Here is a 57243-nt window from a genome sequence, read left to right on the forward strand (position 1 = left end):
CCGCGCCCGGACGGTGGGGGCATGACTTTCGTCGACGAGGTGAAGAACGCCGTCACTCCACGGGCCGCCCTGCTCGTCATCGGCGTACTCGGACTGCAACTGCTGTTCATCGCGTCCTACGTCGGGGCACTGCACAAGCCGAAGCCGACGGACGTCGCCTTCGGGGTGGTCGCCCCGCAGCAGATGTCCCAGCAGCTCGTCGCCCAGCTCGACGGGCTCCCCGGCGGACCGCTGGACCCCCGTACGGTGAGCAGCGAGGCCGAGGCGCGCGAGCAGATCATGAACCGCGAGATCGACGGTGCCCTGATCGTCTCGCCGCAGGGCAGGACCGACACCCTCCTGGTCGCCTCCGGCGGCGGGACCGTTCTCTCCAGCGCCCTGGAGCACCTCCTCACCCAGGTCGAGGGGGAACAGGGGCGGACCGTGCGGACCGTGGACGTGGCACCGGCCTCCGCCGACGACTTCGACGGACTCTCGTCCTTCTACCTGGTGGTGGGCTGGTGCGTGGGCGGCTATCTCTGCGCCTCGATCCTGGCGATCAGCGCCGGGACCAAGCCCGCCAACCGGCAGCGCGCGGTGATCCGGACCTCGGTCATGGCGCTGTACGCGATCGCCGGCGGCATCGGCGGCGCGGCCATCATCGGCCCGGTCCTCGGCGCACTGCCGGGCAGCTTCTGGGGCCTGGCCGGTCTCGGTGCCCTGGTCGTCTTCTCGGTCGGCATGACCACGCTCGCCCTGGAGGCCCTCACCGGCATCGTCGGCATCGGCCTGGCCGTCCTGATCATCGTCGTCGCGGGCAACCCGAGCGCGGGCGGCGCCTTCCCGCTCCCGATGCTCCCGGACTTCTGGCGGGCGATCGGCCCGGCCCTCCCGCCGGGCGCGGGCACCTGGGTGGCCCGCTCGATCGCCTACTTCCGGGGCAACGCGGTCACCGGCCCGCTGCTGGTGCTCTCCGCCTGGGCGGTCGCCGGTACGGCGCTGCCCCTGCTGCTGTCGATGCGGAGGCGGGACGGGCGTGACGACAAGGGCGTGGAGGCGGCGGCGCCGTCGCCGTCCGGCGGGTCGACGGCTGTCTGACAGCTCCACCGTCCGTTCACGGGGCCGCCTCTCCGGCGGCCCCGTCCGACGTTCCGCCCCATTCCTGATGTCAGGTCGGTTCAACGGCTATGCATGACAGGTGCATGACGACATTCTGGAGCGGCCTCGTCCACCCGGCGAGGAGCACGGCCAGGACCGCTCCTTCCCACCCCCACGGAGACCGCTCATGCGTCGTCGATTCACCGCACCGCTCGCCGCCGTCGCCCTGTCGCTCCCGCTCACCCTGATCAGCGCCGCCCCCTCCTCCGCCGCCCCCGCCGACAAGCCCCAGGTGCTCAGCTCCTGGACCCAGACGAGCGCCTCCAGCCACAACGCCTGGAACGCCGCCCGCAACAACCGGGGCGCCTGGTCCGCGTACGGCTTCGACTGGTCCACGGACTACTGCAGCAGCTCCCCCGACAACCCCTTCGGCTTCCCCTTCCAGACCTCCTGCGCCCGCCACGACTTCGGCTACCGGAACTACAAGGCCGCCGGTACGTTCTCCGCCCACAAGGCCCGTATCGACTCCGCCTTCTACGAAGACCTCAAGCGCGTGTGCGCCGCCTACTCCGGCGCCAAGCGGACCTCGTGCAACAGCACCGCCTGGACCTACTACCAGGCCGTACGCGCCTTCGGTATCGCCCCGGCCGGGGCGGACTCCACCGGCCAGGCCGCCTGAGCACAGCCAAACGGGAGAGGCCCCCGGCGCGCGCCGGGGGCCTCTCCTTGGTGCGGTGGTACGTCAGCCGATCTCGGCCCCGTAGGCGGCGAGCGCCTCGGGGACCGGCTGGAAGAACGTTGTGCCGCCCGAGGAGCAGTTGCCGCTGCCGCCCGAGGTCAGACCGAGCGCGGTGTCGCCCGCGAAGAGGGCGCCGCCGCTGTCGCCCGGTTCGGCGCAGACCGTCGTCTGGATGAGGCCGTTGACGATGTCGCCATTGCCGTAGTTGACCGTGGCGTTCAGCGCGGTGACCTCACCCTCGTGCACCTGGGTGGTGGAGCCGCTGCGGACGACCGCCTGGCCGACCGTGGCGTCACCCGCCTGGGTGATCGCCTGGGTGGAGCCGTTGTAGAGGTTGACCTCGCTGGGGTGGGCGATGTCCGAGGTGTACTTGACCAGGCCGTAGTCGTTCTCCGGGAAGCTGGAGCCCTCGGTGGTGCCGATCGCCTGGCCGCCCTGGCTGTCCGACCAGCTGGCGACCGACTCGGTGCAGTGGCCCGCGGTCAGGAAGTACGGCTCGCCGTCCTTGACCACGTTGAAGCCGAGCGAACACCGGGAGCCGGAGCCGAAGATCGCGTCGCCGCCCGCGATGAGCGGCTTGAACTCGCCCTCGGTCTTCTTCAGTTCGGCCTTGCCGCCGAGCCCCTCGACCACGGCCGAGAGCTTCTTCCAGGCCGCGCCGTCGACCGTGCTGTCGGCGGTGACCAGGACCTTGTTGCTGACCGGGTCGACGGCCCAGGAGGTGCCCGGGATCGTCGCCTTGTCCGTGAGGGTCTGCCGGGCCGACGTCAGCTCGGCGAGGGAGTGCTCCACGACTCTGGCCTTGCCGCCCGCCTGGCGGACCTGCTCGGCGGCGGCCTCGTCGACGACGTTCACGACGAGGGCCTTGGCCGTGCTGTCGTAGTACGAGCCGGCCGCGTCCGCGCCCAGGTCCCGGTCGAGCGTGGTGGCGAGCTTTCCGGCCGCGTCCGCACTGAGCGTCTTGACCGTGAACTCCGGTACGTCGTCACTGGCGTTCGCACTCTGGAACGTGAAACCCGCTACGACCAGGGCGACCACGGCCGATCCGGCCACCGTCGCGCGCTTCCTGGATATGCGTCGATGCTTCAACTTCGACCTCCTGTGGGGCCGTGCACGGAGCAAGTGGGGTGCCCGTACACGGAGGATGGGGCGCCCACTATTCCGAGGGGGCCGGTAGCACACAAGGTCGACTTCGAGACGTGCACACGACACCGACGCTTCACCCGCGCCATGTTCACTTACCCGCGGTCATGCCACGTCGGTCCCGTTCGCGAACACCCGCTGCAACGACGGGCGGCCCCTGGGTGAGGACTAGTCCTGTCCGGTATTCGCCCCTGCCGGTCCGGATGTCGTCCCCGCCCGTCCGGATGGAGCCGGAAATCGTCCGCCACGAGCGCCTCGGGACCTCCGCCTTTCCCGCCGTCACAGCTCCTGCCGCCGAGGAGTCCCCCGTAACGCCCCTGATGGGTCATCATCGAAACGGCAGCACACGCCGGGCACACCGTGCCCGGGCCGGCCGGGGTACCGAGCTGAGGAGGCGCGGGTGCGCGATCGGGTGCGCGTGGCGGACGGGCGGCATCTGATGGTGGAGCAGCTGGGGGACCCCCGGGGCAGACCGGTGTTCCTGCTCCACGGGACACCGGGCAGCAGGCTGGGGCCCGCTCCCCGGGGCATGGTCCTGTACCAGCGCCGTACCCAGCTGATCACCTACGACCGCCCGGGGTACGGCGGCAGCGACCGGCACGAGGGCCGCCGGGTCCGGGACGTCGTCGAGGACGTCCGGGCGATCGCCGACTCGCTGGGCCTGGAGCGGTTCGCCGTCGTGGGCCGCTCCGGCGGGGCCCCGCACGCGCTGGCGTGCGCGGCGCTGATGCCCGAACGGGTCACCCGGACCGCCACCCTGGTGGGCCTCGCGCCCCGGGACGCGGCCGGTCTCGACTGGTTCGAGGGGATGGCCGCCTCCAACGTGCTCGCGTACTCGACGGCCACCGCCGACCCGGACGGGCTGGCCGCGTCCTTCATCACCCGCTCCGCACAGATCCGGCAGGACCCGGGCAGGCTGCTGGAGGATCTGCGCCGGGAGCTGACGGACTCGGACCGGGTGGTGGTCAACGACGTGGGAATCCGGTCCATGCTGCTGCGCAACTACCGCGAGGGGCTGCGCACTTCGGCGTACGGCTGGATCGACGACGCCATCGCGTTCTGCAGCCCGTGGGGCTTCGAACCGGCCGGGATCACCGGCCGGGTGATGATCTGGCACGGTGAGAAGGACGTGTTCACCCCGGTCGGCCACTCCCGCTGGCTGGCCGGTCAGATCCCCGGCGCCACCGCCGTACTGGAACCGGCGGCGGCCCACTTCGACGCGCTGTCCGTGCTCCCCGGCATCCTCACCTGGCTGCTGGACGACCGGGACCAGCCGGACCTGCCGGTGACGGCCGCCGCCCCCGGCGGCTGAGGCGGGGAGGCGGGGAGGCGGGGAGACAAGCGGAACGGGCCCGGCCCGGGCCCGGTGCCCGTCACACCGACATCGGCTCCAGCTCGCGCCGGAACCGCATGTCCGTCCGCGCTATCCGGGTCAGCGGATGGTCGTCGCCGAGCTGCCGCGACAGTTCCACGACGATCTCCGACCGCAGGTGCGCCGCCTCCTCCTCGCGCCCCATCGCATCGAGCGTGACCGCCATGTTCGAGGTCATGGCCAGGGTCTCCGGGTGGTGCGCGCCGAGCGCCCCGCGGAGCTGGACGGTGAGCTTCTGCTCGGTCTCCAGCACGATGTCCAGGTCCCCCCGGTCCGCCGTGGCGTTGGCCAGGTTCATCACACAGAAGAGGGTGTTCGGGTGCTCGCGGCCGAACGCCTCCCGCATCGAGGCGACCACCAGCGTGAGCAGCCGCTCCGCCTCCTCCGGCTGCCCGGTCCCGGTCAGGTAGATGGCGAGGTTGTTCTGCGCAGCCAGGGTGTACGGGTGCTTCTCCCCCGGCACCTTCCGGTACTGGTCGACCACCTCCTGCGCCGTGTTCCTCGCCTCGACGGTCTCGCCCGCCGCGAACAGGTCGGCGGCCAGATTGAGGTCGCAGGCCAGCGAATCGGGGTTGGCGGTGGTGTACTTCGCCCGGTACCGGGCCCGGGTCGCCACCGTCAGCCTGCGGGCGTCCTCCAGCCGCCCGGCCCTGCGCAGCGACACCGCGAGGCTCTTCGCGGCGCTCAGCGTGGCGGGGAAGCTGCGGCCCATGGTCCGCTTGAAGCTCTCGTAGGCGCGGCTCAGCAGGGTCACGGAGTCCTCGTACCGCCCGACCTCGCGCAGGTCGCGGGCGAGGTTCATGGCGGAGGACAGGCTGTTCGGGTGCTCCGGGCCGAGCACCTGGGAGCGCAGGTCGTAGACGTCCTGGTCGATCTCGCGGGCCCGGGCGTACTGGCCGACACTGCGCAGGTTCAGCGCCAGGTTGTTGGCGGCGGCCAGGGTCCTGGGGTGGGAGTCGTGGAAGATCTGGCTGAAGCCCTCGTGGGCCTCGGTCGCCATCTCGATCGCCGTGCCGTAGTCGCCGAGCAGACCGAGGTCGATGGCCAGGCCGCTGGTGGTCATGTACGTGTGCGGGTGCTCGGGGCCGAGCACCTCCCGCTGGAGCCGGAGGGTCAGCTCGTCGAGCTCCTTGGCCTCCACGTACCGCCCGCGGGTACGCAGGATGTTGGAGAGGTGGAAGCAGAGGTAGAGGTACTGGAGGTCCCGCTCTCCCAGCTTCTCCAGCCAGACCTCCCGCAGGTCGTTGCCGAGCGTCCCCGCCGTTCTGACGTCCCCGCGCTTCCACAGGTAGCGCACCCGGTCGATGAGCAGCCTGCGGACCTCCGGCTCCTTGCAGTGCCGGGCCTCGGACGGGCCGAGGTGCGGCCAGATCGTGGCGAAGCGCGGCCAGGTCTCCGGGTTGTCGATCGGTTCGTCGCCGTCGGGCCGGGCCCCGGCCAGAATGCTGTGGACGACGTGCCGGGCCTCGCGCTGCTCCTCCTCGCTGAGCTGCGCCTTGATCACGGCCTGGACGAGGCGGTGCACCTGGATGGAGTTGGAGACCTGGTCGACCTTGGCGAGGGCGAAGCGGCCGATCTCGCGGATGACCCGGCCCAGCACCAGCTTCTCCTGGAGGGAGGGGTCGTACGGCTTCAGCGCCTCGATCATCTCCTTGCTGTACAGGAGGTTGGCGGAGATCGGTTCGGGGGCGAAGAAGGCGCAGAGCTGGAGCAGCCGGACCGCCGCCGGTGAGCGCTCCTCCAGCCGGGCGATGGAGACGTTCCAGGTGGCGGCGACCGGCTCCGGGTAGCCCGGGGGCTGGTTGAGGGCGAGGACCTGGGGCGCCTGCCGGGAGAGCTGGTCGAGGTAGGTGCCGATGGGGGGCGCGGTCTCCGCGATCCAGGCCGCCGCCTGCTCGACGGCGAGCGGCAGGTCGCCCACGGCGGTGGCCACCTGGCCCGCCTCGTCGATGCTGAGCCCCGGGGCCCGGCGCCGGAGGTGCTCGATGGACTCCTCCCTCAGGAAGACGTCGACGGGCAGCGCGTCCCCGTGCTGGGACCAGCTCTGGTTGCGGGAGGTCACCAGGATGTGGCCGGAGCCGCCCTGCGGGAAGTAGCGGCGCAGCTGTTCGGGGTCGTCCGCGTTGTCGAAGACCAGCAGCCAGCGGTCCGAGGGCACACCGCGCCGGAGCAGGTCGACGGCCTCCTTCGAGGCGGCCGCCATGTCGTCGCCGCCCTGGGCGCCGAGCCGGACGGCGAGTTCGGCGAGGGAGGCGACCACGTCGTCGGCCTGCTCGGACGATATCCACCAGACCAGGTCGTAGTCGGCCATGAAGCGGTGCACGTACTCCAGGGCGACCTGGGTCTTGCCGACGCCCCCGAGCCCGTACAGCGCCTGGGGCTGCGGCAGGACCACGGCCATGCCGCCGCCGAGCTGGTCGCGCATCCGCTCCAGGACGAGCGAGCGGCCGGTGAAGCCGGGGTTGCGGGGCGGGGCGTTCCAGATCCTGGGGACCGTGCCGGGGAAGCGGGGCCCGGGCGAGACCCCGTCGGTGATCTGCACCGGCCGGTCCAGGGCCCGCATCAGGGCGGCGGTGGCGTGCACCTCGTCGAGCCGGAAGAGGTCGACCGGGTTGCGGTCGATGTACGGGGCGGTCAGGCGTACGTCCCCGACCCGCAGCGGCAGCAGCAGGCGTCGGCCGCCGCCCGGGTCCTCGGCGACCGCCCGCTCCCAGACGTCCACGGCGCGCTGCGACTTGAGGTACGCGGCGGAGAGCAGCACCACCGTGCGGGCGGCGTTCTCCGGGGTGGGTGCCGTCTCCTGCGGGGGCCGTTCGGCGGAGACGTCACGGGGGACGACGCGGAAGCCGGCCCGGGTGAGGACCGATTCGATCCAGTCGGCCCACATCCGGTTCTCCGCCACATAGCTGAGGGAGAGGTCGGCGGGCAGGGCCGGCCTGCGCCGGGTGAAGGCGTCCCGGATGCGCAGGCGCACCTCGTCGCCGACCGGGGGCATCGAGGTGATCTCCTGGCCGGTGATGACCGCGGTGAGCCGTTCGAAGGCGGAGAGGAGGGAGTTGGTGAGCCCGGACTCGTCGCCGAAGGTGGCCAGCGTCTCCTCGTAGGCGTAGTAGGGGCGGTAGGGGATCTCCACCGCGCCCCAGTAGGCGGTGAGTTCGTCGCCGGACAGATCGCGGGGCAGCCGGTCGAACTTGAGCCGGGCCAGCGCCCGTCCGGCGTCCGCCTTCTCCTTCTCGCCCTCGTCGATGCGCATCGGGACGGGGAAGATGGAGATGGGGCGGCCGGTGTAGCGCTCGGCGATCTGGCGGGCGACGGAGGCGGCGCCGTCGATGGACTGGTCGCTGAGGGTGAAGCAGTCGACGAGGATGTCGGGGAGGTGGACGGTGCAGATGTCGGCGATGTCGCTGAGGCCGGTCCGGCTGTCGATGAGGACGTAGTCGTAGTTGGCCTTCATGTCCTCGCGCAGCGCGTCGAAGAAGTGGCCGCCGCCGAGCCGGTCGTAGAAGTTGTCCCAGTCGAAGGTGGAGACGGTCGCGGAGTACTCGCGGTTCTGCCGTCCGGCGGAGACGAAGTCGAGGGTGCCGCCGCGCGGGAACTCCCAGCCGAGCGCCTCCGGGGTCAGCGAGACGGCGTGCGGCTGGATGCGGGCGTAGTCGCGGTGCCAGTCCTCCGCGCGTTCGGCGGGGCTGGTCGCGGCCCAGGCGTACTCGGTGATCAGGTCGATCACACCGGTGGTGGCGCCGAGGGTGGCGGGTTCGAGGAAGGGGTGGAAGAACCGGTGGAGTCCGGGCGCCTCCAGGTCCCAGTCGACGGCCAGGACCCGTTTCCCGTTGGCCGCGAGAATCCAGGCGGTGTTGGCGAGGGCCATGGTGCGTCCCGTACCGCCCTTGTACGAGTAGAAGGTGACGATGCGCCCGTCACGACCGGCCGTCATAGGTCCTCCGCTTCCGTCGCAGGGTCGTGCGGGTCGGGGGTGAAGCTGGTGTCGCCCATGGGGCCCGTCAGCCGGGTCCGTTCGCCGTGCCCTCCGCCGGGGCCCGGCGGATAGGCCGTCGCGTGTCTCAGGTACTGCTGGGCCGCCACCTCGACGACCTGGGGCAGGATCTGGCCGAACGCCTCCATCGTGGGCACTCCTCTGGCCGCGGCCCGGCAGAAGGTCCGTCCGTGGCGCATCTTGGCAGGCATGGTCGCTTCGAGCTTCTCGGTGAGTTCGGCCTCCGCCGCCCGGCTCTGGTGGTCCTCGCGGCTCCACGGGACGACCATGGTCACCCAGGGCCGGTTCTCCGCGTCGAAGGCGGCGAGCCTGCGCCTGCGGTCCTCGTCCTGGAGGGCCCAGCGGTCGACGAGGAGGATCTCGGGGGTGCTGGGCGGCGCCTTGCCCTCGGTCCGCCCCGATTCCTCGTCGAACGAGGTGATCCGGGCCTGGTAGTTGAGCGAGCGCACGAGCTCCTCGGCCACATAGGCGAGGGGGCGGGCGGCGGCCGGGTGGTAGGGGTTCCAGTCCTGCGGGTGGTCGCCGTAGTAGTCGCCGATGCGGCCCTCGGGCAGGTCGTGGCGGGTGGGTGCGGCGATGGTGATCCGCATCGGGCGGGGGGCGCCGACCCCGCTGGTCGGGGAGCCGAAGGCGCTGGGGGCGAGACGGTAGTCGACGGGTCTGCCGGTGTCGATCCGGACCGTGTCGGCGACGCTGACGATGCGTTTGGCCAGTTCGTAGACGGCCCGTTCGTACTCCTGGGCGAAGAGTCTGAGCTTGATCAGACCGTAGAGGCCGTCGCTGACGTAGCGCTCCCCGAAGTCGCGGTGGTTGAACTGCAACCGCTCGGCCGATCCCGGGAGCTGGCTCGGCGGGACCGGGACCCAGAGGGCCGGGACGATCGCTTCGGCGGGCTGGTTGCGGCGGGCCCGGTGGTGGATGGCCCGCTGCTCGAAGGCGTGCCACTCCTTGCCGCACATCTCGCTGGCGAAGTAGCGCGGCGAGAACAGCGGGACGAAGACCCGGCAGGTGGCGAGGACTTCACCGAGCCGTTCCGACCAGCCCTCGCCGGAGCGTATCTCGCGGTCCATGAAGCCGGGGGACGCGCCCGCGGGGAGGTCGGTCATGGCCAGCACATGGCCGCACAGGTCCCGGAAGAGGCGTTCGACCCACATGTCGGGGTCCGTTCCGCTGCCGTGCCCGGGCGTGTGGGCGTAGCTCAGAAAGAAGTACGGCCGATGGTCCGCCGCTCGCTGCTGCGTCGATGCGTGCACACGACCCCCGTCCTGTGTGAGCACTCGCACCCGAGGATGAGGAAAGGAATGCGAGCGAATTCATCATTCCGGAGCGGACCGCGCTCCACCCCCCTGCCGTTCGGTCATTGAACCTCGCTTTCCGGTCAACCGTCAGGGTGTTCGACACATGACCCGGGTGACCGGAAGGGCCTTGCCACCATTCCTCCCGGATGTCCCCTGTGGGTCACCGGCCTCTTTGCGGAGGGCGGCGATCAGTTGTTTTCCGTCGATGGTCGGCTCGGCCGCCGTTTCGATCATGTCGAGGGCTTCGGGTACGCCGTCGAGGAAGCGCGGTTCGAACAGGCCGAGCCCCACACGTTCGAATGTGTCGGCGAGCAGCCGGGAGAACGGAACGGGCTCGTCGTACCAGGGCGTCCGATGTTCCCAGGAACCGTCCGACGCGTAAAGATCCGTCACTTCGGTCAGCGCCCGCAATTTCGCCCGGCGGAATCCGCTCAGCAGTCCGAGCGCCAGTTCCCGCGCGTCCCCCGTCACCGCGAGCCCGGCCCCGCCGTACCCGTGGCGCCCCGGCCCGGCCGGGGCGCGCGGGAGCGGGGTCAGCGTGGTCAGCGTCCCGGCCGCCTCGGCGCACTGGCCGGCGACGGTCCCCTCCAGCAGGGCCCAGGCCGCACCGATCCGCGCCGCCCAGGCACCGGCCTCCGCCGGGCCGAGCCGCCCGGCCGGGGGGACGTCGAAGCAGTCCCGGTACGGATCGAGGTCGTCGAGGACGAAGGCGGGCACCGCCCCACCGGAACGCAGCGTCCGCACGGGCTGCCAGCGGGGACCGTCCGCCGCGCCGAGTTCGATGTGCAGTTCCCCGCCCGGGCCGGGCCCGTCCCGCCGGACCAGGAACCCCGTCCCGGTCGCCCGGACCACCGCCGTGCCCCGCTCGCCCGGTCCCGCGACCCGTACGGCCCCGAGCCCGGGCAGGAACAGGACGCCGTCCCGGTGGCCGACCGGGACGGGCAGATCGAGTCCGGCCCGTACGGCGGCGGCGGCCACCGTGGCGCCGAGCCGCTCCACCGGGAGCGCGGCCCGGCCTCCGGCCCGTACCGCACCGAGGGCGTCGAGCAGCCACGTACGCGTATAGGGGTGGGAGAGCACCGCGTCGAGCGCCGCCGCGCCCCCGGCGGTCCGCTCCACCTCCTCCGCCAGCTGCCAGGCCGCGTCCCAGAGGGCCCCGCCGCGTCCGTCGAGCTCGTGGTGGAGGTGGGCGAGCAGGGTGCGGGTCAGATCCAGCTGGGCCTCGACGAGTTCGGCCGGGACCCGGACGGCGGCCGATTCGGTGGCCGCTGCCGTACGGTCCTCGATGCCCCGGACCAGGGCGGCCAGGTCCGCGCAGTAGACCGAGGGGTTGTCGAAGCCGTTGGCGGAGCGGTAGCGGTGGGTGTACAGCCCGCCCCCGCACGAACGGACGACGGGGCACCGGCGACAGGTCTCGCTGACGCCCGCCAGACCGAGCTGGCGCGCGCGGACGCCGGGGTGGGCGGCGACCTCGTCGAAGGTGTGGGTGAAGACGTCGAACCCGGTGGCCGCGGCACCCTCGTACGCGCTCTTGAGGGAATCGGCCTGTTCGAGCCGGCCGTCGGTCTCGATCACGACGAGGTCGGTGGGGGCCAGACCGAGCGATTCGGTGAGGCTGGGGCCGCCGCCGAGGCTGGAGAGCACCGAGGAGAAGAGCCGCACCGGCACCGGGCGGCCCTGCTCGGTCCAGCGGTCGAAGACCGTCAGCAGCCAGTCGGCGTACGCCGTCGCGGAGCCGTCCGGGCGCTGGGGCGGTGTGTCCCAGGTGGCGTGCGGGAGCAGGAAGTCGACCATCGGCGGGGCGAGTCCGGCGAGGGCCTCGTAGACCGCGACCGGGTCGTTGCGGATGTCGACCGTGCAGAGCAGACCGAGGTCGAGGTGGCGGTAGCGCTCCTGGCGCAGGAGCTCCACGGCGCGCAGGACGAGCGGGTGGCTGGTGCGCCCGTCGGCGAAGCGGCGGTGCCGGTCGTTGGCCGCGCGGTCGCCGTCCAGCGAGATGCCGACCTTGACGCCGAACTCGGCGAACAGGTCGAGGTAACGGGGGCTGAGCTGGACGCCGTTGGTGTGGATGCGCAGGTCCAGCTCGGCGACGCCGTCCAGCGCCGAGCCGAGTTCCTCGCAGACCCGTCGCAGCCGCGCGGGGCCCGCCAGGAGCGGTTCCCCGCCGTGCAGGATCACCGCCACGGAGGGAAGCGCATGCGTGGCCGCATGCTCGGCCAGGCGTCGGGCGGTCCAGGAGACGGCCTCGTCGGAGATGGTCTTCGGGCGGGTCCGCCAGCTCTGGTCCGCGTGTTCGTAGACATAACAATGATCACATGCCAGATCGCACCTGCTGTGAACCTTGAGGACGAATTCACGGAAGGGGACCAGAGGTCCTGTCATTCCGCCATTCTAGTCATCCTCGAGGTCCGGATCAGAGGGCCGAACTGAAGGTGGAGGTCCGGAGGGAACGGCCGGTCGACGCACCGAATACACGGTCGATCTTCCTGGCCGCTTCGGCGCTGCGGGCGTCCGTTGCGGCAAGGGTGGTGCGGGGCTTCGCGGGGGCGAAGTCGGGGGTGGTTCCGTAGGTCTTCACGGCCGTCCTCGGGGATTTTTTGATGGTCTGTTTCCGGACAGAGAAATGCTGCCGGTTTCTGCATATGTGCAGAGTCCGGAAAGGCAGACTTTACTGCCACGGCGCCCCTTCCACACGCCGCCGGACCAGCCGTCACACACCGTTTCCCCAGTCGGGACCCTGCCTTCATTCACCCGGCCGGGTGAGACCCGTCCCGGACATCGGAGGGGTCGTCCGGAGGCAGTGCCGCGCGCGATCCGCGCACGCAGTCCAGGACCCGTTCGTGGCTGTCGCCCACGACGTCCGTGACCCGCACCCGTATGTGCAGCGCGTCGATCTCCTCGACGAAGCGCCGCGAGAACGCCCCGGCCAGCACGGTCTCGTAGCCCGCGGTGCCGGTCAGCGGGAACCCCCGCCCGAAGGCGACGAGTTCGAAGTCCTTTCCGGAGCGGAGCCCGTGGGCCGTGAGCGTGGCGACGGCCTCGGAGAGGTCGGTCCAGGGCGCGGCCTCCGCGTCGGTGCCGCCCCGGCGCACCACCTGGAAGTCCCAGCTCTCGACCACGGCGATGTGCTGGCCGCCGTTCAGCACCCCCACCCGCCAGACGGGTGCGTCCCCCGCGAGGAGACCCGTGGTCCAGGCGCCGCGCCACCCCAGATAGGGCCGGACCGTGCGGGCGTACTGCGCCCTCGCCAGTACGGCACCGGCCGCGACGGCCAGCAGGCTGCCGAGCGCCTCCACGTCCAGCAGTTGCAGCCGCCACGGCCAGACCTCCCGGGCGCCGGGGGACACGTTGGCCCGGACGGTCTCCCAGAGCAGGACGAGGATCAGCACGGCCAGCAGCGCCAGCGGGGCGGTGAAGAGCAACGGGCTGCGGCGCACCCTGCGCTGGCTGTCCGCGAGCGGCCGGCCGCCCTCCCCGCCCGTACCGTTCACTTCGGTGTCCCCTCCCCCGCCGCGAGCCGTTCCCGCTCCATCACTCGGACACTCGGAGCGACAACTCGCGGGTCTGAACGTTCAATTGGGAAACCTTCTCATACGTCCGGCCCGGCCCGAAGACCTTCGGGGCAGGTGGCCGAAGTCCGCCCTCGCGGGCCCGCGCGGCCCGGCGGCGCCCTTGCCGCCCCCGGGCCCCGGACCTACTCTCGTTGCCCCGGACGGGGGCGGGGCGGGGCGGCCGTGGACACGGCCGGGGTCCCACCGACAACAGCAGACGGGGGTGACCATGACGGCGCTGCCTGGGCCGCTGAGATCCATGGTCTTCAGGAACGAGGACCTTCCGGCACTGTTCCACCACACGGACGCGATAGCCGTAGCCCGGCAGCGCGAGGCCGTGAACACCACGCGCGGGCAGCTGGCCCTGCTCGTCGTGAGCGCGGTGCCCGCCGCTCTGCCGTGGCAGATCAAGGCCGGTGAGTCGGTCCATCTCCTGTACGCCCTGGCCGGGCTGGGATATCTGGGCGTGCTGTTCACGACGTTCCTGGCCTCCCGCCGCAAGGCCGCGTCCCACTGGCAGCTGAACCGTTCGGCGGCGGAGTTCATCAAGTCCAACTGCTGGCGCTACGCCGTGCACGGCTCACCGTTCGACACCTCCGCCCACCATCCCGAGGCGCTCTTCGCCAACCGGCTGGAGGAGGGTCTCCAGGAGCTCCGGAAAGTGGGCTGGGCCGACCCCCGCGAGGAGCTGGCGGACGCCGGGGACGGCCTCATCACGGAGTCCATGCGGGAGTTGCGGGGCAAGGCGTACACCGTCCGCAAGGAGACCTATGTACGGGACCGGCTGATCGAGCAGCGCCGCTGGTACCGCAGGCGTCGGCTGGGCTCCCGGCGCGGGGCGCTCCTCTGGTCGGGTGCCGTCGTCGCCCTGACGCTCCCGGCGCTCGCACTCAGCGCGCTCCAGACCTTCGGGGTGGGGCAGTCCTTCGGGCTGACGGGGGTACTGTCCGCCGCCGCGGCGGCCTGCCTCGCCTGGCACGAGATGCGCCGCCACCAGCCGCTGGTCTCGGCGCACTCGCTGGTGGAGGAGGATCTGGAGTCGATGCAGGCCGCGATGGAGACCACACTCACCGAACGGCAGTGGCCGGTCGCGGTCTTCGAGACCGAGCGGATCGTCTCACCGGAGCACACCGACTGGCTGGTGCGGCACCGGACCTGACGTATCATCAGTCACTTTTCGCGATGTGGTGACGGGCCTGACGCCCGGTCAGCCGCGCTCCACCCCGTCCCGCCAGATGACGGTGACCGGCCGGCCCAGCGCACGGGCGTACGTCACGATGTCGCCGGTGCCGCCGAGGCCCCGGGCCGGGCAGCCGTCCCAGACGGCCAGCAGCAGGTCGCAGTGGTCGGCGATGTACGCGCCGGCGGCATAGTACGCCTCATCGGTGGAATGCGGGAAGCCGAGCCGGACCTCCTGGGCCGCACGGGACTTGAGCAGCCGGTAGCGGGCCAGGTCGGCGGTGTCCTCGAAGCACGCCTCGTAGTCGCCGCTGGGGATCACCACCGTCAGCTCGGCCCCGCAGTCGAGGGCGAGACCGGCGAAGAGCTGGTCCGCGCCGACCGCCAGGCTGGAGAGCGCCTCGGTGGCGCCGTCCAGGCCGCACAGGGCGGACCGCAGTCCGGCGAGCACATGGGCCCGCGCCCCGGCGGGGATGGAGCGGTGACCGGTGATCCCGATGCGATTCACGGACCTGGAACCCCCTGGTGTCGGCGCTTCCCGTGCCTCCGGCCGTGGCGCCATCCTCTCAAGAGCGGCGGGGCAGGCGGGAGCCCCCGTCCGGAATTCCGGACGGGGGCTCATCTGTACGGACGGCTCCGGGCACGGCGGGCACGCCGGTGGGGATACCCGGTACGCCCCGTCAGTAGACGCTGACGCCGTACGCGTTCAGGGCTTCGATGACCGGCTGGTAGAAGGTCGTACCGCCGGTGCTGCAGTTGCCGCTGCCGCCGGAGGTGAGACCGATCGCCCGGGTGCCGGAGTAGAGCGGGCCGCCGGAGTCGCCGGGCTGGGCGCACACGTTGGTGCGGATCATGCCGTACACGACGTCGCCGCCGCCGTAGTTGACGGTGGCGTTGAGGCCGGTGACCGATCCGCTGTGGGTACCGGTGGTGGAGCCGCGGCGGGTCACGGCCATCCCGACGGTGGCGTTGGCGGCGCTGGTGATGTCCTGGCCGCCGACCGTGCCGTCCTTGGGGATGGTGGTGTTGGTGTACCGGACGATGCCGTAGTCGTTGTTCGGGAAGCTGGACCCGGAGGTCGTGCCGAGCACGGTGGTGCGGGCGGAGTTGGCGTACCAGGTGCCCGTGCCGTTGGTGCAGTGACCGGCGGTCAGGAAGTAATAGGTGGAGCCGCTGCGGACGTTGAAGCCCAGCGAGCAGCGCCCGGTGGCGGAGTAGATCGCGTCGCCGCCGGAGATCAGCTTGCTGAACTTGCCGGGCGTGCGCTCGATCTTCAGGGCGGAGGCGTTGGCGCCTGCGGCCTTCTTGATCTGCGCGATCTCCGCCGCCGTGACCGTGCTGTCCACGGTGACCAGGAGGCGGTTGGTCTTCGGGTCGACGTTCCAGGCGGTGCCCGCGATGTCGGCGCCGAGGACGGCGTCGCTCGCGGAGGCCAGCTGGTTGGCGCTGAACGTGCCGGTGGGTTCGGCACTGGCGGTGGTGGGGACGGTGAACGCCGCGACGGCGGCGAGTCCGGCGAGGACGGCCGTGGTACGGACGCGTCTCGCGTGGTTGCGGCGGGGGTTGGTGCGCTTGATCCTCACTTCGGGTTCCTCCGAGGGGAATCGGGGGCCCTCCTGTGGGGTGGCGGGCCCGTGAGGCGCAGTCGGGGGCCTGTCCGGATTCCGGAGTTGCCGTGCCCCTGACAATCGCTGACGGGAGTATCGAGGGGCCCGGACAGGAGACGCAAGCATGCCTTTCAGCCACGCGTGCCCCACGCACCACGGCCCCGCGCACCCGGCACACCCCGGCCCCCGGCAGCCGTCGGGCTGCCGGGGGCCGGGAAGGTCGTACGGGAATCCGGAGGGCCGTGCGGTTCAGGCGTCCAGGCGGTTCCGCTCCCCCGCCGGGACCGGCACGGTGAGGGTGTTGCCCGGGGGCGGGAAGGGGCAGATGAAGTGATCGGCGAAGGCGCACGGCGGCAGCAGGGCGCGGTTGAAGTCGACGGTCACACCGCCGTCCGCGGCCGGAGCGCCGGGGCGCAGGAACCGGAAGCGGTAGCTGCCGTTCCCGCTGGTGGCGTCGGCGAAGACGGCCCAGAGCGAACCGTCCGGCTCGACCGCCGCCCGGAGCGTGTGCTCCTCGCCGTCCACCGTGAAGACGATCTCCCCGCCGAGCCCGAGCCCCCGCTCGACCCCGTCCGCGTTGGGGACCCGTACGGCCTGCGCCTCGGGGTACGGGCGGAAGGTCCCCGGCAGCGCCCAGTCCGGGTCGTACGGGGTGGCGTCGATGGTCGAGAAGGCGTGCCGCGGCGGCGAGGCGGGGTCGAAGTCCCGTACCGCCCAGAGCCCTTCGCGGCGGAGCACCACCAGCCGGCGGTCCCCCCGCGCCACCCGGGAGTCGTCGACGGGCCCGCTGTCCGCGCCGAGCCGGACCTCGCCGGTCAGCGGCTTGCCGTCGACAACGATGCCGTCCTCGGCGGTGGCGGTCAGCACCACCTCGTCGCCGTCCTCGCGCCACTGCCCCGGGACGGCCGGAATTCGCCCGTCCGGGTAGTCGGAGAGCCAGTGGGTCCCGGTCAGGGAGAGGGGGCCGTAGGGGGCGGCGACCGCGAGGACGCGCTCCTCGTGCCACCGCTGCCACTCCTGTGCGGCCCCGTCCGGGCCGCCTGCCTGCTGGTTCCGCTGTGCGTCCGTGCTCATGCGATCAACCTTTCCACACCGGCTCCGCCAGGCCGAGGTGCGACCGCAGCGTGGAGCCGGTGTACGCGGAGCGGAAAGCCCCGCTTTCCTGGAGGAGCGGGACGACCCGGTCGACGAAGTCGTCCAGGCCGCCGGGGGTGAGATGCGGTACGAGGATGAAGCCGTCGGCCGCCCGTTCGTCGACGAACGCGGTCAGCTCCGCCGCGACCGTCCGCGGCGAGCCGATGAAGGACTGCCGGGTGGTCGTCTCGATGACCGTCTGCCGCAGCGAGAGCCCCTTGGCCTCGGAGATCGCCCGCCACCGGGCGACGACGCCCACCGGGTCCCCGTGCAGGACCCGCCCCTTGACCAGGCCCGAGTCGAGGACCGGGTCGACCTCGGGGAGCGGGCCGTCGGGATCGTACGCGGAGAGGTCGCGGCCCCAGAGCTGCTCGGCGGCGAGGATCGCGTTCTGCGGCGAGACCTGCTGGCGGCGGATCTCGTACGCGCGCTCCTGCGCCTCGGCGTCGGTGTCGCCGATCACCACGGTGACGCCGGGCATGATCTTGAGGTCGTCGGGCTGCCTCCCGTACGCGGCGAGCCGCGCCTTGACGTCGGCGTAGAAGGCGCGGCCCGCCTCCAGCGTGCCGTGCCGGGTGAAGATGATGTCGGCGGTGGAGGCGGCGAACTCACGGCCCTCGCTGGAGTCCCCGGCCTGGATGACCACCGGGTGGCCCTGCGGGGAGCGCGGCACGGTGAACTCGCCGGAGATCGTGAACTGTTCGCCCTCGTGCGCGAAGGGGCGGGAGCGCCCGTCGGGTGTCCAGGAGTCCCACAGCTCCCGGGCGGTGGCGACGAACTCGGCGGCCCGGGTGTAGCGGTCGGCTCGGTCCAGGTAGCCGCCCCGGCGGAAGTTCTCCCCGGTGAAGGCGTCGGAGGAGGTCACCACGTTCCAGGCGGCGCGCCCTCCGCTGAGGTGGTCGAGGGTGGCGAGGCGGCGGGCCAGCTCGTAGGGCTCGTTGAAGGTGGCGTTGACGGTGGCGGCGAGGCCGAGCCGTTCGGTGACGGCGGCCAGCGCGTTCAGGACGGTCAGGGACTCGGGGCGGCCGACCACGTCGAGGTCGTGGACGCGGCCGTTGTGCTCGCGCAGCCGCAGCCCCTCGGCGAGGAAGAAGAAGTCGAACTTCCCGCGCTCCGCCGTCCTGGCCAGATGCTCGAAGGAGGAGAACTCGATCTGGCTGCGGGAGCGGGGGTCGGCCCACACGGTGGTGGCGTTGACGCCCGGGAAGTGCGCGGCCAGATGCATGGTGCGGCCCACGGTCAGACCTCCTTCGACGAAGCCGACGCGGCCCTGGCGGTCGCGTAGCGGCTGGCGGGGCGGACGAGCCCCAGGTGTTCGCGCAGGGTTCCGCCCGGATAGAAGGTGCGGAAGAGGCTGCGGTGCTGGAGCAGGGCCACGGTGCCGTTGACGATCCTTTCGAGGTCGCGCTCCGGGGTGATGGGCGTGAGGTGGAAGCCGTCCACCGCGCCCGCCCGGTGCCACTGGGCGATGAGGTCGGCGAGGTCGACGGGGCCGCCCCGGAAGTAGGTGCCCCGTCCGGCGAGCTGGGGTCCGCTCTCCAGTCCGGGTTCCGGTGCGCTCTCGACGTCCCCGAGGTCGACCGTGAGCGCGACCAGGACCCGCAGCGCGTCGGGGTCGCGCCCGTGGGCGGCGGCCTTGGTGCGCAGCTCGTCCCGGAGGGCGGCGGCCTGTTCGGGGGTGGTGGCCCGGATGTGGATGACGTCGGCGTGCCGGGCGGCGGCCTCCCGGGACGGGACGCCGATCGCGTCGATGACGGTGACGGGCCTCCCCTGGGGCGGGCGCGGCACGATGGCGGGGCCCTTCACCGTGAAGGTGGAGCCCTCGAAGTCGACGTAGTGCAGCTTGTCCCGGTCGATGAAGCGGCCGGTCGCGGTGTCCCTGATCTCCGCGTCGTCCTCCCAGCTGTCCCAGAGCCGTGCGGAGACGTCGGCCACCTCCCCGGCCTCCTGCCACAGCTCGGCGGGCGGGGCCGCGAGGCGTCTGCCGAAGAGGCGGGCCTCCGCCTCGGTGGTGGAGACCTCGGCGTGCCACCCGGCCCGGCCCTTGCTGACCCAGTCCAGGGAGGCGACGGCCGAGGAGACGTGGAAGGGCTCGGTGTGGGTGGTGGTGACGGTCGGGACGAGGCCGATGCGGTCGGTGGCGGGCGCGATACGGGCGAGGACCGCGAGCGCGTCGAGCCCCGGGCGGGCGAAGGAGTCGCCGAGGGTGACGAAGTCGAGGGCGCCGCCTTCGGCGAGCCGGGCGAGCCGGAGGTAGTGCCCGGCGTCGTAGTGCGGCGGGCCGCCGATCTCGGCGGCCAGGTGGAGGGGGGTACGGGCGGACATGACGGGACCTCTCGGGTCGGCGGTCGGGCGGAGGGCTGGGGCCTCTCGTCCGGATCGGGCCGGGGCACGCGGGCCCGGCCCGATCCGGGCGAGAGGCCCTGCGGCCTGTCCGGCCGTTCCCGTCGCCGTCCGCAGGGCGGCCGTGAGACAGACGGGAACGGCCGGACAGGCCCTCGCACCGGGGTGTCCGGCGGACCGGCGCCGGACACCCCTCACGGTCATCGGCGGTGCGGGGCCCGTGGCGGACCTGGCGGGCCCCGCGGGACCGGAGCGTGCCGGTCCCGCGGGGCCCCACCGGGTCAGCTCTTGGTCTTGGGCAGGCCGGGCGGGTTGATCTCGGACTTCTCCACGGCCTCGCCGGTCAGCCCCCAGCGCTTCAGGACCTTCCCGTACGAGCCGTCCTCGATGATGTGGTCGATCGCGGCGGCGTACGCCTTGACCAAGCCGCTGTCCTTCTTGGTGGTCGCGGCGATCTTGCCCTGGAGGCCACCGCCTGCCCCGGAGATCTGTCCGACGATCTCGCTCTGGCCCGCCGACTCGACGTGGTAAGCGGCCGACGGGCTCGGGCCGAGGTGGGCGTCGATGCGGCCCGACTGGAGGGCCAGGTAGTAGTCGTTCTCCTTCTGGAAGTACTTGATGTCCACGGGCTTGCGTCCGGCCTTGACGTTCTCCTCGCTCCACTCGACGAGGATCTTCTCCTGGTTGGTGCCGGAGGAGACCGAGATGGTCTTCCCGGCGACGTCGGCGGGGCCGTTCACCTTCCAGCCGGAGCCCTTCTTCGCCTCGAAGGCGATGTTGTCGAGCCGGTAGGTGGCGAAGTCGTACTTCTCCTTGCGCTCCTCGGTCACCGTGACGTTGGAGAGGACCGCGTCGAACTTGGAGCTGTCCAGGCCGACGAAGAGGTTCTCCCAGGAGACCTGCTCGAACTCCGGCTTGAGGCCGAGGGTGTCGACGAGGAGGGTGGCGATGTCGATCTCGGAGCCGATGCGGGTCTTGTCGTCGGTGGCGAAGAAGCCCAGCGGCGGTACGGCGTCCGCGCTGGCCCCGACCTTGAGCGTGCCGCGCTTGCGGATCTCCTCGGGGACGAGGGCGGCGATGGCGTCGACCTTCTTGCCTCTGAGCCGGTCCTGGTCGGGACTGATGTTGATCCCGGTGTCCTTCTTGCCCTTGGGCGCCGCCACGTCGACGGAGGCGTCGGGGTCGCCGCAGGCGGTGAGCAGTCCGGTGGCGGTGAGCGTGGCGATGGCGAGGGTGATGCTGCGGCGGACGGACACGTACGTACTCCTTGTGGGTGGTGCGGATGGGCGGGATATGAAGGACGGTTCAGAGAACCTTGGAAAGGAACGCGCGGGTGCGTTCCTGGCTCGGGTGGTCCAGGACGTCGGCGGGCGGGCCCTGCTCGACGATCCGGCCCTCGTCCATGAAGACGACAGTGTCGGCGACCTCGCGGGCGAAGCCGATCTCATGGGTGACGACGATCATCGTGGTGCCGCCGTGCGCCAAGTCCTTGATGACGTCGAGGACTTCGCCGACCAGCTCCGGGTCCAGGGCGGATGTCGGCTCGTCGAAGAGGAGCAGCTTGGGCTCCAGGGCGAGGGCCCGGGCGATGGCGACGCGCTGCTGCTGGCCGCCGGAGAGCTGGGCGGGGTAGGCGGACGCCTTGTCGGCGAGGCCGACGCGGGCGAGCAGCTTCTCCGCCGCGTCGACGGCCTCCTTGCGGGGGCGGCGCAGCGCGGAGACGGGCGCCTCGATGATGTTCTCCACCACGGTGAGGTGCGGGAAGAGGTTGAAGTTCTGGAAGACGAACCCGATCTTGGTGCGCTGGCGCAGCACCTCGCGCTCGCGGAGTTCGTACAGCTTGTTGCCGTCCCTGCGGTAGCCGACGAGGGTGCCGTCCACGCTGATCCAGCCCTGGTCGACCTTCTCCAGGTGGTTGATGGTGCGCAGCAGGGTGGACTTGCCGGAGCCGGAGGGGCCGAGGATGACGGTGACCTCGCCGGGCCGTACGGAGAGGTCGACGCCGCGCAGCACCTCCAGGGAGCCGAAGCTCTTGTGGACGGACCGGATCTCGACCATGGCTTCGCCGGTTGCGCTCATCGCACGGCTCCCTTGGAGTAGTGGCGTTCGACGTAGTACTGGATGATCGAGAGCGCGGTGGTCAGGAGGATGTACCAGGCGGTGGCGACCATCAGCAGGGGGACCACCCGGCCGCTGCGGCCGTAGACGACCTGGACCTGGTAGAAGAGTTCGCCGATCGCCATGACGGAGACGATCGAGGTGCCCTTGAACAGCGAGATGATCTCGTTGGCCGCGTTGGGCAGGATCGAGCGCATGGCCTGCGGGAGCACGATCCGGCGCAGCTGACGGAGCTTGGGGATGCCGAGGGCGGCGGCCGCCTCCAACTGCCCGCTGCCGACGGCCAGTACGCCGCCGCGCACGATCTCCGCTGCGTACGCCGCCTGGTGCAGGGCGAGGCCCAGGACGGCGGCGCTCACCGCACCGACCAGGTTCATCGTGTCGAAGGTGAAGAAGCCCGGCCCGAACGGGATGCCGAACTGCAACTCCTTGTAGAGATAGGCGAGGTTGAACCAGAACAGCAGCTGCACGATGAGCGGGATCGAGCGGAACGCCCAGATGTAGCCGTAGGCGACCGTCCGCAGGAACGGGCTGGCCGACAGCCGCATGAAGGCCAGCACGATGCCGAGCGCGAAGCCGAGGACCGTGCCGTAGAAGGTCAGCTGGAGGGTGAGCCAGACGGCCTTGAGGATGACCGGCGCGGCGAAGAACTGCGCGAAGACGTCCCATTCCCAACCGGGGTTGGTGACCAGCCCGTTGATGAACTGGGCGACCAGGATCGCGGTCGCGGCGATGGCGACCCAGCGCCAGGGGTGACGGGCCGGGACGACGGTCAGCTCCCCGTAGTCGGTGCCGGACCCGGCCGCTTTTCCGGCGGCCGGGCCGACTGGTGGGCCGCCCGGCGTACCGGCGGCTGGATCGATGGGTGGATCGCTGGTCAGCGACATGGCGGGGTTCCTTGGGAGCGGTGGCGGCGGTGGTACGGAGGTGGGTGCGGCGGGCTCAGGAGGCAAGCCGGTCGCTACAGGAGAGGTCGCGCAGGAAGGCGAGGGCGGCGCGGGCCGCGTCGTCGTTCTGCCGGAAGGCGGGGCCGCCGGTACGGGGGCGGGTGAAGGCGCCGCTGTTGCGGGCGGTGGTGAAGGGGCCGAGCGCGAAGCGGCGCGGGTGCGGGGTGCCCTCGCGGTCGAGGACGCGGCTGTCGGCCGGGTCCACGGAGAGCAGCCCCGTGTCGGTGACGGCGGCCCCGCCCGCGTACAGGGTGCGCAGCAGCGGGCTGGCGGTGTGCCGGATCGAGGGGTCCGGGAGGCGGGCCTCGACCAGGGCGCGGGCCTCGACGTGCTCGCCGGGGACGGTGGCGCTCCCCGCCCGGAAGACGCCGCGCTCCTCGTCGGCCTCGACGGTGACCTCGGCGCCGAGGAAGCGGACGACGCCGGCCCGGGAGAGGGCGAGGAGCTGTTCCAGCCGGGGTCCCGGCGGGCCGGAGGCGAGGTAGCTGAAGAAGCCGTGCCACCAGGTGCCGATGTCGCCGAGCCGGACGAGCTGGGCGTAGGCGGAGAGCAGGCCGAGGAAGACGGCGAGATCCGTGCTGTGGTCCGGGTCGTGACGTCGGGTCAGGTCGGCGGTGATGTAGGCGCGCACCCCTTCCTGGAGCGCTTCGGCACTCCCGTACGTGATGCCGTCCAGCGGCCGGTCGAGCGCTTCCAGGTCGAGCCGGTCGGCGGGGTCGGGTACGGCACCGGCGACGAGGCTGTCCAGTTCGGGGCTGCCGGGGTCAGCGGCGGCGTACTTGGCGTCGAAGACCTCCGGGTCCAGGGCGGTGCGCTCGGGGTGGGCGGTGAACAGCCGGTGGTAGTGGGCGTGGCCGAGCTCCTTGGCGACCAGCGGCCACACATCGCGCCGGAAGTCCAGCGGCCCGGGACGGCTCAGCAGCCCGTCCGCCCATGCGGGGGTCAAGTAGCGGGGCAGGGGCGGGCGTTCGCCGCTCCAGGGGTAACCGATCTTCGAGTGGTACGGGACCCCGCGCCGCGATCCCACGTACAGCACGGGTTCCTGTCCCGATGGCAGGTAGGTGCCGTTCTCGTGGCGTCCGCCGCGCCCCTCGGTGAGCAGGACCATCAGGTCGATGAAGGCGAGGCCGAAGCCCCGGACGATCACCGGTTCCCCGGCGGGCAGGGCGGTGAGGTCGGTGTCGGCGGTGAAGTCGGGCGGCAGGTGGATCAGCCCGTGCCGCTCGGCGAAGTCCTTCAACTCCGTGAGTTCCGGCTCCTGTTCGGCGTCCAGATGGCCGACGGTCAGGACGACGAGATCGGCGACGAGGGGTTCGGCGCGGTCCTTCAGCCGGACGCGCTGGGGGCCGCCGTGCGGTCCGGTGACGGCGAGGGCGGTGGTGCGGTGCTCGTGGACGGTGACGGAGGGCGGCAGGTCCGCCAGGGCGCGCCGGTAGGTCCAGCGCAGATAGGCGCTCTGGAGCCGCCTGCTGGGGAAGTCCTGGCCGCCGAGGCCGTGTATCTCCGCCAGTACGGCGGGCTCGGCGTCGGGGGTGACGCGTCCGGCGCGGACCTCCTCCGCCCAGGCGTGCAGGTCCGGCCCCTCGACGACCGGTCCGGCCAGCTCCACCGTGTCGTCGGTGAACATGGTGACGTCCTCGGCCATGGAGTTCATCCAGAGCAGCGGTGACTGGTCCGGCCGCCAGATCCGCCCGCCGCCCGCCGGATGGGGGTCGACCAGATGGATGTCCAGGGGCAGATTTCCGTACAGCTCACGGGCGTTGGCGGCGATGCGTTCGATGACCCCGGTGCCGCGCGGTCCGCCGCCGATCACCACGAGCGTGGGCGCGGCGCTCATCGCGCACCCGCCGTACCGCGGGCGTAGTAGCGCTCCACATAGCGCTGGCCGAAGCTCAGCAGGGAGGTGACCGCCGCGTACCAGAGGGTGGCGACGAGCAGCATCGGGATGACCTCGTACGTGCGGTGGTAGACGAGCTGGACGGAGTAGAGCAGGTCCTGCACGGCGATGATGCTGACGATGGAGGTGCCCTTGAGGGTGCCGATCAGCATGTTCCCGGCCGGCGGCACGATGGAACGCATCGCCTGCGGCAGCACGATGCGGCGGAAGCGCCGCCAGGGGCCGAGCCCCAGGGACTGGGCGGCCTCCACCTGGCCGCGTTCGACGGAGAGGATGCCGCCGCGCACGACTTCGGCGGCGTACGCGGCCTCGTGCAGGGTGAGCCCGATGACGGCGATGGTGACCGGGCCGAGGAGGGTGACCGTGGAGACGCCGAGGATCTGCGGGTACAGCGCGCCGATGTTGAACCAGAACAGCAGCTGGACCAGGATCGGGGTGGACCGGAACAGCCAGACGTACCCCCAACTGACCGCCTGGAGAACGGGGTTGCCCGAGAGCCGGAGGACGGCGAGGAGGGCTCCGAGGGCGAAGCCGAGCACCATGACGACGGCGGTGAGCCAGAGGGTGAGCCAGAGTCCGCGCAGGACGGACGCGGTGGCGAAGTAGGAGACGACGACGTCCCACTGGAACGCCTCGTTGCGGATGACCGAGTTCAGCGCCAGACCGAGGAGCACGAGCACGGCAACCGCCGCTGTCCAGCGGCCCGTTCGGCGGACGGGAACGATACGGGGCACCGCATCGTCACCGTCGTTCTTCACGGGGGGCGGCGCGGAGGAAGAGGGAGGCAGCAGATCGGTCTGCGGGGACATGCGAAGGCTCCGTGGATGCTGAGATCGAACACGGGGCGTACCTTCACACCACGAACCACACGTGGACCGGGCCCCTCAGCGCCGGTCCGCCTCCGAGAAAAGCGGTCAACACGGCGCGTTGTCAAGCCTGTCCACGATCTGAGCCGCTTGTCTCATCTCAGTTGACGTGCACCCGGATGCCTGTTCCACTGGCCCCATGCATTCGCAGCAGTGGCTGGTCACCCGCTCCCACATCGACTTCGGTCGCGTGTGGTCCTCTTCCTGTTGAGCTGACCCTCTGCTGTCCGGTTTTCCCTGCTCACGCCTGCTCTGAAGGCGTTGGAGCACCGTTCCTCGCGTGACTTCACCTCCACCGCACCCGCGTCACCCTCCCCTCGCCCCGCCGCACGTTCTCGCGCACCACCGAACCTCACGTGCACCTGCTGAACCTTCCGTCACCGCTCCGCGCCTTCCGGGCACGGGGCCGGTCGGCATACCTTGACGAACCCGGAGAGAACAGAACCATGTCCAGATCGCGCCACAGCGCCCTTCTCGCCCTCATCGCCGTCGCCGCGCTGACCCTCACCTCCTGCGCGGACCCGGCGGAGCCCGGGGCGAGCTCCGCCAAGGGCGAGACCAAGGGGAAGACCCCGACCACGGACGTGGTGTCCTCGGTGAAGAAGCACGAGCCTGCGGCGGCGCTGCTGCCCGAGGAGGTCCGGAAGGCGGGCACCCTGCGGATCGCCGCCGCCACCGGCTCCCCGCCCGGCGCCTTCTACGAGAAGGACGGCACCACGCTGTCCGGCGCGGACATCGACTTCGCGGATGCGGCGGCCAAGGTGCTGGGCCTTGAGCTGAAGCGCGAGGTGGCGTCCTTCGAGGGAATCCTGCCCGCGCTCAGCAGCGGGAAGTACGACCTGGGCACGGGGAACTTCGGCGTCACCGAGGAGCGCCTGAAGACCATCGACTTCGTGACGTACATCAACGACGGCCAGGGCTTCGCCGTCCGCGAGGAGAGCGAGCTGAAGGAAGTCAAGGACCTCACCGCGCTGTGCGGCCTGACCGTGGGCACCACCGCGGGCACCACCTTCGAGGTGACGCTGGAGCAGAACAAGGGCCGGTGCGCGGAGGAGGGCAAGAAGCCCTATGAGGTGAAGACGTACTCCGACGTGGCGGCGGTCTGGCTCTCCCTCCAGCAGAAGCGCAGCGACGTGATCATGTCCACCATCAACGGGCTGCGCTACGCCGTGAGCCAGCAGGAGGGGCTGCGCTTCGTCAACGAGTTCAAGCGCCTCGACGTCGGCTTCGCCTTCAAGAAGGGCACCCCGCTGGCGCCCGCCTTCCAGGCCGCGGTCAACCGGCTGAAGGAGGACGGGACCTACGACCGGATTCTGGAGAAGTGGGGCACCACCGAGTCCGCGATCGAGACGTCGCAGATCTCACCGCCGGAGCTGAAGGGCCCCGCACCGAAGTAGCCCGGCGCAGGCCCGGCCGGGCACAGGACGCCCCCACGGACCCGACCGGCCCGACCGGCAAGGCACGCCACGGACCCGCCCGCCGGACATCCTCCGCGCGGGCGGGCCCCGGCCGTGGCGCCCTCGGCCGCCTCCGCCCCGGCCGCCTCAGCAGTCGCAGCCGCAGGACTCGCCGCAACAGCAGCAGCCCTCGCCGCACTGGCCGCAGCAGTTGCACGCCTCGCAGCAGTCCCCGCAGCTCTGGCACAGCCCGTCCCGGCGCTCCCGGCTCCAGGGGTCCTCGAAGCTCCCGCAGCACATCTGGCAGGTGCAGGCGAGCCCGGCCCACACCAGGCACCCGGCGATCAGCCCGCGCCGGTCCCGGGGCGGCCGGGGCGGCGGCGGGGCGGCGGGACCTCCAGGACCGTACGGGTTCCCGGGCACCGGGCCGTGCGGACCGCCCGGCGTCGGAGCGTACGGATTCCCCGGCGGCGGCCCGAAGGAGCCCTCCGGCAGATCGAGCCCCGTGTGCGAGCAGGAGGAGGTGCCGAACGCGCGGTCCACCGAGCGCCGCAGTTCATGGGCGAGCAGCACATGCACGAGCCTGCCGTCGGTGAACTCCGCCTCCCGCAGCGCCAGCCGTATGCCGTGCAGCGCGTCGTCGCAGAGCCGGCGCGCCTCGGTCAGCGGGGTGCCGGTCACCGTGAGCGGGTTCCAGGCGCCCGACGCGGCGTCGGCCTCCCGGTCCTCCACCGCGTCCAGCAGATGCGCGAGCCGCCCGAAGAGGCGTCCGGCCTCCGCGAGCGGCGCCGCGTTCTGCGGCTTCCCGGCGAGGACGGCGGTGTGCGCGAAGGCGGCGGCGGTGGCCGTCTCGGTGGGTTCGGTGACCGTCAGGAGCGGGGTGCCGGGCCCGGCGAGGGTCTCGATGCCGGTCTGCCGGTCGACCGCGTCGACCAGGAGGGCGGTGTCGAAGCCGAGCGCCGCCCCCGTACGGGCACCCGCCCGGTCCCAGCCCGCCGCCACCCGGCGGGCAGCGGCGGCGACCGGCCTGCGGGCCAACAGCCCGTCCCGGTCGGCCACGTGGTCGCGCACCTTAGCGGAGGCGAGGACGAGCGAAACGGCGGCGGCGAGCCTGGCCCCCTCCCCCATCGCGACCGGGGCGGTCCGCATGGCGCGCAGCGGGCACGGTCCGGCGGTGCGCCGCCCGGCCGGGGTGGTACCGGTCTGAGCCTCCGTCAGAACAGAAACGATCAGACCGTCATAGTTCGTGACAATCCGGGCGAACTGTCCGTGATCCGCCCTCAGAGCCAGGCAGAGACCGCAGAGATGGGCCATCCACTCGGTCCGCAGACCTTCGGAGAGCCGGTGGGTACAGGGCCTCACGATTCCGAACACGAGCATCCCCCGCGAGCCGTTCCAGCCGGTGCGCGCCACTCGCGCACCTGAGCGCCGTGCATCGTATCGAGTGATCCGTTCACCCGTACGCCCCCCAGGTCACCCGTACGGACCGGCGCATCATATTTTCTCATCGGAACCCCCGTTATCCAGGAGGAACCTTGACGAACCGCCACATGTTCTGCACCAGTACCGTCACGAATCGCCTGCGCGGCGACTATCCACTTGGCGCGGTATCCGCATCATGGACGACCATAGGGATACGAAAGAGATGCGGAACACCAAGGAACCGCGGTTGAGAGGAGGCGTCCATGGGATCGGTGCGCAAGGCGAGTGCGTGGCTGGGCCTCGTAGAGGACAACGACGAGCGGTACTACGACGACGAGTACGCCGAGGGTACGGAGACGGGCACGGGCAACCAGACCTGGGTCACCGACCCGCGCGTGCAGGTCGCCGCCGAGGCGGCCGAGGAGCGGGACCGCCGGATCGCCACGGTGACCCCGGACAGCTTCCGGGACGCCCGGGCCATCGGCGAGCTGTTCCGGGACGGTGTCCCGGTGATCGTCAACCTCACGGCCATGGACCCCGCCGACGCGAAGCGCGTGGTGGACTTCGCCGCCGGGCTGATCTTCGGTCTGCGCGGTTCGATCGACCGGGTGGCCACCCGGGTCTTCCTGCTCTCCCCGGCCGACACCCAGGTGGTCGCCGGTGAGGCCGCCGGCCGCAAGACCGACGGCTTCTTCAACCAGAGCTGAGCAGGGCGCTCGCCGGAGAGTTCCGGTCAGCGCCTCCGGTCGGTACGCCCCGCGGGACGTGCCGCGGTCACCGGAAGGCGTCGAGGCCGGTGAGCGCCTTGCCCAGCACCAGCTGGTGCATCTCCACGGTGCCCTCGTACGTGAGCACCGACTCCAGATTCGTGGCGTGCCGCATCACCGGGTACTCCAGCGAGATCCCGTTGGCCCCGAGGATCGTGCGCGCGGTGCGGCAGATCTCGATGGCCTCCCGCACGTTGTTGAGCTTGCCGAAGCTGACCTGCTCGGGGCGGAGCCGCCCCGCGTCCATGCGCCTGCCCAGATGGTGGGCGAGCAGGATGCCCTTGTGCAGTTCGAGGGCCATGTCCGCGAGCTTCGCCTGCGTGAGCTGGAAGCCGCCGATCGGCCGGCCGAACTGCTCCCGGGTCCGCGCGTAGTCGAGCGCCGCCTCGAAGCTGGCCCGCGCCGCGCCCATGGCGCCCCAGACGATCCCGTACCGCGCGTGGCTCAGACAGCTGAGCGGGCCGCGCAGCCCCTTCGCGTCCGGGAGCACCGCGTCGGCGGGGAGCCGGACGCCGTCCATGACCAGTTCGCTGGTGACCGAGGCGCGCAGCGACCACTTGTGGTGGATCTCCGGCGCCGAGAAGCCCAGGGTGCCGGTGGGGACGACGAAGCCCCGGATGCCCCGGCCCTCGTCGCCCTCGTCGGTCTGCGCCCAGACGATCGCCACCCCGGCGACCGAGCCGTTGGTGATCCACATCTTGCGCCCGGTGAGCACCCAGTCCTCGCCGTCGCGCTTGGCGTACGTCCGCATCCCGGCCGGGTCCGAGCCGTGGTCGGGCTCGGTCAGCCCGAAGCAGCCGATGATCTCGCCGGACGCCATGCCGGGCAGCCACCGCTGCTTCTGCTCCTCGGAGCCGAAGCGGTGGATCGCGTACATGGCGAGCGAACCCTGTACGGAGACGAGCGAGCGGATGCCGGAGTCGGCGGCCTCCAGCTCCAGGCAGGCCAGCCCGTACTGGACGGCGCTCGCCCCGGCGCAGCCGTATCCGTCGAGGGACATGCCGAGCGCGCCCAGCGAGCCGAGCTCCCGGGCCAGCTCACGGACGCCGGGCAGCTCCCCCTTCTCGTACCACTCGGCGATGTGCGGCAGGACCCGGTCGGCGGCCCAGGTCCGGACGGTGTCGCGGATCGCCAGGTCGTCGGGGCCGAGCAGATCGTCGATGCCGAGGGGGTCGGCGGCGTCGAACGGCGGGAGCTTCGACGGCTTCGCGGACTCGGTGCTGGACATGAGGGTGCCTCCGGCGGCTTGCCCGGAGGACCGGGAGCCGTCCCGCCCTCCGGAAACTAGCAGTGGTAGTCAAGGCTTCGTGGAGACGTTACGGCTCAGCGTGCCGCTCGTCCAGAGCCGGTGGCCTCGGCCGGTTCGCGCCGCGCGGGGAGGGTGACCCGGGCGGCCGGGGGCTGCGGGGCGGCTTCGGAAGTCCCGGAGGCCGTGCGCTCGACGGGGAGGTGGACCTCCTTCGGCGGGCACTCCATGGCCCTCGGCAGCCGCAGCGCGGCGAGCGCCCCGATCAGCAGCAGACCGGCGCTGACGAAGAGCGTGATGTGCAGCCCGCCGACGAAGGCGTGCCGGGCCGTCGAACGCAGCAGCTCTCCCGTCGGCCCGCCGAGCTGCGCGGCCACCTGGTACGCCTCGCCCAGCGAGTGGGACGCCTCCGCGCCCGCGCGGGCGGGCACGCCCTGCTCGCGCAGGGAGGCGAGGCCGGGGGCGTAGGCCGCGTTCATGACGCTGCCGAGCAGCGCGATGCCCAGGCCCGCGCCGAGCTGGTAGGAGGTCTCGCCTATCGCCGCGGCCCCGCCCGCCCGCTCCGCCGGGGCGTCGCTGAGCATCGACTCGTACGCCCCGAACAGGGTCGTCTGGAGCCCGAAGCCGAGGAGGACGAAGCCCGCGGTCAGCAGGACGGGCCGGTCGTGGTGGCCCATCGAGGTGAGCAGCAGCACGGCGGAGGCCGTCAGGACGAAGCCCCAGCCCACCATCCTGCGGGGGCCCAGGAAGCGCAGGGTGTACGAGCCGGTGGCTCCGGCGGCCATCGCGGCGAAGGTCAGCGGCAGCAGCCGCAGCCCGGTCTCCAGCGGGCTGAGCCCCAGCACCAGCTGGAGGTACTGGACGGCGATCAGCTGGAGGCCGACCAGGGCCAGCATGGCGAGCACGATGCAGCCGACGGCGGTGGAGAAGGCCGGGCGGGCGAACATGGAGATGTCGATGAGCGGGTGCGTACGGCGCTTCTGGCGGCGTACGAAGAGGATCAGCAGCGCCAGTCCGAAGGCCAGTGGGACCAGCGCCACCGGGTCCAGGAGGCCCGCGCCGCCGCCCAGCCGCTTGACGCCGAGGACGACCCCGAGCACCCCGGCCGCGGCCATCAGCGCGCCCAGCACGTCCCACGGCCCGTCCTGGGCGCCGCGCGACTCCGGCAGCAGCCAGCGGCCGAGCGGCAGGATGACCGCCATCAGCGGGATGTTGATGAGGAAGACCGAGCCCCACCAGAAGTGCTGGACCAGGAAGCCGCCGACGACCGGCCCGGTGGCGGCGCCGACCGCGGCGACCGCCGTCCACACCCCGATCGCGAGGGCCCGCTCCCGCCGGTCGGGGAAGACCTGGCGCAGGATCGACAGGGTCGCAGGCATGATCATCGCGCCGCCGACGCCGAGCAGGGCGCGGGCCGCTATGAGGACGGCCGGGGTGTCGGCGGTCGCGGCGATCACGGAGGCGATGCCGAACAGCGCGTAGCCGAGGAGCAGGACCCGGCGCCTGCCGATCCGGTCACCCAGCGTGCCGAAGAGGATGAGCAGCGAGGCGCAGACGAGGGGGTAGGCGTCGACGATCCACAGGAGTCCGGTGGCGCTCGGGCGCAGGTCCTCGGTGACCGAGGGGACCGCGACATGGAGCACGGTCGCGTCCAGCGCGACCACCAGGAGGCTGAGGCAGAGAACGACGAGGACGACCCAGCGGTTGGCGCCCTCGGCGGCTCGGCGCAGCCGGGCTCCGGCCGTGGTCGTCCCGGACATCTACCTACCTCCCGATGGGTCCCTCGCGCTCGGTGGACCGGCGGGGACGGGGCCTGCGGTCTCCCGGGGCCCGGCATCGACGGGCGAGTGAGCCGTCAGCGTACGCGAGTTCGGTGCCGTGACACGTGGCCCACCTCATACACCGGTCCGCCACACAGTGTGGCGTACGCCACCGCGGACCGGGAGACGGCCCCCTCCGGCGGGGCCGCGCGGACGGGGTGCGGCGGTGCGCTCCTCCCCCGAATGGCCGGATCAATTCCCGCGGATTCTCCGGTACGGAATTGGCCAGGGGATCAAACATGCTTCCGAACGGAGCCCCGGGGAAATGGGACGCAAGATCACGGGGATTCTTCTCCGCCCCCGGAAAAAGTCACCGTCCTGAGACGAAGTCCACATCACATCGTCATCACAAAGCGGCCGGATTGGCCTGCACGCTCACTCACTCGCTGTAACGTCGATTGGGTGCGTACCGACATCTTTGCCCGCCTGGACCGGGAGCCGGAACCGCCGAAGATAGAGGCACCGCGGATGAGCCGTCACCGCGCCGCCCTCTTCGGCGGGACGTTGGCGTTCTATCTCGCCATCGTCTTCGCCGTGCTCGTGACGTCCTGGCTGGTGGCCCTGGACTGGAAGGTCATGCTGTTCCGGCCCTACCAGCAGTGGCCCGAACTGCACGCCTTCCTCGACTACTACGTGGTGCTCGGCCAGCGCGGCCCCACCGCCGTGATGGTCGCCTGCTGGCTGGGCTGGCGCTCCTGGCGTCAGCACACGCTCCGGCCCCTCCTCGTCCTCGGCACCGCCCTGCTGCTGCTCAATGTGACGGTGGGCGCGGTCAAGCTGGGGCTCGGGCGGCTCGGCCCGCACTACGCGACCCAGATCGGCTCGGCCGAGATGTTCGCCGGCGGCGATATATTTCCCTCCGGTCACACCGCCAATGCCGTCGTGACCTGGGGAATCCTCGCCTATCTGGCCACCACGCCCCGGGCCAGGCGCTATCTGTCGGCGGTCTCCGCCACGGTCTCGCTGGGCGTCGGCCTCACCACCGTCTACATCGGTACGCACTGGCTCAGCGATGTGCTGCTGGGCTGGGCGGCGGGGCTGCTCATCCTGCTGGCGCTGCCCTGGTTCGAGCCGCTGATCGCCCGGACGGAGAGCTGGATCTTCGACCTGCGCGAACAGTGGCGCGAGCACCGCAGGGCGGGGCGGGCGGCCCCGGCCCCGGCCGCCGGGGGCACGCCGGAGCCGGTACTGCTTCCCCAGTCGATCGCGACCGAGGGCGCGGCCGTCACGCCGGTCACGGCCGAGGGCGCGGCCGTCACGCCCGGCACGGGCGCTCCCGCCGCCGGGCACCTGGCGGCCGGGGTCCGGGGGCGGGCGCACCACGTGCCCACCGTCTGCCCGGAGCGGCCGGGCGCGGCGCCGACGGGCGCCCGCCGTCCGCCCTCGCACCCGGACCACGGCCCCTGCTGCTCCACCACCGGCCCGGCGGCGCGCCCGATGACGGGCGGCTAGACCGGTCCCGCCGCACGGCGAAGGCCCCGACCCACGATGGGTCGGGGCCTTCGCCGTCTCTACGGGCACGGTACGGGTGTCGGCCGCCGTACGGGCACGGGTGTCGGCCCACGGTGGCGGCGGGCACGGGGGTCAGCCCACGGTGGCGGCGGGCGCGGGGGTCAGCCCACCCAGCAGCGGGTCACCCTGGCGTCCTCGACCTGGAAGTTGATGCGTCCGGAACGGAACTCCATGGTCAGGAACGTGCCCGGCGGAACCGCGCGGACGGTGTCCCAGCCACGGCTTCTCGCCAGCTGTTCGGCGGCGTCGGCACCGAGGCCGACATAGGTGTCGGGGGCGTCGTCCGGCTGTGCGGGAGGGGTCGGTAGTGAGGCCATACCTCTCACCGTAGGCGGCCTCGGACCGTGACGGAAGGCCGGGCCGCGGGGCCGCCCCTCTCATCCCCGCGTGCCGTCGCGGTCACGCTTGTGTCACAGAATCCCCACACACATATATCCCGGATTATTCACCCGAACGGCCGTCCGGAAGCATGGCCGGAAAATGGCCACCCACCCTCGTGCGGCCTCTCGGCGGAACGGGTGTACGCACTTCGGAAACACCCCGGGTGACCTGCCGATTTCACCGTCCGGCGGCCCGTCACACGAATGGCCGGGAGCACCTGAATTTCATGCTCCCTTATATCCCTCTTACCTTTCCTCACGTTTCTCTCACCGGGCTCCGGGAGGGTTGCCGAACGGGCCGGATCTCACGATCCGGGCAGCGCCCGGGTCAGCCGGTCCCGGGCCCGGGTCATCACGTCGATGAGCTCGGGCGGCTCGACCACCTCGAAATCGACCCCCATGAGCAGCACGTGGATCACCAGGACCTCCAGGTTCGGGGCGCCCGCCGTGAGCCGGCAGGTCCGCTCGTCGACGGGCTCCAGGACCCCGGCGGAGGGCGAGATGTGCCGGGCGGCCTCCTCGGCCGGAGCCTTCAGCAGGAGCACCGCCCGCGCCGCGTACGCGGAGACCGAGACGCCCTGGGAGACATAGGCGGCCAGATCCTCGGCGGGCGGGGGGCGGGGAGTGAAACGGGGACCGTGCGGCGGGGTCGGGGTGATCCGGTCCACCCGGAAGGTCCGCCAGTCCTCCCGGTCCAGGTCCCAGGCGACCAGGTACCAGCGGTGCTCGGTGCAGACGAGCCGGTGCGGTTCCACGGTCCGGCGGGAGTCCGAGCCGCTGTGGGCCCGGTAGGAGAAGCGGAGCCGCTCGCTGTCCCGGCAGGCCGCCGCCAGCTCGGTGAGGAGGGCCGGATCGACGGTGTCGGTCTCCGCCCCGCGCAGCATCGGCACGGTGAAGGCGCCGAGCGCGCTCACCCGGCGGCGGAGCCGGCTGGGCAGCACCTGTTCGAGCTTGGCCAGCGCCCGTACGGAGGTCTCGCCGATGCCCTCGATACCGTGACCGGCCGCCGTGCGCAGCCCCACGGCCACCGCGACGGCCTCCTCGTCGTCGAGGAGGAGCGGCGGCAGCTCGGCCCCGGCCCCGAGCTGGTAGCCGCCGCCGGTGCCGGGGCTGGCGTTCACCGGGTAGCCGAGCTCGCGCAGCTTGTCGACGTCCCGGCGCACGGTGCGCGGGGTGACGCCGAGCCGTTCGGCCAGGTCGGCGCCGGACCAGTCCCGGTGGGCCTGGAGCAGCGAGAGCAGACGCAGCAGTCGTGCCGAGGTCTCCAACATGGGGAGGAGTCTGCCAGGGCCCGCGGACAGCTCCTGTCCGCGAGCCGAGGGAGCCGACGGAGCCGAGAGGGGAGCGACGGCCAGGGGCCGTCAGGCGGCTGCCGGGTCTCCGGGCGTCAGGCGGACGCAGAGGTCGTTGTCGTCGGTGTAGCAGGGGGCGGCGGACACCCCGTCGGCCGCCGGGCGGCCGGGGTAGACGAACGACTTCTTCCGGGACCAGACGTCGTCGAGGATGCGGGAGATCCGTACCGCGTCCGCGCCCGCCGAGGGGACCAGCCACAGCTGCCGGAGCTGCTCCTCGCGGACCGGGGCGGTGACCAGCGGGGCGTAGGGGAGCGTGAAGGCGAAGCCGCCCGGGCCGCCGGAGGCGGTGAGCGGGACCCGGTGGAGCTGTGCGGGGTCCCCGGGCAGCCGGGCCTCGACCACGGCCCCCTCCCCCGCCGTGACCCCGTACAGCACGCCCTCCACGGTCATGCCGGACGGGCCGAGCCGGACGGCACCGGCCTCGGCGTGCGGGGCGCGGAGCCAGCAGCGCACCGCGAGGCGGCCGTCGAGGGTGGGGTAGGGCACCCGGGAGCTGATCGTCGCGGTGCCGGTGGCGGGGGTGCGGTCGACGAGGGCGCGCAGATCCCGCAGCCCCGGTTCGACGGTCAGGGTGCGCTCGGTGCCGGGCTCCTCCACGTACGCGTCCCAGCGCCCCTCGGGCAGCACGGTGGAGTGCGGCAGCACCGCGCGCAGCCGCCCGGGGGCGGACCGGCTCAGCGGGAGCCGCACCGTACCGCCGGGGCGGCTGCCCGCCGCTCCCCGGCGCCGCAGCAGCAGGACGGCCTCGGGGCCGGGGGCGGCGGCGGGGGCCAGGTCGAAGGTGAGCGCTCCGGCCGGATCGGCGGCGCAGTCGGCTCGTACGGTGGTGGCGGTGGCGGTCATGCGGTCTTCCCCTTGCGGAGCACGTCGGCGGCCTTGTAGCGGAGGGCGTACGCCCCGTCGAGGACGGTCCCCCGGGTGCGATGGAACGCGGTGCGCAGGGCGCTGTGGCCGCGCCCCTGCGCCCCGCGGGCGGCGAGTTCGGTGAAGAGGCTCTCGTGGCGCTCCGCGATCCGCGCCGGGTCGAAGCGCTCCGACGCGCTCAGCGCGGCGCGGCCCATCCGGTGGCGCAGGTCGTCGTCCTCGATGAGCTGGAGCAGGGCGGCAGCGATGGCGTCGGAGTCGCCCACCGGTACGAGGCGGCCGTCGGTGCCGTCCTCGATGATCTCGCCCGGTCCGTGCGGGCAGTCGGTGGCCACGACGGGCAGTCCGCCGCGCATCGCCTCGACGATGGTCATGCCGAAGGACTCGCGGTCCGATGTGACGGCGGCGATCGACCCCTTGGGCCACTCGGCCTCCAGGGGGTTGACCGAGCCCATCAGGAACACATGGTTGTGCAGGTCCAGTTGGCCGATGAGCGCGCGCAGCGACGCCTCCTCGTTGCCGGACGCGTCCCCGCCGCCGTAGATCCGCAGCCGCCAGTCCGGGCGGACGGCCGCGACCTGGGCGAAGGCCCGCAGGAGCAGGTCGTACCGCTTGACCCGGTGCAGCCGCCCCGCCGCGACGACCCACTTCAGGTCGCCCCCGGCGGGCGGGCAGGCGGGCTCGGGAACGGCGTTGGGGATGGCCTCGATCCGCACGCCGGGCAGCTTCAGCCTGCTGCGGTAGTCCTCGGCGTCGGCGCGGGTGACGGTGGTGAGGGCGTCGAGCAGGGTGTACCGGTGGGCGATCTCGCGCCGCATGCGGTAGCCGTGGTTGTCGAGCGTGAGGTGCTCCTGCCCGACGCGCACCGGGCCGCGCCGGGCCTGCCGGGTGATGTGCACGTTGAGTCCGGGGCGGGTGCCGACGACGACATCGGCCTCGATCCCCTGGAGATGGGCGGCGATCCGGGCGTCGGTGAGCCTGCTGTACTGCCGGTGCCTGCTGTCGCCGCGCGGGAACACCCGGGCGGGCCTGGCGTGTTCGGCGTCGTCACCGTCGTACGTCGCGCTCTTCTTGCGCAGGTCGACGAGGTGGCGCAACGTCACGCCCTCGGGGGCGCCGAGGACGGGCGCGTCGCGGTGGCGGAAGACGGACACGATCTCGACGTCGTGCTGTTCGGCGAGGGTACGGGCGAGCGTGAAGGTCGTGCGGATCGTTCCCCCGATGCCGTACGCATTGTGCAGAAGAAATGAAATATGCATGGCGCCGCTGTTTCCCCCTGGTCGGTCGGTCTGTCGTGACTGTACGTCCCGGCGGTTTTCCCACCGGAATGCGGAGCGGAATCTTCCGGGATTCCGCGATGGAATGCGGAGCGTCGCCCGCCGTCTCCGATGCTCCGCCGGTACCCCTGCTGACCAGCGGCTTTCCGGAGTCTCCGCATCCGGATCGCTGTCGGCCCCGATGCGGAACGCACCATTCGGAGGCGGTCGGCTCGCTCGCCCGGTCGCCTACCCGTCATCTGTTGACCGACGCATTCCTCCGTGCTTGACGGGAAAAGAACCGGGGAGGTTGCCTGCGTCCGGGCGAAATCTCCGGGAGGCTGCGGAGCAGGTCGCGAAGGCCGCTCCGTACAGCGCCCGGGTCGACTCATCGATGTACCGATGTATCGACTTGGAGCCCACTTCCGTCCCCGCCGGTGCGTGACCCCGGCCACGGATGCCGCGTTGTCTCTGCATGAGCCGGGAACCGCCCGGCCCACGCACCGAGTTCGAGGAGCCACCCGTGCCGCGCATGCTCGACGTCAGCCAGGACGTACGCGCCGAGATCGGCGACGACGAAGCCGACCGGCTGCTCGTCGGCGACGACACCCCCGGCAGCTACGACTGCACCTCCTGCCGCACCCCCGGCGACTCCGACCAGGAACGCACCAGCACGGTGCTGTTCATCGGGGACGAGACCGCCGTGCTCGCGTTCGCCCACGCGACGTGCATCCCCTCGCAGGTCGTCAAGGTCGCGGAGGACCAGCTCCAGGGCGCGGTGCGCAGCATCACCGGCAGCGAGCAGCAGAATACGGAGGGGCGCATGCCCGAACAGGCCGTCCTCGGCATCACCAGCGGTCTCGTTCTCATCGAGGACGATGTCCGCCCGGCCCTGGTCGTCGAACCGACCGGCCCGGTCGCCCGGCCCGGCACCGACGGCAGCGGGGGCGACGAGTTCCTCCAGCTGCTGCTGGAGCAGGGCTTCCGCCCGGCCCCCGACCTGAACCGGCTGCCGGAGGTGCTGCCCGGCTGGTCGGTGCTGCTCGCCGTGGGCCAGCTGCACGCCGTGCTGCAGCCGGGTTCCGGCGGTGGCAACCCGGTCGCCTGGTGGCAGGCCCACCAGCCGCTCCAGGTGACCGACGGCTGGCGGGCGGCGGTCAACAAGTCGCAGACCGTCCTCGTCTTCGCGGCACCGGCCGGCACCATCGGCCAGCAGCCGCGCGAGGATCTGCTCCGGGACGCCCTGGAGAAGGCCGCGGTCAACGGGGTCCTGGTCGCCGCCTCGATGCCGCTGGCCGGGACCTGATCATGTCCGCCCAGCTGGGGCACCCCCGCCGAACAGCGTTTTCTCCGCCGGGACCGCATCCGACGGGCGGCGAGGTCGTTGGCACCTACGTGCACTCATACGACCCCTCCCGCCAGCACCAGAGCCAGATTCCCGCCATGCGCCCCGCGCAGGAGCCATCGGTGGGCACCTCCGCCACCCCGATCTACGACGCGCTGTACTCCGAGTACCGGCGCTCGTTCCGGGCGTTGCCGGGTGACCGGAGCGGTGAGGAGAATCTCCGCTTCCCGGCCTTCGGCGCCGGGCTCTTCGCCTCCCGCGCCCCGCTGAGCGGCCACCCGTCCCCGGCCGGGCAGGGCCAGAGCCACTCCGCCGGGTCCGGCGGCCAGAGCCACCACACCGGGACCCTGGGGTCCTGGCAGCGGGTGGGCCGGCACGCCGGGCGGCCCCGGCCCGCGGCGCTTCCGCCGGGGGCCGGGGAGTCCTGAGAGCGGGTACGGGAGAGCCCCGGCACGGTCCCTTCGTACAGGCCGTGCCGGGGCTCTCCCGTGTGCGCTACTTGTTGCGGCCGCGCTTCTCGCGGACCCGGACCGAGATGTGGATCGGGGTGCCCTCGAAGCCGAACTCCTCGCGAAGGCGGCGCTCGACGAAGCGGCGGTAGCCGTGCTCCAGGAAGCCGGAGGCGAAGAGCACGAACCGGGGCGGCTTGGTGCCCGCCTGGGTGCCGAAGAGGATGCGCGGCTGCTTGCCGCCGCGGATCGGGTGCGGGTGGGAGGCGACGATCTCGCCGAGGAAGGCGTTCAGCCGGCCGGTGGGGACGCGGGTCTCCCAGCCCTCGATCGCGGTCTCGATCGCCGGGACCAGCTTCTCCATGTGGCGGCCGGTGACGGCGGAGACGTTGACACGCGGGGCCCAGGAGATCTGCGCGAGCTCCGTCTCGATCTCGCGCTCCAGGTAGTAGCGGCGCTCCTCGTCGAGGGTGTCCCACTTGTTGAAGGCGACGACGATGGCGCGTCCGGCCTCCACCGCCATGGTGATGATCCGCTGGTCCTGGACGCTGATGGACTCGCTGGAGTCGATCAGGACGACGGCGACCTCGGCCTTCTCCACGGCGGCGGCCGTACGGAGCGAGGCGTAGTAGTCCGCGCCCTCCTGGAGGTGGACGCGGCGGCGGATACCGGCCGTGTCGATGAACTTCCAGGTGATGCCGCCGAGCGTGATCAGCTCGTCGACCGGGTCACGGGTGGTGCCGGCCAGCTCGTTGACGACGACCCGGTCCTCCCCCGCGACCTTGTTCAGCAGGGAGGACTTGCCGACGTTCGGGCGGCCGATCAGCGCGATGCGGCGGGGGCCGCCGGGCGCGGTGCCGAACTTCTGGGCCGGGGCGTCCGGGAGCGCCTCCAGGACCGCGTCCAGCATGTCGCCGGTGCCGCGGCCGTGCAGCGAGGAGACCGGGTAGGGCTCGCCGAGGCCGAGCGACCACAGGGCGGTGGCGTCGGCCTCGCCGCTCTGGCCGTCGACCTTGTTGGCGCAGAGCACGACGGGCTTGCCCGCCCGGCGCAGCAGCTTGACGACGGCCTCGTCGGTGTCGGTGGCGCCGACGGTGGAGTCGACCACGAAGACGACGGCGTCGGCGGTCTCGATGGCGTACTCCGCCTGGGCGGCGACGGAGGCGTCGAGGCCCAGCACGTCCTGCTCCCAGCCGCCGGTGTCGACGACCTTGAACCGGCGGCCCGCCCACTCCGCCTCGTAGCTGACGCGGTCGCGGGTGACACCCGGCTTGTCCTGCACGACGGCCTCGCGGCGGCCGATGATCCGGTTCACCAGGGTCGACTTGCCGACATTGGGGCGGCCGACGACGGCGAGCACGGGGAGCGGGCCGTGACCGGCCTCGCCGAGGGCGCCCTCGACCTCCTCGGGGTCGAAGCCCTCCTGCGCGGCGAGCTCCATGAACTCCGCGTACTCGGCATCGCCAAGTTCTCCGTGCTCGTGGTCCGAGCCGCCGGAGTGAATCTGGTCGTTCATGAAGTCCGTTCCTCTTTGCATCATCATCGATGGACCGCGATCAGCGCGATCCACTACTCAAGTCAGGTCAAGTCTCGCCTATCGGCCGGTGAGGCGCTTGGCGCTCTCCAGGTGGGCGGTGAGCTTCGCCTGGATGCGCAGCGTCGCCTCGTCCAGCGCCTTGCGGGTACGCCGCCCGTCACCGGCGCTCGCGTCGAACGCGTCACCGAAGACGACGTCGACCCGGCTGCGCAGCGGGGGCAGCCCCCGTATCAACCGTCCTCGGCGCTCGGTGCTTCCCAGGACGGCGACGGGGACGATCGGCGCCCCGCCGCGCACCGCGAAGTACGCGAGTCCGGCCCGCAGCGAGGCGAAGTCGCCCTCGCCCCGGGTGCCCTCCGGGAAGATCCCGAGCGCCCCGCCGTCGGCCAGGACGCCCAGCGCGTGGCCGATGGCGGTGCGGTCGACGGTCGTACGGTCCACCTCGATCTGGCCGATCCCGTGCAGGAACGGGTCGAGGGGGCCGACGAACGCCTCCTTCTTGATCAGGAAGTGCACCGGCCGGGGCGCGGTCCCCATCAGCATCGGTCCGTCGATGTTGTGGGAGTGGTTCACCGCGAGGATGACGGGTCCGGCGGCGGGCACGCGCCACGCGCCGAGCACGCGCGGCTTCCACAGCCCGTACATCAGGCCGATGCCGATCCGCCGCCCGACGGCTGCTCCGCGCAGTGTGGGCGCCCCCGTGGCGTCGCTCACGCGGCGGTCCGCTTCTCCTCGACGAGGGTGACGACGCACTCGATGACCTGCTGGAGGGTCAGCTCGGTGGTGTCCACCTCGACGGCGTCGTCCGCCTTGGCGAGCGGTGAGGTCTTGCGGCCGGAGTCGGCGGCGTCCCGCTTGATCAGGGCCTCGCGGGTGGCGGCGAGGTCGGAGCCCTTGACCTCACCGCTGCGGCGGGCGGCGCGGGCCTCCGGGGAGGCGGTGAGGAAGATCTTCAGGTCGGCGTCGGGCAGCACGGTGGTGCCGATGTCCCGGCCCTCGACGACGATGCCGCCCCGGGCGCCTGCGGCGATGGTGCGCTGGAGCTCGGTGATGATCGTGCGCACCTCGGGGACCGCGCTGACCGCGCTGACCTGGGAGGTGACCTCCTGGGTGCGGATCGGGCCGGAGGCGTCCTCGCCGTCGACGGTGATCGTCGGGCCGGTCGGGTCGGTGCCGGAGACGATGACGGGCTTGGCGGCGGCGGTGGCGATCTCGGCGGGGCTGGTGACGTCGATGCCGTTGTTCAGCATCCACCAGGTGATGGCCCGGTACTGCGCGCCCGTGTCCAGGTAGCTCAGGCCGAGCTTGGCGGCGACGGCCTTCGAGGTGCTCGACTTGCCGGTGCCGGAGGGCCCGTCGATGGCGACGATCACTGCGGAGCTTGCGGTTTCCACGGCGGTGGACACCTTCCTGGTACACGGGGTGGGGACGGACGGGCCACGGGAGGCCCCGTACCAGGTTACCGAGTGCCGGGCGCGCCCTTGTACCCCGTACGGGGGAGGCGCCGTCCCCGTCACGGGGGTGGCGCCGTCGCCGTACGGGGGTGGCGCCGGGCGGGGTCCGGCTCCTCCGCGCCGGTCCGGGCCGAGGGCTTCCCCGCCGGTCCCGGCCGAGGGCCTCCCCCACCGGTCCGGGCCGAAGGCTCCTCCGCGTCGGTCTCCCCCCGCTGCCTCAGCTGCGGACCGACCAGCCGCGCTCGGTCAGGGCCGCCGCGAGCACGGGGGCCGCGCTCGGCTCCACCATGATCTGGACCAGGCCCGCCTGCTGCCCGGTGGCGTGCTCGATGCGGACGTCCTCGATGTTGACCCCGGCCCGGCCCGCGTCGGCGAAGATCGCGGCGAGCTCGCCCGGCCGGTCGCCGATGAGGACGGCCACGGTCTCGTACGCGGCGGGGGCGGCGCCGTGCTTGCCGGGGACCCGGACGCGGCCCGCGTTGCCCCGGCGCAGGACGTCCTCGATGGCGTCGGTGCCCGCGCGCCGCTTCTCCTCGTCGGCGGAGTGCAGGCCGCGCAGCGCGGTGACGGTCTCCGCCAGGTCGGCGGCGACCCCGGCGAGCACGTCGGCGACCGGCCCGGGGTTGGCGGAGAGGATCTCCACCCACATCCGGGGGTCGGAGGCGGCGATCCGGGTGACATCGCGGATGCCCTGGCCGCAGAGGCGTACGGCGGTCTCGTCGGCCTCCTCCAGCCGCGCGGCGACCATGGAGGAGATCAGCTGCGGGGTGTGCGAGACGAGGGCGACGGCCCGGTCGTGGGCGTCGGCGTCCATCACCACGGGGACGGCCCGGCAGAGCGCGACCAGCTCCAGGGCGAGGTTGAGGACCTCGGTGTCGGTGTCCCGGGTCGGGGTGAGGACCCAGGGGCGCCCCTCGAAGAGGTCGGCGGTGGCAGCCAGCGGCCCCGAGCGCTCCTTGCCCGCCATCGGGTGCGTACCGATGTACGGGGCGAGGTCGAGGCCGAGCGCCTCCAGCTCACGGCGCGGGCCGCCCTTGACGCTCGCCACGTCCAGGTAGCCCCGGGCCGCCCCGGCGCGCATGGCGGTGGCCAGGACGGTGGCGGTGTGGGCGGGCGGTACGGCGATGACGGCGAGGTCGACCGGACCGGCCGGGGGCTCGTCGGTCCCGGCGCCGAGCGCGGCGGCGGTACGGGCCGACTCGGGGTCGTGGTCGACGAGGTGGACGTGGACGGAGCGGCCGGACAGCGCGAGGGCGGCGGAGGTGCCGACAAGGCCGGTTCCGATGACGAGGGCGGTTCTCACTGGGCGATGTCCTTGCGCAGGGCGGCGGTCGCGCCGAGGTAGACGTGGCTGATCTCCGCGCGCGGGAGGTAGGTCTCGACATGGGCGAGGAGGCGGACGATGCGGGGCATGGCCCCCTCGATGTCCAGCTCCTGGGCGCAGATCAGCGGTACGTCGACGATCCCGAGGCCGCGCGCGGCGGCGGCCGGGAAGTCGCTGTGCAGATCCGGGGTGGCGGTGAACCAGATGCTGATCAGATCGTCGGCGACCAGCCCGTTGCGCTCCAGGACGGCCGTGAGCAGCTCACCGACCCGCTCGTCCATGTGCCCGGCCTCGTCCCGCTCCAGCTGGACGGCTCCCCGGACCGCTCGTACCGCCACGTCGTACTCCTCGCTCGTTCCGCTTCCGCACTGCTCCTGCCCTGATCACCCTAGAGGGGCGGCAGCCGATGCGGCCGCCACGCTCCCCAGGTGAGACGCGGTGGGGCGAGGTGCGCCGGTCGGCCTTCCGGGGCGTTTTCGCGGTCGGCGGCACGGGAAATCGTCCCCGGCCCGCCCGGTTGCTTCACCTCCGCGCTCCCCGGCGCCACCATGGCGAGCACGCTTCCCCCACACCCATCCGACAACTGGAGAGCCCATGAGCACACGGCGAAGGACGGTCCTGGCGGCAGGCGCGGCAGGGGCCGCCGCCCTGGTGACCGGCTGCGGATCGGACGGCGACGGGGGTGGCGGCGGGGAGACGGCCGCGACCTCGCCGGACGCCTCCCCCGGCGGCGGGGAGCGGCTCGCCGCGACCGGTGACATCCCGGTCGGCGGCGGCACGGTCTTCAAGGAGCGGAAGGTGGTGGTGACCCAGCCGGAGGAGGGCGAGTTCAAGGCGTTCTCCGCCGTCTGCACCCATGCGCAGTGCCTCGTCTCCACGGTCAGCGACGGCACCATCAACTGCCCCTGCCACGGCTCCAAGTTCTCCATCAGGGACGCGGCGGTCGAGACGGGTCCGGCGACCCGCCCGCTGCCGGCCGAGCGGATCACGGTCACGGACGGGGCGATCCGGCTGGGCTGAGGCGGCCCCGAATCCCCGAGGCGCCGCGGCCTCCGTCCACGTACGCTCTCGGCCATGATCACCCCCGCCGACGCGGCTCTCGTACGCGACCACACGGTCTACTCCTGTGTGATGGGTTCGCGCGCGTTCGGGCTGGCGACGGAGGACAGCGACACCGACCGGCGGGGCGTGTTCGTCGCGCCCACCACGCTGTTCTGGGGCTTCACCAAGCCCCCGGCGCATATCGAGGGCCCGGCCCCCGAGCAGTTCTCCTGGGAGCTGGAGCGCTTCTGCGAGCTGGCGCTGCGGGCCAATCCGAACGCGCTGGAGTGCCTGCACTCCCCACTGGTGGAGTACGCGGACGCCACCGGCCGGGAACTGGTGGCCCTGCGCGGGGCGTTCCTCTCCCGTCAGGCGCACACCACGTTCGTCCGCTACGCGCTGGGCCAGCGGAAGAAGCTGGAGGCGGACGTACGGCAGTACGGCGAGCCGCGCTGGAAGCACGCGATGCACCTGCTGCGGCTGCTGACGAGCTGCCGGGACCTGCTGCGCACCGGGGAGCTGCGCATCGGGGTGGGCGACGCGCGCGAGGAGCTGCTGGCGGTGAAGCGCAGCGAGGTGCCGTGGCCGGAGGTGGAGCGCCGGGTGAACCGCCTGGCCGAGGAGAGCGACGCGGCGGCGGAGGGCTCGCCGCTGCCGCCCGGGCCGGACCGGGCGGCGGTGGAGGACTTTCTCGTACGGGTGAGGAGGGCGTCGGCCCGCTGAGGGCTTCCCGGGGGCTTCCGGGGGCCTGGCGGGCGGGGTGGGGACCCGGAAGCCCCGAAGGGCCTCAGGCCGTCAGGGCATCAGCCCGGCAGCCTCCAAGGGCCTCAGGGCCTCAGCCTCGCCCGTACGACCAGGTCGTGCAGGGCGTCGAAAGCCGTCGCGGTCTCCGGCAGCCGGGAGCGCTCCTGTGCCTCGTCCAGGACGCGGTGCAGCGCCTCGATGTCCCGGGTCACCGTCTCCCCGTCCGCCTCCGTGGCCGCCGCGTGTTCGGCCTCCGCCTTCGCCTCGATCAGGCCGGGCAGATACGCGGGGGCGTCAACCTCGTCGAGCAGGGCGGGCAGATGGGCCAGCACCTCCCCGCTGCGCATCAGGTGGATGCCGGTGAGCAGGGCCCGGAAGGTGTAGAGCAGCGGCTTCAGCTCGCCGGTCTTCCCGTACAGCCGCCACTGGGTCCCGGCGAAGCCCCGGTAGTGGTGGGCGTGGTGGCGGGTCAGCACGCCGGGGACGAGGGCCGCCAGTTCGGTGTGGAGGGCGCTCGTGTGGACCACCAGCGGGGAGAGCAGCTGCTCCAGGACATAGCCGTTGGGCCGGAGCATCAGCCGGACGAACTTGCGCAGGTCGTGGGTGACGAGGTCCAGTTCGACCCCGTCCCGCTCCCACATCCGGGTCCGGGTCTCCTCCGGCTCGCGCAGCCCCACCAGCGCCTCGGCCGGCAGGACGTGGACCCCCCGCAGGTCCACGTCCGAATCCCGGGAGGGGAAGCCGTAGAGGTGGGCGCCGGAGACCGTGGCGAAGACCAGCGGGCCCGGGGCGTCGGCGGGGTCGGGGCGCAGGTCGACGACCGGGAGGCCGGCCCGCGCCAGGGTCAGAGGAGTGGGGCTCATCGCTCAAGCATCCCAGAGCGCCGCCAGGGAGAGCAGGTCGCTCCGGTACTCGATCCGCTCCGACCACTCCTGGGGCCAGGCCCCCGCGCCCAGGTGGGCCCCGGCGAAGGCGCCCGCCAGGCAGGCGATCGAGTCGGAGTCGCCCCGGGTGCAGGCGGCCCGGCGCAGGGCGGTGAGCGGGTCCTCCGGGAAGAGCAGGAAGCAGTGCAGGGCGGTGGCGAGGGCCTCCTCGGCGATCCAGCCGTCGCCGGTCCGCTCGCACGGGTCCGTCTCCGGTGACGGGTCGCGCAGGGCCTCCTGGAGGGCGGCGAGCGCGCTCTGGCACTCGTCCCAGCCCCGGCTGATGAACGCCTCGGGCGAGGGGTCCCCGGCGTAGTGCCACAGGTCGCCGAGCCAGCGGGTGTGGTAGCGGCCGCTGTTCTCGTACGCGTAGCTGCGCAACTGGCCGACCAGGCCCAGTGGTTCGGCGCCCTGGGCGAGCAGGAGGACCGCGCGGGCGGTGAGGTCGGAGGCGGCGAGCGCGGTGGGGTGGCCGTGGGTCAGGGCGGCCTGGAGCTGGGCTGCTCCGGCGCGCTGCTCGGCGCTGAGCCCGGGGACCAGGCCGATGGGCGCGACCCGCATGTTGGCGCCGCAGCCCTTGGAGTGCGTCTGGCTCGCCTCCTGCCAGACGCGGGTGGTCTCGAGGAGGCGGCAGGCGGTGAGGCAGGTGTTTCCGGGGGCCCGGTTGTTGTCCGGCGCGTGGTACCAGGCGATGAACTCCCCGCGTACCGGGTCCACCATGCGCTCCGGGGTGAGCAGTCCGCTGTCCATGGCGGTGCGGATGCCCCGGCCCAGCGCGATCGTCATCTGGGTGTCGTCGGTGACGAACGCGGGGGTCGGCAGCTCCATTCCCCGCCAGGGGCCGCACTTGGCGAGGATCGAGGGCACGTCGTTGAACTCGGTGGGGAAGCCCAGCGCGTCACCGAGCGCGAGCCCGGTCAGCGAGCCGGTGGCCGCCTGCTTGGTCAGCCTTCGGGTGGTGAGGGCCATGGTGTGCGTCCTTCCGGGCGGGAGAGGGGTGCGTCGGTGGGCTGCGGGCGCAGCAGGGGTGGGTGGAGGGCCGTGGCGCCGCCCGCCCGGTGGAGGGCCGCCGGTTTGCCCCGGCCGCCCGTGCGGCGCGGCGGGCCGTCGACCGGTTCGACGAAGCCCGGCGCGCTCAGGACCTTGCGCCGGAAGTTGGGGCGGTCCAGCTCGACGCCCCACACCGTCTCGTAGACCTGCTGGAGCTCGCCGAGCGTGAACTCGGGCGGGCAGAACTCCGTGGCCAGGCAGGTGTATTCGAGCTTGGCGCCAATCCGGTCGCGGGCGTCGGTGAGGATGCGGTCGTGGTCGAAGGCGAGCGGGCCGGTGACGCCCGCGTCCCACCACTTCGCGCTCGCCGCGTCGCCGCCGCCGCGCGGTTCGGGCAGGTCCGGCAGGAGGGCGGCGTACGCGACGGAGACGACCCGCATCCTCGGGTCGCGGTCCGGCTCGGTGTAGGTGCGCAGCTGCTCCAGGTGGAGGGAGTCCACGGCGTCCGGGCCGAGGCCGGTCTCCTCGGCCAGTTCGCGGCGGGCGGCCTCGTCGGCGGACTCGCGGGGCAGGACGAAGCCTCCCGGCAGCGCCCAGCCGCCCCGGAACGGCTCCTGGCCGCGCTCCACCAGCAGCACGTGGAGCGCCGCGTCCCGGACGGTGAAGACGGCGAGGTCGACGGTGACCGCGAACGGCGGGAAGGCGTGCGGGTCGTACCCCTCGGGTACGCCGGTGCTCATCGCTTCTCCGGGAGCGGCGCGGCGAAGTCCCAGCCGGTGGCGAGGAGTTCGTCCACGGCGGCGACGGCCTGCGCGAGCCGGGCCTCGGGCGGGCCGGTGATCTCGATGAACCGCCTTCCCGTACGGGTGAGTTCGGCGCGGAAGCGGTCGGTCATCCAGGGCCGCAGCTCCTCGCCGTCGCGCAGCCCGTCGTCCTCGAAGGCGACGCCCTCATGGTCGGTGAGGAGCCAGAGGTGGTGCCCGACCCGGTCCGCGATCTCCTCTACGAGGGGGTTGCGCCCGCCGACGTACCGCTCGTGCCAGACGGTGGTGGCGAAGGAGTCCGTGTCGCAGAAGAGGACCGGGGAGCCGGTGCGGGCGGCGGCCTCCTCGCGCCCGTTCTGGGCCTCGGCGATGACGGGGAAGTCACCGGTGGTGAAGGTGACGTCCTCCCAGGCGGCTCCGGGCCACCGTTCGCGCAGCTCGGCGAGTTTGCGTTCGCTGTACTCGCGCCCGTACTCCGCGACGTACGCCGTGTGCGCCCAGACCCCGCCCCGGGCCCGGTAGTGGTCGGTGAGGGCCCGCGCGAGGGTGGTGGTGCCGGTGGACTCGGCGCCGAGGACGACGACCCGGCGGGCGAGGGCGGCCCGTACGGGCGCGCGGAGGAAGTCCCAGCAGCCGACCGGGTCCTTGCGCACGGCGGTGCCGGAGACCGGGAAAAGGGTGCGGTCGGGGTCGACGAGGACGGACGCGGCGCCGAAGCGGCGGCCGAGCTCCTCCCCGTACGCCTCCGAGGTGAAGACCGCGTCGACCCGCTCGGGTACGGCGGCGGTGAAGACGGCCATGTGCGCGTCCCAGACCGCCAGGTCGTGCACGTCCATGTGCGTGTCGTCCACCGCGCCCACCACCGTGACGTCCGGGTGGACCTCGCGCATCCAGGCCACCCGGTCCGCGAGCGGAACGGACTCCACGGAGGCGGCGCAGACCAGCACGGTCAGCCGTTCGCAGCGGTCCCGGGCGGTCTCGACGAGGTGGTGGTGGCCCGCGTGCGGCGGGTAGAACTTGCCGAGGACCAGTCCGTGTCCGTAACGCTTCATGCGGCGGCCACCTCCAGCGGGCGGGCGGTGCGGGCGGTCAGGTCGCGGCGCCAGCTGCGCAGGCCCACGACGCAGAGGACGAGGAAGCCCGCGTACAGCAGCGAGGTCAGATACAGCCCCTTGTGCGCGTAGAGCGGGATGTAGACCAGGTCGGCGGCGATCCACAGCCACCAGGACTCCAGCCGCTTCCGGCACTGCCCGTACGTCGCCATCAGCGAGAGCGAGGTCGTCAGCGCGTCCCAGAACGGGACGGTGGAGTCGGTGGCCCGGGAGAGCAGCAGGGTGATCCCCAGGGTCCCCACCGCCCCCGCCGCGAGCAGCCAGGTCCATTCGGTGCGGGTCGTTCTGCGCACCGGCAGGACGGAGGTCCCTGGTCCACCCCCGTGGGTCCAGGTCCACCAGCCGTACGCGGCGAGGGTGATGAAGACGATCTGGAGGCCAGCGTCGGCGTACAGCCCAGCCTGGGCGAACAGCAGGATGAAGAAGACGTTGTTGGCGATGCCGATCGGCCAGTTGGCGATGTGCTGGCGGGCCACCAGCCAGACGCAGAGCGCCCCGCTGCCGAATCCCAGCACCTCGGTCCAGCTGACCGGGGTGTCCAGGACCGTCACCAGGGGCTGTTGCAGGGGATCGAGTATGTCCGCGAGGCTCACGGGCCCCCCTCCTTCTTAATAGTCACTCTGACTATAAAGGGTGAGCGGGGGCGGCAAAAGGCCCGCGGCCGGTTCTGTTCGAACTTTCGAACAGAACCGGCCGCGGGCCTTGGAGAAGAGCGCTGCTAGAGACCGACCTCGCGCATCAGCATGCCGACCTCGGTGTTGGTCAGGCGGCGCAGCCAGCCGGACTTCTGGTCGCCCAGCGGGATCGGCCCGAAGGACGTCCGCACGAGCCGCTCGACCGGGAAGCCCGCCTCGGCCAGCATCCGGCGCACGATGTGCTTGCGGCCCTCGTGGAGGGTGACCTCGACCAGGTAGTTCTTGCCGGTGTTCTCGACGACCCGGAAGTGATCGGCGCGGGCGTACCCGTCCTCCAGCTGGATGCCGTCCTTGAGCCGCTTGCCGAGGTCGCGCGGCAGGGGGCCCTGGATGGCGGCCAGGTACGTCTTCTTCACGCCGTACTTCGGGTGCGTGAGGCGGTGGGCCAGCTCACCGTGGTTGGTGAGCATGATGATGCCCTCCGTCTCGGTGTCCAGCCGGCCGACGTGGAACAGCCGCGTCTCGCGGTTGGTCACGTAGTCGCCGAGGCACTGACGGCCGTCCGGGTCCTCCATCGAGGAGACGACGCCCGCGGGCTTGTTCAGCGCGAAAAAGAGGTACGACTGCGCCGCGACGGTCAGGCCGTCGACCTTGATCTCGTCCTTGTGGACGTCGACGCGCATGCCCTGCTCGACGACGATCTCGCCGTTGACCTCGACGCGGGCCTGCTCGATCAGCTCCTCGCACGCGCGGCGCGAGCCCATCCCGGCGCGGGCGAGGACCTTCTGCAGCCGCTCGCCCTCCTGCTCGGCGCCCGGGTGGGTCTTGGGGAGCTTGATGTCGGGCTTGTTGGCGTACCGGTCGCGGTTGCGCTGCTCGATCTTGGCGTCCAGCTCACGGGGGCGCGAAGGGGCGCCGCGACGGGGGCCACCGCTGCGCCCGGAGCCGCCCTGTGCGGCCTTCGGGCCGCCCTTGGCGCCGCCGCGCGCCGCCGCGCCACGGCCCTTGCGGGGGCCGTCCTGGCCGTCCCGGCCGCCGGGGGCGTCGTTGCCCACGTCGTAGCGGCGCTCCTCGGGGCGGGGACGGCGGGGGCGCTGCTCCTGCTCGTCCCGGCCGCCGCCCTGGAATCCGCGTCCGCCGCCCTGGGAGCTACGGCCGCCGCCCTGGGAGCCCGGACGCCCGCCCTGGCCGGAGGGGCGTCCGCCCTGACCGCCGGGACGGCCGCCCTGGCCGCCGCGTCCGCCCTGGGCCCCGCGTCCGCCGCCGCCCTGGCCGCCGGGGCGTCCGCCCTGACCGCCGCCGCTCCGGGGGTTCCGGCCGCTGCCGCCGCTGCCGCTTCCGCTGTTCCTGCCACTGCTTCGCATCAAAATTCCGTCTTGTCGTCTGCGTGAGTATCCGGGGTGTCCGGTGCGTCCGGATCGAACGACGGCACACCCTCTAGCGTCTCAGCCTCGATCGCGTCCGCCTCGGGGAGGAAGGGCGCGAGCTCCGGGAGCTCGTCCAGGCCGCGCAGGCCCATGCGCTCCAGAAAGTAGTTCGTCGTCCTGTACAGGATCGCACCTGTTTCGGGTTCCGCGCCCGCCTCGGCCACCAGACCCCTCTGGAGGAGGGTCCGCATGACGCCGTCGCAGTTCACCCCGCGCACCGCCGAGACCCTCGACCGGCTCACCGGCTGCCGGTAGGCGACCACCGCCAGGGTCTCCAGCGCGGCCTGGGTCAGCCGGGCGTGCTGGCCGTCCAGGACGAAGCCCTCGACGGCCGCCGCGTACTCGGGGCGGGTGTAGAACCGCCAGCCGCCCGCCACCAGCCGCAGGTCGAAGCCCCGGCGCTGCACGGTGTACTCGTCGGCCAGCTCCCGCAGCGCGTCCGCCACGGCCCGCCGGGGCCGCTGGAGCACCTTGGCCAGCTGGTCGACGGTGGCGGGCTCGTCGACGACCATGAGGACCGCCTCCAGGGCGGGCTTGAGGTCGAGGGAGGCGACCGTGCCCGTGTCGTCCCCCCGCGTGGGCTGCTCGCTCATTCCCGTACGTCCTCCTCTTCCGGGGTCCCGTTCAGCTCCTGGTCGAACTCGTCCGTCACCACCGGCTCCGCGTCCTCCCCGCCGGACCAGGTCACCAGCAGATCGCCCAGCGCCTCGTCCTGGTCCAGGGTGACGGCCTTCTCCCGGTAGAGCTCCAGCAGGGCCAGGAAGCGGGCGACCACGGTGAGGGTGTCCGGGGCGTCCTCGGTGAGCGTCCGGAAGCTCACCGCCGCCCCGGCCGCGCGCAGCCGCTCCACCACGAGGCCCGCCTGCTCCCGCACGCTGACCAGGGGGGCGTGGATGTGGTCCACGTACACCTGGGGCCTGGGCTTCGGCTGCATCGCCTTGACGGCCAGCTTCGCGAACCCCTCGGGCCCGATGCTGATGACCACCTCGGGCAGCAGCTCCGCGTGGTGGTCCTCCAGTCCGACGGTACGGGGGTGGCGGCGGGCCTCCGCCTCCAGCCGGCCACTGAAGATGTCGGCGATCTGCTTGTACGCGCGGTACTGGAGCAGCCGGGCGAAGAGCAGGTCCCGCGCCTCCAGCAGCGCCAGGTCCGCCTCGTCCTCCACCTCGGCGGCGGGCAGCAGCCGGGCGGCCTTGAGGTCGAGCAGGGTGGCGGCGACGACCAGGAACTCGGTGGTCTGGTCGAGGTCCCAGTCGGGGCCCATGGCGCGGATGTACGCCATGAACTCGTCGGTGACCTTGGAGAGCGCGACCTCGGTGACGTCCAGCTTGTGCTTGGAGATCAGCTGGAGAAGGAGGTCGAAGGGGCCCTCGAAGTTCACCAGCCGGACGGTGAACCGCTTGTCGTCACCTTCGGGCTCCGGTACGGGGACGGGCTCGGGGTCCCGCTCGGCCTCCGCTTCCGGTACGGGAACGGCCTCGGGCTCCGCGTCAGGCTCCCGTACGGCCTCCGGCTCGGCTGCCGGTAGGCGGTCCGCCTCCGGCTCCCGTACGGGCTCCGTGTCAGCGACGGGAGCGGCCTCCGGTACGGGAACGGTTTCCGGCCCCCGTACCGGCTCCGGAGCCGTCCCCGGCCCCCGCCCCAGGGCACGGCGGCGCGGGGTGGCGGGGTCGGCGGGCGTCGGCATGGTGGTCCAGGGGTGGTGCGGGGGCGCGGAGGGGTCCCGCCGGTCGGCGGGCCCCACCGCAGGCTACCGGCGGTGCGCCGGTCAGCGGCCGCGCAGCCGCCGTACGAGGATGCTCGCGTCGCCCCGGGACTCCAGGTCGGCGAGGACCACCGCCACCGCCTCGCGGACGATGCGGCCCCGGTCGACGGCGAGGCCGTGCTCGCCGCGCAGGACGAGCCGGGCGTGTTCGAGGTCCATCAGCTCCTCGGCGGAGACGTAGACCGTGATCTTCTCGTCGTGGCGCTCCCGGCCGCTGGGGCGCCGGTTGGCGCCGCGTCCGCCGCCGCGCCTGCGCTGCTGCTGGACGGCCGGGGGCTGCTCCGCCGGGGCGGCGGCCGGTGCGGGCCGGTCGCCGGACGGGGCGGTCGCGGGGGCGGCGGCCCGGCGGTCGCCCTCGCCGCCCCGGCCGCGCGCGTCCTCGGCGTCGGCGGAGGCGTGCTCCTCCCCGCCCTCGGCCCGGTCGGCGGGGTCGCTCTCCCCGGCCGGTGCGGGCACCCGGGGCTCGCCGTTCGCCTTGCGTCGCCGGTCCGCCGGGGAGGAGGGCTGGAGGCCCATGCCCCCTCCGGTGGTACGGAACAGTTCGTCGGCCCCCGGCAGACTCACTCGGCGTGACACCGGGCGAGCACCTCCCTGGCGAGCTGGCGATAGGCGGCGGCACCGACCGAGTTGGAGGCGTACGTGGTGATGGGCTCACCGGCGACCGTGGTCTCCGGGAAGCGGACCGTGCGCCCGATGACGGTGTGGTAGACGTGCTCGTCGAATGCCTCGACGACACGGGCCAGGACCTCACGGCTGTGCACCGTACGGGAGTCGTACATGGTGGCGAGGATGCCGTCGAGCTCCAGCTCGGGGTTGAGCCGCTCCTGGACCTTCTCGATGGTCTCGGTGAGCAGCGCCACCCCGCGCAGCGCGAAGAACTCGCACTCCAGCGGCACTATGACCTTGTGAGCGGCCGTCAGGGCGTTCACGGTGAGCAGGCCGAGCGAGGGCTGACAGTCGATCACGATGTAGTCGTAGTCGGCCATCAGCGGCTTCAGGGCGCGCTGGAGCGTGGACTCGCGGGCCACCTCGCTGACGAGCTGCACCTCGGCGGCCGAGAGGTCGATGTTGCTCGGCAGCAGGTCCATGTTGGGCACGGCGGTCTTGAGCAGGACCTCGTCGGCCGCCATGCCCCGCTCCATGAGCAGGTTGTAGACGGTGAGGTCGAGCTCCATCGGGTTGACCCCGAGGCCGACGGAGAGGGCGCCCTGCGGGTCGAAGTCGACGAGCAGGACGCGGCGCCCGTACTCGGCGAGCGCGGCACCCAGGTTGATGGTCGACGTGGTCTTGCCGACGCCGCCCTTCTGGTTGCACATCGCGATGATCTTCGCGGGGCCGTGGTCGGTCAGGGGGCCCGGGATCGGGAAGTACGGCAGGGGCCGTCCGGTGGGGCCGATGCGCTCGCGGCGCTGGCGCGCGGCGTCGGGCGCGAGCGTGGCCGCGTACTCCGGGTCGGGCTCGTACTCGGCGTCGGGGTCGTAGAAGTGCCCCTCGGGCACCTCGGCGAAGTCGGCGAAGCGGTCGGTGTTCCGGCCACTCTCGTTGCCGGCCGTGGCGTTCACGTGTAGGCCGTCCATCATCTGGGGGGCTGTCGTCATGTGCTGTTGGGTGGCGAAGGTGCGGACCGCGACGGAGCCGACAGCTTCGAGCCCGATCGGGCTCAGACCCCGTGCAGGCATCCCTGGTTGACCACCCCCGGGAGTAATTGTCGACTCATTCACAAGTCGTCTTACCTCCTTGGACGTGACCAGGAAACTTATCGATAGGTCAGCGTGGCACCATGCCGACGATTGGCGACTCTATGGCGTGTCACCGGTCCGCAGCAACACAATCCGCCGGACCCGGCCCGATGTGTCGGCAATCGAACGCCTCGCTGTCAAGGGTGCACAGCGGCCAAGCCGCACATTTCGCCGCCGTACGAAACGGGTAAAGGGTTACGTTCGACGCGAGTTGCACAAGGGCCTCACAGGGCCCGATACACCTCCGGCCGGACCTTGCTCGGCAAGGTCCGGCCGGAGTCCCGATGTTGACGGGAGGTGTTGACCCGTCAGCCGAGCAGGGTGCTCAGCTCGATGTGCGGGAGGCCGTGCGCCTCGGCCACCTCGCGGTAAACGACCTGCCCCTCATGGGTGTTGAGGCCCTTGGCCAGGGCGGCGTCGCGGCGCAGGGCGTCGGCCCAGCCGCGGTTCGCCAGCTCCACGATGTAGGGCAGCGTGGCGTTGGTGAGCGCGTAAGTGGAGGTGTTCGGGACCGCGCCGGGCATGTTGGCGACGCAGTAGAAGACCGATCCGTGGACCTGGAAGGTCGGCTCGGCGTGGGTGGTCGGGTGCGAGTCCTCGAAGCAGCCGCCCTGGTCGATCGCAATGTCGACAAGGACACTTCCGGGCTTCATCTTGGCGACCAGCTCGTTGGTGACCAGCTTCGGGGCCTTGGCTCCGGGGATGAGCACGGCGCCGATGACGAGGTCGGCCTCGACGACGGCCTTCTCCAGCTCGAAGGCGTTGGAGACGACGGTCTTCACCTTGGTGCCGAAGATCTTGTCGGCCTCGCGGAGCTTGTTGATGTCGCGGTCGAGCAGCGTGACGTGGAAGCCGAGGCCCACGGCGATCTGCGTGGCGTTCCAGCCGGAGACACCGCCGCCGATGACGACGGCCTCGCCCGCGTGGGTGCCGGGGACACCGCCGGGGAGCACACCCCGGCCGCCGACCGAGCGCATCAGGTGGTACGCGCCGACCTGCGGGGCGAGACGGCCCGCGACCTCGGACATCGGGGCGAGCAGCGGGAGCGCGCGGTTCGCGGTCTCGACCGTCTCGTACGCGATGGCGGTGGTGCCGGAGGCCAGCAGCGCGTCGGTGCACTCGCGGGAGGCGGCGAGGTGCAGGTACGTGAAGAGGGTCTGGTCCTTGCGGAGGCGGTGGTACTCCTCGGCGACCGGCTCCTTGACCTTGAGCAGCAGGTCGGCGGCGGCCCAGACCTCGTCGGCGGTGGCCAGGATCTGCCCACCGGCGGCGACGTACTCCTCGTCCGGGATGGACGAGCCGACGCCGGCGTTGTGCTCGATGACGACCTGGTGGCCGTGGCGGACGAGCTCATGCACTCCGGCGGGGGTGATCGCCACCCGGAACTCGTTGTTCTTGACTTCGCGGGGGATGCCGACCTTCACGTCGATCACGGTCCTTGGCTCGGAGGGTAATCCGGACACAGCGGTGCATACCGGATAGGTACATCATAAATGGAGACGCCACGGGGTAACGCGGCAGAGCCAGTCTAATGAAGGACTTCGCGCTGTCTAGCCTTACAAAGCCTTAATTTTCCGTCGAAGTACTGCGGATTTCGTAGGCGGGACCCTCCTCGCCCAGCAATCTGTCGGCGGCGGCCCTGTGCAGCCGGGCCGCCGCCGGATCGCCGAGCCGGTCCAGGGTGTCGGCCAGCCGGAGCTGAAGCGCCGCCTGAAGCCGCACGTCATCGGCGCGACGGGCCAGCTCGGCCGCCTCCCGGCAGGTGTGCAGCGCCTCGTACGGGCGCCCCGCGTACTCCTGCACCCGGGCCGCCTCGCTGAGCGCCCGCGCCTGGGCCGCCAGGTCGCCGAGCCTGCGGTGGCCCGCGGCGGCGGCCCGCCAGTTCCGCAGCGCCTCGCCGTACCGCCCGGCGTAGCTGTGGACCGCGCCGAGCCGCCCGTAGAGGCGCGCCTCGTCGGCCCGCTCCCCCTGGGTGAGGCGCTGGGCGAGGGCCCGGCCGTACCAGTCGGAGGCCCGGTGGAAGTCGCCCAGCTCCGCATACGTACTGCCTACGGATTCCATCGCGCGGCCCGTCGCGTACAGGTCACCGGCGGCCCGTCCGGCGTCCAGGGCGGCCCGGTAGCGGGTCAGGGCCTCCCGGGTGCGGCCGGTGCGGGCGTCCAGGTCCGCGAGGTTCAGCAGCGCCGCCGCCTGCTCACGGGGCAGGTTCCGGCGTTCGGCCACGCCCAGGACCAGCCCGTGCAGCCCGTACAGCTCGGGGGCGGCGGCCTCGGTGCCCCGGTGCGCGGCCAGCGCCCGCACCAGGGCCGCGACCAGGCGGCGGGCCAGGGTGTCCAGCTCGCCGTCGGCCACGGCGAGCCGGGCGGAGGCGAGCAGGGCGGGCCGGCGCAGCAGCAGCCAGACGCCCGCCTCCTCCGCGTTCGGGAAGCGCAGGGAGCTGGGCAGCCCGGCGAGTCTGCGGCGGGCGGTGGAGTCCTCCGGTTCGGTGACCGCCCGGCACGCCTGGAGCCTGCGCACGGTCCGCTCCAGCATCCGGGCGCGGGCGAGCTGGATCTCGGCGGGGCGCTCACGCTCCTCCAGGAGGGCCCGCAGCATCGGGGCGAGGCAGCCGGGGACGCCGTACTGGGGGTGGGCGGCGCCGTCCGTGCGCAGCAGCCCGAGCTGCACGAAGTCGTCCAGGGTCTTCCCGGCGGCCGAGACCGAGCAGCCG

Annotated in this window: 50 protein-coding genes (1 of these 50 only partly in view); 11 read left to right on the plus strand and 39 right to left on the minus strand. The window is 72.3% G+C overall.

The window, feature by feature from the left end; genetic code table 11:
- The first annotated feature begins 21 nt into the window (after positions 1–21).
- Together B7C62_05390 and B7C62_05395 are read left to right on the plus strand one after the other, a co-directional pair.
- Positions 22–1077 carry a DUF3533 domain-containing protein gene (locus tag B7C62_05390; GenBank protein ID ARF71750.1) on the plus strand — a complete coding sequence of 352 codons (1056 nt, stop codon included), beginning with the start codon at positions 22–24 and terminating at the stop codon, positions 1075–1077.
- A gap of 187 nt (positions 1078–1264) precedes the next feature.
- A complete protein-coding gene (locus B7C62_05395) occupies positions 1265–1756 on the plus strand; it encodes a hypothetical protein (protein ID ARF71751.1) in 492 nt (163 codons plus the stop codon).
- A 63-nt stretch (positions 1757–1819) separates the two neighbouring features.
- Here B7C62_05395 and B7C62_05400 read toward each other — a convergent pair whose 3' ends face one another.
- A complete protein-coding gene (locus B7C62_05400) occupies positions 1820–2905 on the minus strand; it encodes a serine protease (GenBank protein ARF71752.1) in 1086 nt (361 codons plus the stop codon).
- 454 nt (positions 2906–3359) lie between these two features.
- Between B7C62_05400 and B7C62_05405 the strand changes: the two genes are divergently transcribed.
- Positions 3360–4271, plus strand: coding sequence for an alpha/beta hydrolase (locus B7C62_05405; protein ID ARF71753.1), 912 nt, complete (start codon positions 3360–3362; stop codon positions 4269–4271).
- Positions 4272–4332: 61 nt separating this feature from the next.
- Here B7C62_05405 and B7C62_05410 read toward each other — a convergent pair whose 3' ends face one another.
- From B7C62_05410 to B7C62_05425, 4 genes are all read right to left on the minus strand, one after another.
- Complete coding sequence (locus B7C62_05410; protein ARF71754.1) at positions 4333–8265, minus strand: ATP/GTP-binding protein; 3933 nt, start codon at positions 8263–8265, stop codon at positions 4333–4335.
- Positions 8262–9479, minus strand: coding sequence for an FxsC protein (locus B7C62_05415; GenBank protein ID ARF71755.1), 1218 nt, complete (start codon positions 9477–9479; stop codon positions 8262–8264). Before B7C62_05415 ends, B7C62_05410 begins: the two co-directional genes overlap by 4 nt.
- A 231-nt stretch (positions 9480–9710) precedes the next feature.
- A complete protein-coding gene (locus B7C62_05420) occupies positions 9711–12005 on the minus strand; it encodes an FxsB family radical SAM/SPASM domain protein (GenBank protein ARF71756.1) in 2295 nt (764 codons plus the stop codon).
- 365 nt (positions 12006–12370) lie between these two features.
- Positions 12371–13114 carry a hypothetical protein gene (locus B7C62_05425; protein ARF71757.1) on the minus strand — a complete coding sequence of 248 codons (744 nt, stop codon included), beginning with the start codon at positions 13112–13114 and terminating at the stop codon, positions 12371–12373.
- Between the two features lie 289 nt (positions 13115–13403).
- On the opposite strand from B7C62_05425, the gene B7C62_05430 reads away from it, so the two are divergent.
- Positions 13404–14333 carry a hypothetical protein gene (locus B7C62_05430; GenBank protein ID ARF77004.1) on the plus strand — a complete coding sequence of 310 codons (930 nt, stop codon included), beginning with the start codon at positions 13404–13406 and terminating at the stop codon, positions 14331–14333.
- Between the two features lie 48 nt (positions 14334–14381).
- Here B7C62_05430 and B7C62_05435 read toward each other — a convergent pair whose 3' ends face one another.
- From B7C62_05435 to B7C62_05480, 10 genes are all read right to left on the minus strand, one after another.
- Entirely contained in the window at positions 14382–14861 is a 480-nt protein-coding gene (locus B7C62_05435; GenBank protein ARF71758.1) for a hypothetical protein, read from the minus strand.
- A 172-nt stretch (positions 14862–15033) separates the two neighbouring features.
- Positions 15034–15936: a serine protease gene (locus B7C62_05440; GenBank protein ID ARF71759.1), complete on the minus strand. Its 903-nt coding sequence runs from the start codon at positions 15934–15936 to the stop codon at positions 15034–15036.
- Between the two features lie 273 nt (positions 15937–16209).
- Complete coding sequence (locus B7C62_05445) at positions 16210–17034, minus strand: hypothetical protein (GenBank protein ARF71760.1); 825 nt, start codon at positions 17032–17034, stop codon at positions 16210–16212.
- A gap of 4 nt (positions 17035–17038) precedes the next feature.
- Entirely contained in the window at positions 17039–18319 is a 1281-nt protein-coding gene (locus B7C62_05450; GenBank protein ID ARF77005.1) for a F420-dependent methylene-tetrahydromethanopterin reductase, read from the minus strand.
- A 14-nt stretch (positions 18320–18333) separates the two neighbouring features.
- Entirely contained in the window at positions 18334–19419 is a 1086-nt protein-coding gene (locus tag B7C62_05455) for an FMNH2-dependent monooxygenase (protein ID ARF71761.1), read from the minus strand.
- Between the two features lie 299 nt (positions 19420–19718).
- A complete protein-coding gene (locus B7C62_05460) occupies positions 19719–20693 on the minus strand; it encodes an ABC transporter substrate-binding protein (GenBank protein ARF71762.1) in 975 nt (324 codons plus the stop codon).
- Positions 20694–20742: 49 nt separating this feature from the next.
- A complete protein-coding gene (locus tag B7C62_05465; GenBank protein ARF71763.1) occupies positions 20743–21495 on the minus strand; it encodes an ectoine/hydroxyectoine ABC transporter ATP-binding protein EhuA in 753 nt (250 codons plus the stop codon).
- Between the two features lie 17 nt (positions 21496–21512).
- Entirely contained in the window at positions 21513–22442 is a 930-nt protein-coding gene (locus B7C62_05470) for an amino acid ABC transporter permease (GenBank protein ARF71764.1), read from the minus strand.
- A 55-nt stretch (positions 22443–22497) separates the two neighbouring features.
- Positions 22498–24339 carry an adenylate cyclase gene (locus B7C62_05475; protein ID ARF71765.1) on the minus strand — a complete coding sequence of 614 codons (1842 nt, stop codon included), beginning with the start codon at positions 24337–24339 and terminating at the stop codon, positions 22498–22500.
- Positions 24336–25208, minus strand: coding sequence for an amino acid ABC transporter permease (locus tag B7C62_05480; protein ID ARF71766.1), 873 nt, complete (start codon positions 25206–25208; stop codon positions 24336–24338). Before B7C62_05480 ends, B7C62_05475 begins: the two co-directional genes overlap by 4 nt.
- Before the next feature lie 503 nt (positions 25209–25711).
- On the opposite strand from B7C62_05480, the gene B7C62_05485 reads away from it, so the two are divergent.
- Positions 25712–26662 (plus strand): ABC transporter substrate-binding protein, encoded by a 951-nt coding sequence (locus tag B7C62_05485; protein ID ARF71767.1) that lies wholly within the window; start codon positions 25712–25714, stop codon positions 26660–26662.
- A 147-nt stretch (positions 26663–26809) separates the two neighbouring features.
- Here the strand turns inward: B7C62_05485 and B7C62_05490 are convergent, their stop codons facing one another.
- On the minus strand, positions 26810–28042 hold the full coding sequence (locus B7C62_05490) for a hypothetical protein (protein ID ARF77006.1): 1233 nt from the start codon (positions 28040–28042) through the stop codon (positions 26810–26812).
- Between the two features lie 305 nt (positions 28043–28347).
- Here B7C62_05490 and B7C62_05495 point away from each other — a divergent pair, with 305 nt between their 5' ends.
- Positions 28348–28791, plus strand: a complete 444-nt coding sequence (locus B7C62_05495; GenBank protein ID ARF71768.1) for a cell division protein SepF — start codon at positions 28348–28350, stop codon at positions 28789–28791.
- A gap of 67 nt (positions 28792–28858) precedes the next feature.
- Here B7C62_05495 and B7C62_05500 read toward each other — a convergent pair whose 3' ends face one another.
- Together B7C62_05500 and B7C62_05505 are read right to left on the minus strand one after the other, a co-directional pair.
- Positions 28859–30079, minus strand: coding sequence for an acyl-CoA dehydrogenase (locus tag B7C62_05500; GenBank protein ID ARF71769.1), 1221 nt, complete (start codon positions 30077–30079; stop codon positions 28859–28861).
- A gap of 95 nt (positions 30080–30174) precedes the next feature.
- Complete coding sequence (locus B7C62_05505; protein ARF71770.1) at positions 30175–31857, minus strand: MFS transporter; 1683 nt, start codon at positions 31855–31857, stop codon at positions 30175–30177.
- A gap of 462 nt (positions 31858–32319) precedes the next feature.
- Here B7C62_05505 and B7C62_05510 point away from each other — a divergent pair, with 462 nt between their 5' ends.
- Positions 32320–33369 (plus strand): hypothetical protein, encoded by a 1050-nt coding sequence (locus B7C62_05510; protein ARF71771.1) that lies wholly within the window; start codon positions 32320–32322, stop codon positions 33367–33369.
- 161 nt (positions 33370–33530) lie between these two features.
- Here B7C62_05510 and B7C62_05515 read toward each other — a convergent pair whose 3' ends face one another.
- From B7C62_05515 to B7C62_05530, 4 genes are all read right to left on the minus strand, one after another.
- A complete protein-coding gene (locus B7C62_05515) occupies positions 33531–33746 on the minus strand; it encodes a proteinase inhibitor I78 (GenBank protein ID ARF71772.1) in 216 nt (71 codons plus the stop codon).
- A 368-nt stretch (positions 33747–34114) separates the two neighbouring features.
- On the minus strand, positions 34115–35080 hold the full coding sequence (locus B7C62_05520) for a DNA-binding transcriptional regulator (protein ARF71773.1): 966 nt from the start codon (positions 35078–35080) through the stop codon (positions 34115–34117).
- Positions 35081–35170: 90 nt separating this feature from the next.
- Complete coding sequence (locus B7C62_05525; GenBank protein ARF71774.1) at positions 35171–36007, minus strand: transferase; 837 nt, start codon at positions 36005–36007, stop codon at positions 35171–35173.
- Positions 36004–37287: a glycosyl transferase gene (locus B7C62_05530; protein ARF71775.1), complete on the minus strand. Its 1284-nt coding sequence runs from the start codon at positions 37285–37287 to the stop codon at positions 36004–36006. Before B7C62_05530 ends, B7C62_05525 begins: the two co-directional genes overlap by 4 nt.
- 520 nt (positions 37288–37807) lie before the next feature.
- Here B7C62_05530 and B7C62_05535 point away from each other — a divergent pair.
- Together B7C62_05535 and B7C62_05540 are read left to right on the plus strand one after the other, a co-directional pair.
- The gene (locus tag B7C62_05535; GenBank protein ARF71776.1) at positions 37808–38590 is read left to right on the plus strand and encodes a hypothetical protein; all 783 of its coding nucleotides are present in this window, start codon (positions 37808–37810) and stop codon (positions 38588–38590) included.
- Positions 38591–38727: 137 nt separating this feature from the next.
- A complete protein-coding gene (locus B7C62_05540) occupies positions 38728–39057 on the plus strand; it encodes a hypothetical protein (GenBank protein ID ARF71777.1) in 330 nt (109 codons plus the stop codon).
- 67 nt (positions 39058–39124) lie between these two features.
- Here the strand turns inward: B7C62_05540 and B7C62_05545 are convergent, their stop codons facing one another.
- From B7C62_05545 to B7C62_05565, 5 genes are all read right to left on the minus strand, one after another.
- The gene (locus B7C62_05545; protein ID ARF71778.1) at positions 39125–40594 is read right to left on the minus strand and encodes a ribosome biogenesis GTPase Der; all 1470 of its coding nucleotides are present in this window, start codon (positions 40592–40594) and stop codon (positions 39125–39127) included.
- 78 nt (positions 40595–40672) lie between these two features.
- Positions 40673–41329 (minus strand): 1-acyl-sn-glycerol-3-phosphate acyltransferase, encoded by a 657-nt coding sequence (locus B7C62_05550; protein ARF71779.1) that lies wholly within the window; start codon positions 41327–41329, stop codon positions 40673–40675.
- Positions 41326–42021: a cytidylate kinase gene (locus B7C62_05555; GenBank protein ARF71780.1), complete on the minus strand. Its 696-nt coding sequence runs from the start codon at positions 42019–42021 to the stop codon at positions 41326–41328. The genes B7C62_05550 and B7C62_05555 overlap by 4 nt, the downstream gene beginning before the upstream one ends.
- A gap of 265 nt (positions 42022–42286) precedes the next feature.
- Positions 42287–43372: a prephenate dehydrogenase gene (locus tag B7C62_05560; protein ID ARF71781.1), complete on the minus strand. Its 1086-nt coding sequence runs from the start codon at positions 43370–43372 to the stop codon at positions 42287–42289.
- Complete coding sequence (locus B7C62_05565; GenBank protein ID ARF71782.1) at positions 43369–43731, minus strand: chorismate mutase; 363 nt, start codon at positions 43729–43731, stop codon at positions 43369–43371. The genes B7C62_05560 and B7C62_05565 overlap by 4 nt, the downstream gene beginning before the upstream one ends.
- A gap of 256 nt (positions 43732–43987) precedes the next feature.
- Between B7C62_05565 and B7C62_05570 the strand changes: the two genes are divergently transcribed.
- Both B7C62_05570 and B7C62_05575 read left to right on the plus strand, forming a co-directional pair.
- Positions 43988–44413: an iron sulfur protein gene (locus tag B7C62_05570; GenBank protein ARF71783.1), complete on the plus strand. Its 426-nt coding sequence runs from the start codon at positions 43988–43990 to the stop codon at positions 44411–44413.
- A gap of 54 nt (positions 44414–44467) precedes the next feature.
- Positions 44468–45157, plus strand: a complete 690-nt coding sequence (locus tag B7C62_05575) for a nucleotidyltransferase (protein ID ARF71784.1) — start codon at positions 44468–44470, stop codon at positions 45155–45157.
- Between the two features lie 104 nt (positions 45158–45261).
- On the opposite strand, the gene B7C62_05580 is transcribed toward B7C62_05575, so the two are convergent.
- The 12 genes from B7C62_05580 to B7C62_05635 form a co-directional block, all read right to left on the minus strand.
- Positions 45262–46041 (minus strand): nucleotidyltransferase, encoded by a 780-nt coding sequence (locus B7C62_05580; GenBank protein ARF71785.1) that lies wholly within the window; start codon positions 46039–46041, stop codon positions 45262–45264.
- 3 nt (positions 46042–46044) lie between these two features.
- Positions 46045–47070 carry a hypothetical protein gene (locus B7C62_05585; protein ID ARF71786.1) on the minus strand — a complete coding sequence of 342 codons (1026 nt, stop codon included), beginning with the start codon at positions 47068–47070 and terminating at the stop codon, positions 46045–46047.
- Positions 47046–47831 carry an NUDIX hydrolase gene (locus B7C62_05590; GenBank protein ARF71787.1) on the minus strand — a complete coding sequence of 262 codons (786 nt, stop codon included), beginning with the start codon at positions 47829–47831 and terminating at the stop codon, positions 47046–47048. The genes B7C62_05585 and B7C62_05590 overlap by 25 nt, the downstream gene beginning before the upstream one ends.
- Positions 47828–48907 (minus strand): transcriptional regulator, encoded by a 1080-nt coding sequence (locus B7C62_05595; protein ARF71788.1) that lies wholly within the window; start codon positions 48905–48907, stop codon positions 47828–47830. Before B7C62_05595 ends, B7C62_05590 begins: the two co-directional genes overlap by 4 nt.
- Positions 48904–49560: a nicotinamide mononucleotide transporter gene (locus B7C62_05600; protein ARF71789.1), complete on the minus strand. Its 657-nt coding sequence runs from the start codon at positions 49558–49560 to the stop codon at positions 48904–48906. Before B7C62_05600 ends, B7C62_05595 begins: the two co-directional genes overlap by 4 nt.
- Positions 49561–49685: 125 nt before the next feature.
- The gene (locus B7C62_05605) at positions 49686–50966 is read right to left on the minus strand and encodes a pseudouridine synthase (GenBank protein ARF71790.1); all 1281 of its coding nucleotides are present in this window, start codon (positions 50964–50966) and stop codon (positions 49686–49688) included.
- The gene (locus B7C62_05610) at positions 50966–51622 is read right to left on the minus strand and encodes an SMC-Scp complex subunit ScpB (GenBank protein ID ARF71791.1); all 657 of its coding nucleotides are present in this window, start codon (positions 51620–51622) and stop codon (positions 50966–50968) included. The genes B7C62_05605 and B7C62_05610 overlap by 1 nt, the downstream gene beginning before the upstream one ends.
- Entirely contained in the window at positions 51619–52716 is a 1098-nt protein-coding gene (locus B7C62_05615) for a segregation/condensation protein A (GenBank protein ARF77007.1), read from the minus strand. The genes B7C62_05610 and B7C62_05615 overlap by 4 nt, the downstream gene beginning before the upstream one ends.
- 81 nt (positions 52717–52797) lie before the next feature.
- Positions 52798–53358, minus strand: a complete 561-nt coding sequence (locus B7C62_05620) for a hypothetical protein (GenBank protein ARF71792.1) — start codon at positions 53356–53358, stop codon at positions 52798–52800.
- The gene (locus tag B7C62_05625) at positions 53355–54473 is read right to left on the minus strand and encodes a chromosome partitioning protein (GenBank protein ID ARF71793.1); all 1119 of its coding nucleotides are present in this window, start codon (positions 54471–54473) and stop codon (positions 53355–53357) included. Before B7C62_05625 ends, B7C62_05620 begins: the two co-directional genes overlap by 4 nt.
- 368 nt (positions 54474–54841) lie before the next feature.
- Positions 54842–55957 (minus strand): alanine dehydrogenase, encoded by a 1116-nt coding sequence (locus tag B7C62_05630; protein ARF77008.1) that lies wholly within the window; start codon positions 55955–55957, stop codon positions 54842–54844.
- A 142-nt stretch (positions 55958–56099) separates the two neighbouring features.
- Positions 56100–57243, minus strand: the 3' portion of a protein-coding gene (locus B7C62_05635) for a hypothetical protein (protein ARF71794.1). The gene runs 1001 nt beyond the window's last position; 1144 of the gene's 2145 nt are visible here — the last part of the coding sequence; the start codon falls outside the window, past its right edge; its stop codon occupies positions 56100–56102.

Origin of the sequence: Kitasatospora albolonga (assembly GCA_002082585.1) — a bacterium.
Classification (GTDB): Bacteria; Actinomycetota; Actinomycetes; order Streptomycetales; family Streptomycetaceae; genus Streptomyces; species Streptomyces stephensoniae.

What these genes read in the sequence shown, in the direction of transcription:
- B7C62_05390 (ARF71750.1), top strand. Translation starts at nt 22, where the DNA reads ATGACTTTCGTCGACGAGGTGAAGAACGCCGTCACTCCACGGGCCGCC.
- B7C62_05395 (ARF71751.1), top strand. Translation starts at nt 1,265, where the DNA reads ATGCGTCGTCGATTCACCGCACCGCTCGCCGCCGTCGCCCTGTCGCTC.
- B7C62_05410 (ARF71754.1), bottom strand. Translation starts at nt 8,265, where the DNA reads ATGACGGCCGGTCGTGACGGGCGCATCGTCACCTTCTACTCGTACAAG.
- B7C62_05415 (ARF71755.1), bottom strand. Translation starts at nt 9,479, where the DNA reads ATGTGGGTCGAACGCCTCTTCCGGGACCTGTGCGGCCATGTGCTGGCC.
- B7C62_05420 (ARF71756.1), bottom strand. Translation starts at nt 12,005, where the DNA reads ATGACAGGACCTCTGGTCCCCTTCCGTGAATTCGTCCTCAAGGTTCAC.
- B7C62_05430 (ARF77004.1), top strand. Translation starts at nt 13,404, where the DNA reads ATGACGGCGCTGCCTGGGCCGCTGAGATCCATGGTCTTCAGGAACGAG.
- B7C62_05445 (ARF71760.1), bottom strand. Translation starts at nt 17,034, where the DNA reads ATGAGCACGGACGCACAGCGGAACCAGCAGGCAGGCGGCCCGGACGGG.
- B7C62_05450 (ARF77005.1), bottom strand. Translation starts at nt 18,319, where the DNA reads ATGCATCTGGCCGCGCACTTCCCGGGCGTCAACGCCACCACCGTGTGG.
- B7C62_05455 (ARF71761.1), bottom strand. Translation starts at nt 19,419, where the DNA reads ATGTCCGCCCGTACCCCCCTCCACCTGGCCGCCGAGATCGGCGGCCCG.
- B7C62_05465 (ARF71763.1), bottom strand. Translation starts at nt 21,495, where the DNA reads ATGGTCGAGATCCGGTCCGTCCACAAGAGCTTCGGCTCCCTGGAGGTG.
- B7C62_05470 (ARF71764.1), bottom strand. Translation starts at nt 22,442, where the DNA reads ATGTCGCTGACCAGCGATCCACCCATCGATCCAGCCGCCGGTACGCCG.
- B7C62_05475 (ARF71765.1), bottom strand. Translation starts at nt 24,339, where the DNA reads ATGAGCGCCGCGCCCACGCTCGTGGTGATCGGCGGCGGACCGCGCGGC.
- B7C62_05480 (ARF71766.1), bottom strand. Translation starts at nt 25,208, where the DNA reads ATGTCCCCGCAGACCGATCTGCTGCCTCCCTCTTCCTCCGCGCCGCCC.
- B7C62_05485 (ARF71767.1), top strand. Translation starts at nt 25,712, where the DNA reads ATGTCCAGATCGCGCCACAGCGCCCTTCTCGCCCTCATCGCCGTCGCC.
- B7C62_05490 (ARF77006.1), bottom strand. Translation starts at nt 28,042, where the DNA reads ATGCTCGTGTTCGGAATCGTGAGGCCCTGTACCCACCGGCTCTCCGAA.
- B7C62_05495 (ARF71768.1), top strand. Translation starts at nt 28,348, where the DNA reads ATGGGATCGGTGCGCAAGGCGAGTGCGTGGCTGGGCCTCGTAGAGGAC.
- B7C62_05500 (ARF71769.1), bottom strand. Translation starts at nt 30,079, where the DNA reads ATGTCCAGCACCGAGTCCGCGAAGCCGTCGAAGCTCCCGCCGTTCGAC.
- B7C62_05505 (ARF71770.1), bottom strand. Translation starts at nt 31,857, where the DNA reads ATGTCCGGGACGACCACGGCCGGAGCCCGGCTGCGCCGAGCCGCCGAG.
- B7C62_05515 (ARF71772.1), bottom strand. Translation starts at nt 33,746, where the DNA reads ATGGCCTCACTACCGACCCCTCCCGCACAGCCGGACGACGCCCCCGAC.
- B7C62_05520 (ARF71773.1), bottom strand. Translation starts at nt 35,080, where the DNA reads ATGTTGGAGACCTCGGCACGACTGCTGCGTCTGCTCTCGCTGCTCCAG.
- B7C62_05525 (ARF71774.1), bottom strand. Translation starts at nt 36,007, where the DNA reads ATGACCGCCACCGCCACCACCGTACGAGCCGACTGCGCCGCCGATCCG.
- B7C62_05530 (ARF71775.1), bottom strand. Translation starts at nt 37,287, where the DNA reads ATGCATATTTCATTTCTTCTGCACAATGCGTACGGCATCGGGGGAACG.
- B7C62_05540 (ARF71777.1), top strand. Translation starts at nt 38,728, where the DNA reads ATGCGCCCCGCGCAGGAGCCATCGGTGGGCACCTCCGCCACCCCGATC.
- B7C62_05545 (ARF71778.1), bottom strand. Translation starts at nt 40,594, where the DNA reads ATGAACGACCAGATTCACTCCGGCGGCTCGGACCACGAGCACGGAGAA.
- B7C62_05570 (ARF71783.1), top strand. Translation starts at nt 43,988, where the DNA reads ATGAGCACACGGCGAAGGACGGTCCTGGCGGCAGGCGCGGCAGGGGCC.
- B7C62_05575 (ARF71784.1), top strand. Translation starts at nt 44,468, where the DNA reads ATGATCACCCCCGCCGACGCGGCTCTCGTACGCGACCACACGGTCTAC.
- B7C62_05580 (ARF71785.1), bottom strand. Translation starts at nt 46,041, where the DNA reads ATGAGCCCCACTCCTCTGACCCTGGCGCGGGCCGGCCTCCCGGTCGTC.
- B7C62_05585 (ARF71786.1), bottom strand. Translation starts at nt 47,070, where the DNA reads ATGGCCCTCACCACCCGAAGGCTGACCAAGCAGGCGGCCACCGGCTCG.
- B7C62_05590 (ARF71787.1), bottom strand. Translation starts at nt 47,831, where the DNA reads ATGAGCACCGGCGTACCCGAGGGGTACGACCCGCACGCCTTCCCGCCG.
- B7C62_05595 (ARF71788.1), bottom strand. Translation starts at nt 48,907, where the DNA reads ATGAAGCGTTACGGACACGGACTGGTCCTCGGCAAGTTCTACCCGCCG.
- B7C62_05605 (ARF71790.1), bottom strand. Translation starts at nt 50,966, where the DNA reads ATGCGAAGCAGTGGCAGGAACAGCGGAAGCGGCAGCGGCGGCAGCGGC.
- B7C62_05610 (ARF71791.1), bottom strand. Translation starts at nt 51,622, where the DNA reads ATGAGCGAGCAGCCCACGCGGGGGGACGACACGGGCACGGTCGCCTCC.
- B7C62_05615 (ARF77007.1), bottom strand. Translation starts at nt 52,716, where the DNA reads ATGCCGACGCCCGCCGACCCCGCCACCCCGCGCCGCCGTGCCCTGGGG.
- B7C62_05625 (ARF71793.1), bottom strand. Translation starts at nt 54,473, where the DNA reads ATGCCTGCACGGGGTCTGAGCCCGATCGGGCTCGAAGCTGTCGGCTCC.